The 55,479-nt window shown below is 64.8% G+C and carries 52 protein-coding genes (2 of these 52 running past the window's edge); 22 read left to right on the top strand and 30 right to left on the bottom strand.

What is annotated here, in order from left to right; all coding sequences use genetic code 11:
- Positions 1-856, top strand: partial view of a 4-hydroxybenzoate octaprenyltransferase gene (ubiA, locus tag WG899_RS03960; protein ID WP_339594322.1) — the 3' portion only. It extends 38 nt beyond the left edge of the window; 856 of the gene's 894 nt are visible here — the last part of the coding sequence; its start codon lies beyond the left edge, outside the window; it ends in the stop codon at positions 854-856.
- A 284-nt stretch (positions 857-1,140) separates the two neighbouring features.
- On the opposite strand, the gene WG899_RS03955 is transcribed toward ubiA, so the two are convergent.
- From WG899_RS03955 to WG899_RS03920, 8 genes are all read right to left on the bottom strand, one after another.
- A complete protein-coding gene (locus WG899_RS03955) occupies positions 1,141-1,677 on the bottom strand; it encodes a hypothetical protein (protein ID WP_339594321.1) in 537 nt (178 codons plus the stop codon).
- A gap of 43 nt (positions 1,678-1,720) precedes the next feature.
- Positions 1,721-2,293 carry a chorismate--pyruvate lyase family protein gene (locus WG899_RS03950; protein WP_339594320.1) on the bottom strand — a complete coding sequence of 191 codons (573 nt, stop codon included), beginning with the start codon at positions 2,291-2,293 and terminating at the stop codon, positions 1,721-1,723.
- Between the two features lie 19 nt (positions 2,294-2,312).
- Positions 2,313-3,119, bottom strand: a complete 807-nt coding sequence (gene proC, locus WG899_RS03945; RefSeq protein WP_339594319.1) for a pyrroline-5-carboxylate reductase — start codon at positions 3,117-3,119, stop codon at positions 2,313-2,315.
- A 13-nt stretch (positions 3,120-3,132) separates the two neighbouring features.
- Positions 3,133-3,579, bottom strand: a complete 447-nt coding sequence (locus tag WG899_RS03940) for a hypothetical protein (RefSeq protein WP_339594318.1) — start codon at positions 3,577-3,579, stop codon at positions 3,133-3,135.
- Positions 3,580-3,655: 76 nt separating this feature from the next.
- Entirely contained in the window at positions 3,656-5,902 is a 2,247-nt protein-coding gene (locus WG899_RS03935; protein WP_339594317.1) for a patatin-like phospholipase family protein, read from the bottom strand.
- A gap of 41 nt (positions 5,903-5,943) precedes the next feature.
- Positions 5,944-7,014: an Lnb N-terminal periplasmic domain-containing protein gene (locus WG899_RS03930; RefSeq protein ID WP_339594316.1), complete on the bottom strand. Its 1,071-nt coding sequence runs from the start codon at positions 7,012-7,014 to the stop codon at positions 5,944-5,946.
- A gap of 79 nt (positions 7,015-7,093) precedes the next feature.
- On the bottom strand, positions 7,094-7,990 hold the full coding sequence (ppk2, locus tag WG899_RS03925; protein ID WP_339594315.1) for a polyphosphate kinase 2: 897 nt from the start codon (positions 7,988-7,990) through the stop codon (positions 7,094-7,096).
- A 38-nt stretch (positions 7,991-8,028) separates the two neighbouring features.
- Positions 8,029-8,358: a hypothetical protein gene (locus WG899_RS03920; protein WP_339594314.1), complete on the bottom strand. Its 330-nt coding sequence runs from the start codon at positions 8,356-8,358 to the stop codon at positions 8,029-8,031.
- Positions 8,359-8,635: 277 nt separating this feature from the next.
- On the opposite strand from WG899_RS03920, the gene WG899_RS03915 reads away from it, so the two are divergent.
- The 4 genes from WG899_RS03915 to WG899_RS03900 all read left to right on the top strand — a co-directional run bounded on the left by WG899_RS03915 (position 8,636) and on the right by WG899_RS03900 (position 13,124).
- Entirely contained in the window at positions 8,636-9,310 is a 675-nt protein-coding gene (locus WG899_RS03915; protein ID WP_339594313.1) for a nitroreductase family protein, read from the top strand.
- Positions 9,311-9,393: 83 nt separating this feature from the next.
- Positions 9,394-10,578 carry a GGDEF domain-containing protein gene (locus WG899_RS03910; RefSeq protein WP_339594312.1) on the top strand — a complete coding sequence of 395 codons (1,185 nt, stop codon included), beginning with the start codon at positions 9,394-9,396 and terminating at the stop codon, positions 10,576-10,578.
- A 101-nt stretch (positions 10,579-10,679) separates the two neighbouring features.
- A complete protein-coding gene (locus WG899_RS03905; protein WP_339594311.1) occupies positions 10,680-12,218 on the top strand; it encodes a sensor histidine kinase in 1,539 nt (512 codons plus the stop codon).
- 24 nt (positions 12,219-12,242) lie between these two features.
- Positions 12,243-13,124 carry a phosphate/phosphite/phosphonate ABC transporter substrate-binding protein gene (locus WG899_RS03900; RefSeq protein WP_339594310.1) on the top strand — a complete coding sequence of 294 codons (882 nt, stop codon included), beginning with the start codon at positions 12,243-12,245 and terminating at the stop codon, positions 13,122-13,124.
- 19 nt (positions 13,125-13,143) lie between these two features.
- Here the strand turns inward: WG899_RS03900 and WG899_RS03895 are convergent, their stop codons facing one another.
- From WG899_RS03895 to WG899_RS03885, 3 genes are all read right to left on the bottom strand, one after another.
- Positions 13,144-13,650 (bottom strand): c-type cytochrome, encoded by a 507-nt coding sequence (locus tag WG899_RS03895; protein ID WP_339594309.1) that lies wholly within the window; start codon positions 13,648-13,650, stop codon positions 13,144-13,146.
- Positions 13,651-13,744: 94 nt separating this feature from the next.
- Positions 13,745-15,889 carry a sensor domain-containing diguanylate cyclase gene (locus tag WG899_RS03890; RefSeq protein ID WP_339594308.1) on the bottom strand — a complete coding sequence of 715 codons (2,145 nt, stop codon included), beginning with the start codon at positions 15,887-15,889 and terminating at the stop codon, positions 13,745-13,747.
- Positions 15,890-16,079: 190 nt separating this feature from the next.
- Positions 16,080-19,676, bottom strand: coding sequence for an L-glutamate gamma-semialdehyde dehydrogenase (locus tag WG899_RS03885; RefSeq protein WP_444718811.1), 3,597 nt, complete (start codon positions 19,674-19,676; stop codon positions 16,080-16,082).
- 104 nt (positions 19,677-19,780) lie between these two features.
- On the opposite strand from WG899_RS03885, the gene WG899_RS03880 reads away from it, so the two are divergent.
- Positions 19,781-20,254, top strand: coding sequence for an Lrp/AsnC ligand binding domain-containing protein (locus tag WG899_RS03880; RefSeq protein ID WP_263538537.1), 474 nt, complete (start codon positions 19,781-19,783; stop codon positions 20,252-20,254).
- 162 nt (positions 20,255-20,416) lie between these two features.
- Positions 20,417-20,662, top strand: coding sequence for a hypothetical protein (locus WG899_RS03875; protein ID WP_339594307.1), 246 nt, complete (start codon positions 20,417-20,419; stop codon positions 20,660-20,662).
- Here WG899_RS03875 and WG899_RS03870 read toward each other — a convergent pair.
- From WG899_RS03870 to WG899_RS03855, 4 genes are all read right to left on the bottom strand, one after another.
- Positions 20,577-21,389, bottom strand: a complete 813-nt coding sequence (locus WG899_RS03870) for a phosphatase PAP2 family protein (RefSeq protein WP_339594306.1) — start codon at positions 21,387-21,389, stop codon at positions 20,577-20,579. The genes WG899_RS03875 and WG899_RS03870 overlap by 86 nt on opposite strands.
- Before the next feature lie 57 nt (positions 21,390-21,446).
- Positions 21,447-22,340 carry a polyphosphate kinase 2 gene (gene ppk2 / locus WG899_RS03865; protein WP_444718813.1) on the bottom strand — a complete coding sequence of 298 codons (894 nt, stop codon included), beginning with the start codon at positions 22,338-22,340 and terminating at the stop codon, positions 21,447-21,449.
- Between the two features lie 134 nt (positions 22,341-22,474).
- Entirely contained in the window at positions 22,475-24,751 is a 2,277-nt protein-coding gene (locus WG899_RS03860) for a putative bifunctional diguanylate cyclase/phosphodiesterase (protein WP_339594304.1), read from the bottom strand.
- 206 nt (positions 24,752-24,957) lie between these two features.
- On the bottom strand, positions 24,958-27,030 hold the full coding sequence (locus tag WG899_RS03855) for an oxidoreductase (RefSeq protein WP_339594303.1): 2,073 nt from the start codon (positions 27,028-27,030) through the stop codon (positions 24,958-24,960).
- Between the two features lie 244 nt (positions 27,031-27,274).
- On the opposite strand from WG899_RS03855, the gene WG899_RS03850 reads away from it, so the two are divergent.
- Together WG899_RS03850 and WG899_RS03845 are read left to right on the top strand one after the other, a co-directional pair.
- Positions 27,275-28,564, top strand: coding sequence for a DUF4397 domain-containing protein (locus tag WG899_RS03850; RefSeq protein WP_339594302.1), 1,290 nt, complete (start codon positions 27,275-27,277; stop codon positions 28,562-28,564).
- 62 nt (positions 28,565-28,626) lie between these two features.
- Positions 28,627-29,571 carry a DMT family transporter gene (locus WG899_RS03845; RefSeq protein WP_339594301.1) on the top strand — a complete coding sequence of 315 codons (945 nt, stop codon included), beginning with the start codon at positions 28,627-28,629 and terminating at the stop codon, positions 29,569-29,571.
- A 6-nt stretch (positions 29,572-29,577) separates the two neighbouring features.
- Here the strand turns inward: WG899_RS03845 and WG899_RS03840 are convergent, their stop codons facing one another.
- On the bottom strand, positions 29,578-30,369 hold the full coding sequence (locus WG899_RS03840; RefSeq protein ID WP_339594300.1) for a substrate-binding periplasmic protein: 792 nt from the start codon (positions 30,367-30,369) through the stop codon (positions 29,578-29,580).
- A gap of 184 nt (positions 30,370-30,553) precedes the next feature.
- Here WG899_RS03840 and WG899_RS03835 point away from each other — a divergent pair, with 184 nt between their 5' ends.
- Complete coding sequence (locus WG899_RS03835) at positions 30,554-31,216, top strand: alpha/beta hydrolase (RefSeq protein WP_339594299.1); 663 nt, start codon at positions 30,554-30,556, stop codon at positions 31,214-31,216.
- Positions 31,217-31,220: 4 nt separating this feature from the next.
- On the opposite strand, the gene WG899_RS03830 is transcribed toward WG899_RS03835, so the two are convergent.
- The 3 genes from WG899_RS03830 to WG899_RS03820 form a co-directional block, all read right to left on the bottom strand.
- Positions 31,221-32,963, bottom strand: a complete 1,743-nt coding sequence (locus tag WG899_RS03830; protein WP_339594298.1) for a diguanylate cyclase domain-containing protein — start codon at positions 32,961-32,963, stop codon at positions 31,221-31,223.
- Positions 32,960-34,012, bottom strand: coding sequence for an ABC transporter substrate-binding protein (locus tag WG899_RS03825; RefSeq protein WP_339594297.1), 1,053 nt, complete (start codon positions 34,010-34,012; stop codon positions 32,960-32,962). Before WG899_RS03825 ends, WG899_RS03830 begins: the two co-directional genes overlap by 4 nt.
- A gap of 156 nt (positions 34,013-34,168) precedes the next feature.
- Positions 34,169-36,814: a cation-translocating P-type ATPase gene (locus WG899_RS03820; protein WP_339594713.1), complete on the bottom strand. Its 2,646-nt coding sequence runs from the start codon at positions 36,812-36,814 to the stop codon at positions 34,169-34,171.
- Between the two features lie 75 nt (positions 36,815-36,889).
- Between WG899_RS03820 and WG899_RS03815 the strand changes: the two genes are divergently transcribed.
- Genes WG899_RS03815 through WG899_RS03795 form a run of 5 tightly spaced genes read left to right on the top strand, consistent with a single transcriptional unit; the run spans position 36,890 to position 40,551 of the window.
- Entirely contained in the window at positions 36,890-37,279 is a 390-nt protein-coding gene (locus WG899_RS03815; protein WP_339594296.1) for a DUF1924 domain-containing protein, read from the top strand.
- Positions 37,280-37,290: 11 nt separating this feature from the next.
- A complete protein-coding gene (locus WG899_RS03810) occupies positions 37,291-37,767 on the top strand; it encodes a diheme cytochrome c (protein WP_339594295.1) in 477 nt (158 codons plus the stop codon).
- Positions 37,739-38,482, top strand: coding sequence for a cytochrome b/b6 domain-containing protein (locus WG899_RS03805; protein ID WP_339594294.1), 744 nt, complete (start codon positions 37,739-37,741; stop codon positions 38,480-38,482). Before WG899_RS03810 ends, WG899_RS03805 begins: the two co-directional genes overlap by 29 nt.
- Before the next feature lie 15 nt (positions 38,483-38,497).
- Positions 38,498-39,175: a winged helix-turn-helix domain-containing protein gene (locus tag WG899_RS03800; RefSeq protein ID WP_339594293.1), complete on the top strand. Its 678-nt coding sequence runs from the start codon at positions 38,498-38,500 to the stop codon at positions 39,173-39,175.
- On the top strand, positions 39,172-40,551 hold the full coding sequence (locus tag WG899_RS03795; RefSeq protein WP_339594292.1) for an ATP-binding protein: 1,380 nt from the start codon (positions 39,172-39,174) through the stop codon (positions 40,549-40,551). The genes WG899_RS03800 and WG899_RS03795 overlap by 4 nt, the downstream gene beginning before the upstream one ends.
- 292 nt (positions 40,552-40,843) lie before the next feature.
- On the opposite strand, the gene WG899_RS03790 is transcribed toward WG899_RS03795, so the two are convergent.
- Complete coding sequence (locus WG899_RS03790) at positions 40,844-41,425, bottom strand: nucleotidyltransferase family protein (protein WP_339594291.1); 582 nt, start codon at positions 41,423-41,425, stop codon at positions 40,844-40,846.
- A 195-nt stretch (positions 41,426-41,620) separates the two neighbouring features.
- Here WG899_RS03790 and WG899_RS03785 point away from each other — a divergent pair, with 195 nt between their 5' ends.
- Positions 41,621-41,977, top strand: coding sequence for a hypothetical protein (locus WG899_RS03785; protein ID WP_339594290.1), 357 nt, complete (start codon positions 41,621-41,623; stop codon positions 41,975-41,977).
- Between the two features lie 21 nt (positions 41,978-41,998).
- Here WG899_RS03785 and WG899_RS03780 read toward each other — a convergent pair whose 3' ends face one another.
- Positions 41,999-42,661, bottom strand: a complete 663-nt coding sequence (locus WG899_RS03780; RefSeq protein WP_339594289.1) for a DNA alkylation repair protein — start codon at positions 42,659-42,661, stop codon at positions 41,999-42,001.
- Between the two features lie 154 nt (positions 42,662-42,815).
- On the opposite strand from WG899_RS03780, the gene WG899_RS03775 reads away from it, so the two are divergent.
- Together WG899_RS03775 and WG899_RS03770 are read left to right on the top strand one after the other, a co-directional pair.
- Positions 42,816-43,406: a LysE family translocator gene (locus WG899_RS03775; protein ID WP_339594288.1), complete on the top strand. Its 591-nt coding sequence runs from the start codon at positions 42,816-42,818 to the stop codon at positions 43,404-43,406.
- 9 nt (positions 43,407-43,415) lie between these two features.
- Positions 43,416-44,870 carry an aminotransferase-like domain-containing protein gene (locus WG899_RS03770; RefSeq protein WP_339594287.1) on the top strand — a complete coding sequence of 485 codons (1,455 nt, stop codon included), beginning with the start codon at positions 43,416-43,418 and terminating at the stop codon, positions 44,868-44,870.
- Positions 44,871-44,940: 70 nt separating this feature from the next.
- Here WG899_RS03770 and WG899_RS03765 read toward each other — a convergent pair whose 3' ends face one another.
- From WG899_RS03765 to WG899_RS03735, 7 genes are all read right to left on the bottom strand, one after another.
- On the bottom strand, positions 44,941-46,680 hold the full coding sequence (locus tag WG899_RS03765) for an SUMF1/EgtB/PvdO family nonheme iron enzyme (protein WP_339594286.1): 1,740 nt from the start codon (positions 46,678-46,680) through the stop codon (positions 44,941-44,943).
- Between the two features lie 119 nt (positions 46,681-46,799).
- Positions 46,800-46,991, bottom strand: coding sequence for a hypothetical protein (locus WG899_RS03760; RefSeq protein WP_339594285.1), 192 nt, complete (start codon positions 46,989-46,991; stop codon positions 46,800-46,802).
- A 43-nt stretch (positions 46,992-47,034) separates the two neighbouring features.
- The gene (locus tag WG899_RS03755) at positions 47,035-47,445 is read right to left on the bottom strand and encodes an SRPBCC domain-containing protein (protein WP_339594284.1); all 411 of its coding nucleotides are present in this window, start codon (positions 47,443-47,445) and stop codon (positions 47,035-47,037) included.
- 41 nt (positions 47,446-47,486) lie between these two features.
- Positions 47,487-47,834 carry a hypothetical protein gene (locus WG899_RS03750; protein ID WP_339594283.1) on the bottom strand — a complete coding sequence of 116 codons (348 nt, stop codon included), beginning with the start codon at positions 47,832-47,834 and terminating at the stop codon, positions 47,487-47,489.
- A gap of 43 nt (positions 47,835-47,877) precedes the next feature.
- A complete protein-coding gene (locus tag WG899_RS03745) occupies positions 47,878-49,320 on the bottom strand; it encodes a peptide MFS transporter (protein ID WP_339594282.1) in 1,443 nt (480 codons plus the stop codon).
- Between the two features lie 116 nt (positions 49,321-49,436).
- The gene (locus tag WG899_RS03740) at positions 49,437-50,609 is read right to left on the bottom strand and encodes a response regulator transcription factor (RefSeq protein ID WP_339594281.1); all 1,173 of its coding nucleotides are present in this window, start codon (positions 50,607-50,609) and stop codon (positions 49,437-49,439) included.
- Positions 50,610-50,878: 269 nt separating this feature from the next.
- Positions 50,879-51,784 (bottom strand): LysR family transcriptional regulator, encoded by a 906-nt coding sequence (locus WG899_RS03735; RefSeq protein WP_339594280.1) that lies wholly within the window; start codon positions 51,782-51,784, stop codon positions 50,879-50,881.
- Positions 51,785-51,924: 140 nt separating this feature from the next.
- On the opposite strand from WG899_RS03735, the gene WG899_RS03730 reads away from it, so the two are divergent.
- Positions 51,925-52,419 carry a DUF1579 domain-containing protein gene (locus WG899_RS03730; protein WP_339594279.1) on the top strand — a complete coding sequence of 165 codons (495 nt, stop codon included), beginning with the start codon at positions 51,925-51,927 and terminating at the stop codon, positions 52,417-52,419.
- A complete protein-coding gene (locus WG899_RS03725) occupies positions 52,416-52,757 on the top strand; it encodes an NIPSNAP family protein (protein ID WP_339594278.1) in 342 nt (113 codons plus the stop codon). The genes WG899_RS03730 and WG899_RS03725 overlap by 4 nt, the downstream gene beginning before the upstream one ends.
- A gap of 66 nt (positions 52,758-52,823) precedes the next feature.
- On the opposite strand, the gene WG899_RS03720 is transcribed toward WG899_RS03725, so the two are convergent.
- Together WG899_RS03720 and WG899_RS03715 are read right to left on the bottom strand one after the other, a co-directional pair.
- A complete protein-coding gene (locus tag WG899_RS03720; protein ID WP_339594277.1) occupies positions 52,824-53,567 on the bottom strand; it encodes a PEP-CTERM sorting domain-containing protein in 744 nt (247 codons plus the stop codon).
- A 286-nt stretch (positions 53,568-53,853) separates the two neighbouring features.
- Entirely contained in the window at positions 53,854-54,573 is a 720-nt protein-coding gene (locus WG899_RS03715; RefSeq protein WP_339594276.1) for a hypothetical protein, read from the bottom strand.
- Between the two features lie 387 nt (positions 54,574-54,960).
- On the opposite strand from WG899_RS03715, the gene WG899_RS03710 reads away from it, so the two are divergent.
- Positions 54,961-55,320 carry an HPF/RaiA family ribosome-associated protein gene (locus WG899_RS03710; protein ID WP_339594275.1) on the top strand — a complete coding sequence of 120 codons (360 nt, stop codon included), beginning with the start codon at positions 54,961-54,963 and terminating at the stop codon, positions 55,318-55,320.
- A 2-nt stretch (positions 55,321-55,322) separates the two neighbouring features.
- Positions 55,323-55,479, top strand: partial view of a class I SAM-dependent methyltransferase gene (locus tag WG899_RS03705; protein WP_339594712.1) — the start only. Its footprint extends 482 nt past the window's final position; 157 of the gene's 639 nt are visible here — the first part of the coding sequence; it begins with the start codon at positions 55,323-55,325; its stop codon lies beyond the right edge, outside the window.

Here is a 55,479-nt window from a genome sequence, read left to right as displayed (position 1 = left end):
CCGCTGGGACCGCCCCGCCGGCTGGTTGCTTTTGCTCTGGCCGACCTTGTGTGCGCTGTGGATCGCCGCCGATGGCTTCCCCGGTTGGCATCTGCTGATCGTGTTTACCTTGGGCACGGTCTTGATGCGCTCGGCCGGTTGCTGCGTCAATGATGTGGCCGATCGAGACTTCGACAAGCACGTCAAACGCACGGCCAATCGGCCGGTCACCAGCGGTGCCGTCTCAGTGAAAGAGGCGCTGCTGCTGGGGGCAGGTCTTGCCTTGCTGGCCTTTGTCCTGGTGCTGACGACCAATCCGCCGACGATTTTGCTGTCCGTTGCGGCGCTCGCGGTCACCCTGCTCTACCCCTATGCCAAACGCGTTGTGAACATGCCGCAGGCGGTGCTGGGTGTGGCCTTTAGCTTCGGTATCCCGATGGCTTTCTCGGCGGCACTGGGCGGCACGGAGTGGAGCTTAGGCGCCATCAAAGCGGCGGTGCCGCTGTCGGCCTGGGCGCTGCTGGTGGCGAATCTGTTTTGGGTGCTGGCCTATGACACCGAGTACGCCATGGTCGACCGCGACGACGACATCCGCATCGGCATCAAAACCTCGGCGCTGACGCTGGGCCGCTTTGATGTGCTCGGCGTGATGGCCTTTTATGCGATCTATCTGGGCCTCTGGACGGCCTTAGGGCTGCGCCTAGGCCTGGGGCTCGTCTTTTTGCTCGGCATTGGCGTGGCCGCGGCCCAAGTCGTCTGGCACTACCGCTTGATCAAGGACCGCAGCCGCGATGGCTGCTTCAGGGCCTTCCGTGAAAACCACTGGTTAGGCTTTGCGGTTTTCGTCGGTACTGCCTTGGACTTGCTGCTTCGCTGAAGGGGCAATGCCCCAGTCAGTTTCATTTCGCGCGCGCTTGTCACGCCAACGCAACTGACCGACTCGACCATCCATAACGCCTGCGGCGTGCCGGTGCCGGCCAACTTGACATTGGCAGCGTCAGCGCTGGCAAGTCAGGCGATGTGAGGATCACACAGGTCCGCGCATCGCCTCCATTTGCCATTGGCGAGAAAGCGTCCCCGACCATCAACTCGAACCGTCGTCAGGGCGGCACTGCGCGAGGCAGTGCCAGCCGCCAGACAACACCCCGAGGGGTGGCGCAATCAGGCGGCTTTGAGCGACGCCTTCAGCGCCTTACCCTCGGCGCGCTTGGCCCGGGTGGCGGCGCGCTGGTAAGACTCTTCGGCCTTGGCGCGCAATTCGACGGCCTTGGCCAGAGCGGCTTGGTACTTCTCGATCGTGTAGGTGTTCTCGGTGCCGATGTAGACGCTACGTCCACGCGGTGCCGCACCATAACGAGGCAGAGACACGGCAAAGCTGCAGTCGCGCACGCGGCTGCTGGCACGCTGACGCACGATAGGCCCGGAGATGCCGACCGGCAAGTCGTTGCCCTTGTTGCCACTGGGCTTGCGCTGCAGCCGAGAAGGCGCAGGCAGCTTGGCAATTCGGCTCAACAATTCTTTGGTCGCGAGGGCCAGCGCTCGTGCGGCACCACTGCCGTCTTGCGAGTGATCCGAGAAGAGCTTGGTGCCGCCATATCGCAGTTGCCAACCATGTGTGCTCTGGTGGTCAATGCGCTGGATGCACTGGGGAACAGCAAACTGTTCACCGCTAAAAATGACAATGTCACGTGTTTTCATGAGATTCCTCAATACGGCTGATGAACCCCCCTAATTTGTAATTCTACGGCCTATTGTTCATTTTTGTGCGACCCCTAACGCGTCCAATAGTCGGCATATAGGCCGCCAATTCAGGATTAAACAACTCCATCACACGTAACTGGGCATTGCAGCGGCTGAATACCGAGTTGCGGGACCACAACATCTGCTTGGAAGCCGGCTCTCCGGTGGCGGCCAGCCATTGCTTTTCCATCTGACGGCGGGTATGGCCATAGCGCGCCAGCCGCACGGGCTGCAAAACGCTGCGGTGCACGCGTGGGTCGGCATAGAGCAGGTCAGCCAGCGGCCTGCGACCCAGGCCCTTCAGCGCCTGCCAAGGTCCAGCCAGGGCGCTCGAATGCAAGCTTGAGCGGGCCCAGACCAGCGGCCGGCCGTCAACGCGCAAAATCACTTCCCGCACCAGCGTACAGCCGCGCCGCGGGCGGCCGAGTGCGTCCAGCTCACGCGTACGCAGTGGCGCCGTGCGCTGGCTCAGCAGTTGCACCTCGAAGCGATCTCCCAGCTGCGCCAGGCGGCGGCTCAAGGACCCCGGTGCGCGCAGCCAGGCACGCAGGCTGAGTCGACTGGCGAGACCCATCGAGGCAGGGACTCCGGCTTCAGGCCTGGCCGAATTCGTCGCCCAGCTCGCGGGCGCGCTGCTGCGCCGCCCTGACCGCGCGTTGGATCGACGCAGCAACCCCATCGGCCTGCATGCTGCTGAGCGCGGCATAGGTGGTGCCGCCCTTGGAGGTGACGCGCTCGCGCAGCGTCGCCGGCGTTTCGTCCGACTGCTGCGCCAAGGCGGCGGCGCCGGCGCAGGTGGACAGGGCGAGTTGGCGCCCTTGCTCGGCGCTCAGACCCATCTCCACGGCGGCGGCCATCATTGCCTCGACAAAGTAAAAGAAATAGGCCGGGCCAGAGCCGGACAAGGCCGTCACGGCGTCCAAATCCTGCTCGCGCTCCAGCCACAGCAGCTCGCCGGTCGGCGCCAGCACGCGCTCGACCAGCCGTTTGTCGCTGTCGCTGACCTCGGGGCGGGCATAGAGCCCGGCAATACCGCGGCCAATCAGCGCCGGCGTGTTGGGCATGGCGCGCACGATGCGTTGGGCGCCGCAGGCCTGCACCAAGGCATCGCTGCGGATGCCGGCCATCACCGACAGATGCAGAGCCTGGGCCACAAAGGGTGCGCAAGGCGCGGCGGCCTCGACAAACATTTGCGGCTTGACGGCCCACATCAGCAGCTCGGCCTGAGCCAGCGACGCGTCGGCCGCGGCCAGGGCCTGCAGCCCGAAATCGGCCGCCAGCTTGGCGCGCTGCGGCGCATAGGGCTCGACCACGATCAGGCGCTCACGCGGATGACCGCCCTCCAGCAAACCGCCAAGGATGGCGCTGGCCATATTGCCGCCGCCGATGAAAGCCAGCATGGGGTAGCTCATCTCAGTTCGACGCCGCAGGGGTCTTGGCCGGCGCCGAAGCCGGCTCGGCGGGATTGGTATGCACCACCACGCCCGGAGAGAGCGAGATGTCGTTCGCCACCGTCACCTTGGTCACGTAATGGCGCGTCTCACCGAAGCAAGAGGTGGGCAAGCCCACCTTCTCTTCATAGTGCAGGGTCACGCGCCGCCCCATCACCTCGGTCAACTCGGCGGCCACCGCGTCATTGGCGACGGTGAACGCAAACTTCTCCACCGTTGAACTGCCGGGGATGGAGACCAGGGCCAACTCGCCCTCCCAGGTTTTGCAGATCCAGCCCTTGTTGGAGAGTTTTTGAATCCAGCCGGCGCGCTCGCCCGAGGAGTAGCTCCAATGCAACGCGGCATAGAAGTAGCCGGTTAGCAGCACGGCCAGCACCAGCAAGGCCAGGAAAACGCGTTTGAGGGTCATGGTGGGCGAAAAGGTTCGGTCAGAGGGAGCGCGCAGCGTCAGCCATTCAAGGCGACAAAATCAGTCGGGGGCGATGTTACCGCCCCGGCGTTAAGACGCTCCCCAGCACCAAGTAGAGGCTGGTGGCCCCATCGGACGCCCGGCCAGCGCCGAAATAGAGCGGGCCGACGAAGGTGTCCAGGCCCACATAGACCGCCACCGACTTGCGCCAGGCTTCCGAGTTGGCCCACAACAGAGGATCGGTCACCCGCCCCAGCTCCAGCGACAAACCGCCGTACGCGCCTTCCAGCAGCTGACCTTGGGCCACCCGGCGGTAATACATCAGGCGGGCGAATTCCAGGCGCTGGCCCAAGAGCTGACCCTGGGCATAGCCCGACTGCTGCAAAAAGCCGCCCCACTGAACCAAGCTTTGACCGGGCAAGTGATTGTTGCCAATGGGGCCGGCACCGACCAGGGCCAGGTTGAGGGTGTTCTCGCCGAAGGTGTAGGCCGCGGCCGCCGTGCCGTCCCACTTGGTGTAGGCATCGTCGGCGCCCAGGCTCGGCATGGATCGGTAAACATTGATACCAGTCAGCCAACCGGAGCGCGGGAACAGCACGCTGTCCAGCCGGTCCAGTTGCAGGCGCGCATTCAGGCCGCCGGTGGCCACTTGGAGCGACCGGGGCACACCGATGCCTTCCCCGGTGTCGAGCCGCGCACTCACGCGACCCCGCTGCGCGCCCAAGCGGAACTCCCCGTACTGATAGAAGTGCCGCCCCAGATCCAGCCCAACCTGGCGCGACACCAGGGTGAAGATCGACTGGCGGGCATCGCCGGCGTAGACCGAGACGCTGCTGCGACCCACATTCAAGCTGGGGGCGACAAACCAATCCTGTCGCGCGTCCAAGGGTTGATAGAACTCGCTGTTCAAGCTGTGGTTGTAGCCTAAGCGCAGATCGGTGCGCCACTCGGCGCCAAGGGAGTTGATCCAGGTGCGACGGTAGGAAGCAAACAAGCTGGCCTGCGATTCGCTGCCAAAGTCGCTGCTCATGCCCAGGCCAAAGCGCAGATAGTTCGGGCCCCAGCTCTTCTCCATGGCTTCAATGGCCAAGACACGCTTGTTCTTCTCGGACAAGACGCGGTAGTTGACATGCTCGAAGTCGCCGCTGCCATAGAGCCGGCGCATATCGGCATCCAGCACCTCTTGGTCGATCGGCGCCTTGGCTGTAGTCACCATCAGCGAAGCGGCGGCCTCCGGATTGACGCGCTTCAGATTGACGAAGCGCAGCTCATCCACCGGGCGCAAATCGGCCGAGAGCGTGGCCATTTGCCGCTGGCGCAAGGCCGCATATTCTTCGGGCGACACCGAGTAACGGCTCAGCTGCTGGGCCACCAGCCGCGCCGCGATCTCACCCTTGGGGGTAATCTGGGCCAAGTGGTCAAAGTCAGCGGTCGAGAAGTCGCCCAGGTCGGGCGAGATCAAGACATCGCCGGGCCGCAAGGATGCCAGCGAGGCCTGCACATTCTGCTCGGTCAAGATGCTCAGCATCTGGTTGGCCACGCCCAGCACGCCATTGAGCTGCTCGCGCTTCAGCAAGGGGGTGCCCACATTGACGGCGATCACCACATCGGCGCCCATGGCGCGCGCCGCATCGACCGGCAGATTGCTGGTCAACATGCCGTCCACCAAGAGCAGCCCACCAATCTCGGCCGGCGCCACCGCCCCCGGCACCGCCATGCTGGCGCGCATCACATTGGCGATATCCCCTTCGCTGAAAACCACCGGCTTGCCGCTGACCAAATCGGTGGCCACCGCACGGAAGGGAATGGGCAAACGATCAAAGTCCCGGTAGCCACGCACCTTGGTCAGCTGGCGTAGCACCGTCTCCAACTGCACGCCCGACACAAAGCCCTTGGTGACGGTGGCCTCGGTGCCGCCCAGGCCGATCTCGGGGCCGACGAAGTTATAAAAATCGTCTTGCTTGCGGCGCATGGTCAGCTCTTGGCGAGGCGCCTTCTCCTTGAAGAGCTTTTCCACCGTGATGCCGGCATTGACGGCGTCCATCTCGTCCACGCTCATGCCGGTGGCGTAAGCGCCCCCCACCAGCGCACCCATGCTGGTGCCAGCAATGCAGTCGATCGGCACCCGCAGGTCTTCCAACACGCGCAACACCCCCGTGTGCGCAGCGCCACGCGCGCCGCCGCCAGACAGCACCAGGCAGATCTTCGGGCGCTTGGCCACTTGCGGCGCCGGTTCCTCCTCGGCCGCATAGGCACCAAGCGGCCAAGCCAGAGACAAAGCCAGCGACACGGCAAGCGCGGCGGGGCTGAGGCGAAATTTCATGACTGAGTTCATCCAGGGGGCTGGGGGGAAAGACATTCGACCTATTGCTTCAAGGCCGCCGCGCTCGGCTTGCCATTGTTGCCGCTCGCGACCGCTTCCTTGGCGGGGGCCCGTATGCGCAGCGAAAAATCGGCCGCCTGATCGGCCGCCTGCGCGCGGGCATTGATGTGCACGCGGCGTTGCAAGTCAGGCAGGCTCATGCCCGGCTCAAGCTCCAACAGGTCGTGCTCGTACAAGTACTCGGGCACATGGCCGCTGGCAATGATTTTCCAGCTCATCGGCAGATCGGCCGGGTTGATGCGTGCGTTCAGCCAGAGATTGGTAGTGCAGTTGGTGAACAGGCTGTTGTAGAACGCCGGCTGCCGGTGCAGCTCATTCATCTGCCGCAGGTACTCCAGAAACACCCGGCGCCCGGCTTCGGGCTTGACCTTGATCCGGTAGACATAGACATCCTCCGGCGGGTCGCGGCGGTAATTGGTGCGCACCCGTATCAGGTCACGCTCGTCCCCCACCGCGTAGAACAACTCGTATTGGCGGAAGAAGCCCTTCAGCGTCGAATAACCCTCACCCTTTTCGGTGCGGGTCTCGATCGAAATCGCCAGATGGTTGCCATCCGAAAACGCAAAGCTGAGGAAGACATGCGCGATGTGCGGGCCCATCCAGTAAGAGGTCACCAGATCGATGCCCTCGAACTTGCTCAGGTCGAAGCGCTTGTCGTAATAGGCCGGCGTGAAGTCCAGCTCGCTGCGGTAGTCGAAATTGCGGATGTTGTGGACGGTGACGAACTGACCGTTGATCGTGGCAGAAGGCGAAACCGCGACCTCATCACGCCAGTTGCGCTCATTGGAGGGCTGCTGCTGAAAGTACAGCAGCACGGTGGCCAGGAACAGCGCCGCAAACACGGCCCAGGCCAAACGCCGCCAAAACACCCGCACCTGCGGCAACAAGCCCAGCAAGGCCAGCACACTGGCCAGCCCCATGGCGGCCAGGCAGGCATAGCGCTGATCGACGCTCAAGGACCCGCTCAGCCACAGGGCGGCCAAGCTCCAGCCACCACACAGCAGCACCGCCAAGCCCCAGAACACGCGGCCCAAACGTTCCACCCAGGTCATGCAGCCGCTCCTGTGCACGCGCAGCGTTTCTGCGGCTCAGGCTGAACGCCAAGCTGTGCCGCGTACAAGGACCCGCCCATCAATAGGTCTCGGGGATGAATCGGAAGGGGTAGTCCGGCTCTTGGTAGTCGCCGCGTTTCTGGCGCTTCGGCAGGTTGACCTTCTCGCGGGGCAGGGTTTCGTAGGGAATGCTGCGCAAGATGTGCTGAATGATGTTGAGGCGGGCGCGCCGCTTGTCATCCGAATGCACGGCAAACCAGGGTGCCCAGGAGCTGTCGCTGGCCTTGAACATTTCGTCGCGGGCGCGCGAGTAGTCGTACCAGCGGCTGTAGGACTTCAAGTCCATCGGCGACAACTTCCAGAGCTTGCGGCCGTCTTCGATCCGGTCGGTCAGGCGCCGGGTCTGCTCTTCGGGGCTGACCTCCAGCCAGTACTTCAACAGGATCACCCCGGAGGCGACGATGGCCTTCTCGAAGGCGGGCACGATGTCCAGAAAGTCCTTGGCCTGTTGATCGGTGCAAAACCCCATCACCCGCTCGACGCCGGCGCGGTTGTACCAGCTGCGATCAAAGATCACCACTTCGCCGGCGGCCGGCAGGTGTTTGACATAGCGCTGCACATACATCTGGCTCTTCTCGCGCTCGGTCGGCGCGGGCAAGGCCACCACCCGGAACACGCGCGGGCTGACCCGCTCGGTCAGGGCCTTGATGGTGCCGCCCTTGCCGGCGCCGTCACGCCCCTCGAACACGATGCAGACCTTCAGCTCATGGTGTTGCACCCATTCTTGCAGCAGCACCAATTCGACATGCAGCTTTTCAAGCGCCTTGTCATAGTCACGGGCCGAGACCGGTTTGCGGTCCGGGTTCGCACCCGAAGTCAGTGTGGCTGCGCCGCTGTGACCGGCAGCCGCCACGCCGCCCTCGGTGGCCGACGGCTTGGCCTTGCTGTGTGCGCTGCTCTTCTTACTTGCCACCATGAGGGCTCCTGCTGGACGGGTTGGGGTCAATAGTTGATTCAGGCCTCGGGGGCGCCGAGGCGGTCGCCAAAGCGCTCGCGCAGGCGCTCCACCACCTGGCTGACGATGGCCAGCGCCTGCTCCGGGCCCAGCACCTCGATCGCCTTGGCCTGGTCCGAGTAATGCATCATCAACAGGCCGCGCAGCTTGCCGAAGGAGGCCGGCTTCTCTTTGCCGCAGACGCTGATGTCGCCACGCAGAATGCGTTCGATCACGCCCGGCGTGATCAGCGGCGCCTCGCACATCATGGCCAGCGTAGCGATCTCTTTGTCGATTTCCTCGAAATGCATGGACCAGCGGCCGGTGCGGTAATTGGGTTCGACTGACATGGCGACTCTCCTTGGGCTAGCGGTGAAGCAAAAAACGCGCGCGGCGCGCGGGCCAAGCGGGCAAAACAGGCCCCTGATGCCGCCACTCTAACGCCTGCTTGCGTCGGACACATGAAGGCGGTCTCAAGTTACAAGTTTGCCAACACGCGCTCTGGGGCTGGGTGGTGCCCCAATTGAGTGAGTCATCTTGGGCAGTTATTCTCTCGGCGCCCAAATCCGGCATCCCAACCCAGCGGCCACCCCGCCCTATTTCAGCCAAGGCCACGATATGCACACAATGCCTGCCCCCGCCATGGAGCCCTTGACCGGCTACCGCGAACTGCCCAGCGAGACCATGCTGGAGCGCGCCCACACGAACTACGAGAACTTGTTGCGCCGCCGCACCGTGCGCGACTTTGACAGCCGCCCGGTCGATCGCGCGGTGATCGAACAATGCCTGCTGGCGGCCGGCACCGCACCGTCGGGGGCCAACCAGCAACCCTGGCACTTCGTCGTCATCAGCGACGCCGAGCGCAAGGCCCAAATTCGTGCCGCCGCAGAGGAAGAGGAGCGCAGCTTCTACAACGGCCGGGCGCCGGAAGAATGGTTGCGCGCCCTGGCACCGCTGGGCACCGACCAGCACAAGCCCTTTCTGGAAGAGGCGCCGTTGCTGATCGCCATCTTTGCGCAGAAGTATGGGATCGATGCGAACGGCGAACGCTTCAGCCATTACTACGTGCCCGAGTCGGTCGGCATCGCCACCGGCTTCCTGATCAGCGCCTTGCACGACGCCGGGCTGGCCACACTGACCCACACGCCCAGCCCGATGGGATTTCTCAGCAAGCTGTGCGGACGCCCCGACTCCGAGAAACCGGTGATTCTGTTGGTGGTCGGCTATCCCAAGCCGGGTTGCCAGGTGCCGGTGCATGGTGGCCTCAAAAAACCGCTGAGCGCCATCAGCACCTGGCTCTGAGCGTCTCAGCGCAACGCTAGACATGCCGCTCTAGCGCAGCCGAAAGGGCGGCGTCATCCGGCACGTGGACAATGGGGGCAACCATGACAAGCCTCGTCCCCTTGCCCACGCTGCACACAGCCACGTTGCTGATCGTCTACCAGATGGTCGCTTCCTTGATGATGGTCGTTGCCATTGGCAGCGCCTGGCAGACGCGGGGGCGCTACGGACTTTGGTACTGGGCCGGGGCATTCGCCGCCGTCGCCCTGGCGCAACTGATTCGCACGATCGGCCTGGCCGCCGGTGCGCCAACAGCGATGTGGAACATCGGCCATATCGGCGGCGTGGTCTCCAGCGGCTTGGTGCTGCTGGGCGTGCGCGCTTTTCTCGGCCTGCCGCTGCGCCGGCCGCCGGTGCTGATCATCGTCGCCGTTGCGTCGCTGGCCTCGCTGATTTGCGCGCTGCTTGCCATGCCGGGCTGGGTGTCACTCACGCTGACCTTGTTGGTCAGCGCGGCACTGCGCCTGTGGGCCTTGCCGCCCCTGCTGCGCGCCTGGCGCAATGATGGCGGTTTCCCGCTCTTCCTGATGCTGCTGGACATGGCCATCTGGGTGCTGGCCTTTACGATGCGCGGCCTGACCTCGACCCCCTGGTTTGCCGGCTCGGAAGAAATAGCTCGGGTCGTCAACGCACAGTGGCTGCTGCTCTTCATCGCACTGCTGATGGTGCAATCCCTGGCCATTCTCTTGCTGATCAACAGCGAGTTGCAGCGCAGCCTGTGGGCCTTGATCGAGATTGACCCCTTGACCGGCCTGCTGAACCGGCGCGGCCTGAAGAACCGCCTCAGCCGCCTGCGCCAACGCAACAGCAGCCGACCCGATGCAGACGCGGGCTTGGTGGTGGCGATGATCGACTTTGACCACTTCAAGTCCATCAATGATCGCCACGGCCATGCCGCCGGCGACGCCGTGCTGCGCGGCCTGGGGCAGTTGTTGCTGGCGCATGTGCGGCCTAATGATCTGGCCGTTCGCATGGGCGGCGAGGAATTCGCGGTGGTCTGGCAAGACGTGGATGCCGAAGCCGCACTGGGACTGGCCGAACGCCTGCGCCAGAGCGTGGACAGCAGCAGCTTCAGCACATCGGTGGGGCCAATCCACGCCACGGTCAGCATCGGCATCGCCATGCCGCGCCAACAGGCCGAGGCCTTGGACGAGTTGCTGGGCCGGGCCGACTCGGCGCTCTACAAAGCCAAGCGCGAAGGCCGCAACCGGGTGGAACAAGCTTTTTAGCCTCAGCAGAGCGAACGGCGCCAAGACCGGCGCTGCCTTAGACATCAAGAGTGCCACCAGCGTCGGCTATGCTCGCGGACAGGGACTCCACATAACAAGGCATGTACACGCTCCAACAAAGGCTGGTGCTCGCCACCGCCTTGGTTTTCTCGGTTGCTTCGCTGGTGATTCTTTTGGCGACCCGCTGGATCGTGGCGGACGCCATGGCCCAGGAAACCCAGCGCGCTGGCGAGCGCAGCGCATCCTTGCTTTCGGCGGCGCTGGCGCCCTTGCTGGCCGAGTCAGACCTGGCGGCCGTGGACGAGCAGGCCCAAGCCTTGGTCCAGCGCGGCGCCTTCAGCTATTTGCGCATCAGCGACACCCAGGGGGTGCAAATCGCCAGCGCCGGGGTCTTGCAGGACAGCGAAGCGCAGGGCTTCGAGCGCGCCCTGCGCTTGGGCTCACACAGCTATGGGCAGGCCCAGTTCGGCATCACCCGCATCGGCGAGCGGCAGGCGGCGCAACAGGTCTTTTGGCAACTATTGGCGGTGTGCCTGGGCACCTTGCTGCTGGCTGCCGGCCTGCAGGTCTATCTGTCGCGGTTGTTGACGGCGCGCTTGGGCGACTTGCGGCGGGGCGCCGACAGGATGGCAGCCGGCGAGCCCCGTGTGCAGATCGAGGCAACGGGGCGCGACGAACTGGCGCGCTTGGCGCGCGCGTTCAATCAAATGTCCGCCACCTTGTCGGAGCGCTTTGATGCGCTGGGCGTGGCCGAGCGGTCTTTACAGGAAGCCAACGAAGCCCTGGAGCAACGCGTGGCGCAACGCACCCAACACCTGGAAGACACACTCAGGAAGCTGCGCCGCACCCAGGCCGAACTGGTCGAGGCGCAGAAGCTCGCCTCGCTGGGCGCCTTGGTGGCCGGCATTTCCCATGAGCTCAATACCCCGATCGGCAACGCCGTTACGACCGCCTCCACCCTGCAAGACCTGCTGCACGAAACCGGCGCCATGGTGCAAGCCCAGCAAGTCTCGCGCCGCGGCCTGACCGAGGCTTTGGAGAACGGCGAGCAAATGGCCAGCCTGGTCTTGCGCGCCACCCAAAGAGCGGCCGAGCTGATCAGCAGCTTCAAGCGCGTGGCGGTGGATGACAGCTCCGATCAACGCCGCTCGTTTGAGCTGCAAGGCGTGCTGCGAGATTTGCTCTTGAGCTATGGCCCTTTGCTGAAGCAAAAAAGCTGGCAGATCAAGCTGGAGGTGCCCGAGGGCATCTTGATGGACAGCTACCCCGGCCCCTTGGACCAGGTGGTCGGCAACCTGATTCAAAACGCCGAGCGCCATGCCTTTGTCGGCCGCGACGCCGGCCTGCTGAAGATCAGCGCCACGGCCACCGACGAACAGGTCGAGCTGCGCATCCAGGATGATGGTGTCGGCATGAGCGACGAAACTGTCAGTCGTATCTTCGAGCCCTTTTTCACCACCAAGCTGGGCCAGGGCGGCTCCGGCCTGGGCCTGTCCATCGTGCGCAATCTGATCTGCGGCTTGTTGGGCGGCCAAATCACGGTACAAAGCAGCGAGGGACAGGGCAGTTGCTTCATCATCACCCTGCCCCTGACGGCGCCAAGCCGGGTTGCCGACACCGGCCCCGGCGCATTGAATTGATCATGGCCAAACAGGATGCTTGAGATGCAAGACCGCAAGGCATGGACGCGCCGACATTGGCTGGCATGGCTGAGCAGCTTGGCGGGCTCGTCCGCCTGGGCGCAAGCACAAGGCGGGCCCAGCGCAGCCTCCCTCCCTGGCAACAGCCTGGTCTTTGGCATGGTGCCCTACCTGCCGGTGCAGCAGCTGGTGCGACTGTATGAGCCCATCGTCGGCCTGTTCGCAAGGAAACTCCACAAGCCCTGCCGGCTCGGCTCGGCGACCGACTTCACCCAGTTCATTGAGCGTGCCCGCGGCGGCGAATTCGACCTGGTCGGCGCCTCGCCGCATGTAGCTCGCATCTTGCACCGCGAAGCGAACTTCTTGCCGCTGGTACGGGCCACCGCGCCGCTGGAGCCGCTGTTCATCGTGCCGCTGGCCAGCCCGATCAAGCAGTTGAAGGATTTGGCGGGCCAATCGCTGCTGGTGGCCGACCCCTTTGCCGTGCATGTCTTGATCGCCCTGCGCCATCTGCGCGACCAGGGTCTGGTGCCGGGACGCGAAGTGAAGCTGCTGATCGCCGGCACCCAGCGCAATGGCGTGCAGCGCATGCTCAAGGGCGACGCGGCGGCCGCCGTCGGCTCAGCCTCGACCTTGGCGCTCTTGCCGCACGATTTGAGCAGCCGCTTTCGCGTTTTGGCGGCCGCGCCCAAGGGGCTGACTCCGATGGCCTACCTGGCTCATCCGCGGCTGCGCTCGCAGGTTGGCGCGCTAACCCAAAGCCTGCTGGCCTTCCCCCAAACGGCCGAGGGGCTGGCCATGTTCAAGGAAACTCAGCATGAAGGCTTGAGCCCGCTGACGGCGGCCGAACTGGCCGGCGCAGACCCTTTGGTGGTGGAGTACTACAAGCAGCGGGCCGACAACTGATGTCCGGCCCGGCGGCCGGCTAGCGCAGAGGCTGACCCGGCCCTTGTGTGCCCTCCGAGCGTGCGCTCAGGTAAGCGTACAGGTCGACGATATGGGCGTTCACCACCGGATCACTTTGCCAGGCCGGCATGACGGCTTGGCCGATCGGACGGGTGCTCAAGCCAGCGGCATTGCCACTTGCCTTGGACGCGGCCCAGTCATAGCGCTTCAGCACCAAATTGGCAAAGCGATCGGAACCCATCTCTCGCACACGTGGCAGCAGGTCGGGCGCCTTGACCGTGCCGGTGGCAGCTGCACCATGGCAGGCCGCACAGTTTTCTTGAAACACGCGCCAGCCAGTGGCCACCGAGCCCGGCAACTTGGCCGCCTCGGCAATCTCCTTGGCACCCTGCTTGTTTTGAATCTCGATGGCACAGCCGCTGACCAGCAAGGCCAACAGCGTGCTTATCGCGGCCGCGCCGCGGAGCGCGCGAGGAAGCGCCGATTCACGGCCATGGGTGGGGTAGGCGACTTGTTGGGAATTCATCTTGCATGCCTCCTGGGTGCTATGGCTTGTGATCATTGTGGCGCGGCCCTGCGGCTAGGAATTGATCAAGATCATGCGGAATCGGGCGACGGCCTCAGTCGTCGCCCGTCCCCACCTGAACGCCATTGCGGCCGCCGTTCTTGACCGCGTACATGGCGCGGTCGGCGCGGATCAGCGCGGTTTCAGCGCTGCCATCGGTCCAGCGCATGGCGCTAACGCCCACACTCACCGTCACCGGGATGATGGCACTGCGGAACTGGGCCGGGTTTTGTTCAACGCGCTGGCGCAAGCGCTCGGCCAGCGCCAGCGCATCCTCGATGCTGGTGTCCGGCAGCAGCAGGGCAAACTCCTCACCGCCAATGCGCGCCACCACGTCCAAGGGGCGCGTCCCCAAGCGCATCAGCAGGGTCACATGGCGCAGCACGGCGTCCCCGGCGGCATGGCCCAGGCTGTCGTTGACATGCTTGAAAAAGTCCAGATCCAAGGTCACCACGCAGCTGCAAATCTCGGTCTTACGCTGAATGCGGCCGTACTCGGCATGCAGGCGTTCCATGAACTGGCGACGGTTGGCCGCGCCGGTCAGGTGGTCGGTGCTGGCCTGGCGACGTAACTCCTGGCGCGTGCGGACCAACTCGGTGATGTCTTCAAAGCTGGCATGCACCTCGGTCAAGGCGCTCTGCTTGAACAAGGGCGTGGCATGCACCTGCAGCCAGACCAGGCTGCCGTCGGGCGTGTGCACACCCATCACCACCTGGCGCACCGGCAAGCCCAAACGCAAGGCTTCCATGGCGGGATGCTGCTCGGGCGGGAAGTCACTGCCGTCTTCGCGGATCGCATGCCAACCGGGATCAAACGGCGTCTTGCCCAATAGCTGCGCCGCTTCAAGGCCCAGGATTCGGCCGGCGGCCGGGTTGGCGGCGGTGATGCGAGCGCTGCGGTCGTGGTACACCACGCCCAGCGGCACGGTTTCAAAAAATGTTCGGAAGGTCTCCTCGCTGGCCTTCAGCGCAATCTGGGCTTGTCGGCGCACGCTGACATCGGTCAGCACGCCGGTCCACAGCACGACGCCATTGGCTTGCACCTTTGAGTTGGCCTTGGCGTGCACCCATTTCAGCACGCCGTCCTGGCTGCGGATTTGCAGCTCACATTCCCAGTTTTCGCCGCCGCGCAAGGCCCGACGCAAGGCCTCTTTGCATTCGGCGCGGCCGTCTTCCAGCGCGCAGCGCCACAGGCTGCGGCCATCACCGCAGGCCTGCGCGGGGCTGAGGCCGAACAAGGCCTCAATGCCGGGGCTGAAGTAAAAAAACCGCGGCCTGCCGCTCGGGCCGCGCTGCATGCGGAACAAGGCACCGGGTACCGAAGCCGCCAGATCGCGCAACTCCGCCTCGTGGCGACGCAGCACTTCTTCCACCAGCTTCAGCTCGGTCACATTGTCATGCGCCACCACAATGCGCATCGGCTCGGCGCCTTGCACCCGCGACACCCGCGCCAGATACCAGGCCGGCTGATCGCCCGAGGGGCAGGGATATTCAAACTGGAAACTGTCTAGCCGACCGGCCAAGACCTCCTTCAAACGTGCCGCAAACGGCGCCGCATCGGGCGAAGGCAGGATGGCCATCGGCAGATGACTGGCTCTCTCGCAGGCCGCGAGGTAGTTGCTGCCTTCGCAGCATTGGTCGGGCTGCCCACCCTGGCGCGCGGCAAAGTCACGCCAGGCCCGATTGACCTTGATGATGGTGGCGTTCTCGTCAAGCACGCAGATGTGGGCGGCCAAGGCGTCCATCACCGACAAAATCATGCGGCGCGAGTCTTCTTTCGTCTGCTCCAGTTGGGTGCGAGCGGTGATGTCCAGCACATAGACCAGACGGCTCATTTGCCCGTCTTCGCCCACGACGGCGACCGACTCCGACAAGACGCGCAATTGCCTGCCATCACGCCGCTGCACATCCCATTCGCCCTTGAGCTCGCCGCCTTCGCGCAGAAACTGCTGATGGCGCTGCATCACCTGGGCTTGTTGCTCGGGCGGAAACACCATCAAAAAGCTGCGCCCCAGCATCTCGGCTTCAACATAGCCATACAGCGCACAGTAGGCCGGATTGACGGCCCGGTAGATGCCATCGGCCTCGATCACGGCCACGCCGACCGGCGCATGCCGGACCAGAGCCTCCAGCCAAGGCCCTCCGGCAGGCAGGCCACCGCTGCCCGGCGGCGGCTGCAAACGCTGATCTGGATTCGGCATCGCCTCCCCCTTTTAATCGAGCCGCCCGGTCGGCACCGATGCAAGTGCCGTGAAGAACTACCTCAAAGATCGGGCTGAACCCTCAATTTACCCTTCCGCTGCGTCCGTGTGTATATCTGCTGACAAATCTGCACAAAAGAAAAATGGGGCGCCGAGCGCCCCATTTCTAAAGTAGCCGTAACTTCGGAACTCAGTGCAGTCCGGCCAACAGGGCCGCGTTGCCGCCCGCGGCCGCGGTGTTGATGGTCAGCGTTTGCTCGGCACTGAAGCGGTACTGCTGGCGCACATCGAACAACTCTCGGGCCGTGATCAAGGGGCGGATCGCCCCGTCATCGGCCGCCAGCTGACGCAGCAGCGCCCGCTCGGCGCCGGCATTGGCAGTCAACAAACACACCCCCGCGACGCGCTCATCGTCCAGCAAACTGCTCAGGCTGGACGCCGAGGCCGGCAACAAAAGCAAGGCCTCGGTCGGCAGGCCGACAGCGCGCAGGCGGCTTTGCAACTGTTCGGCCTGAGCGGCGCAGGTGCTATCGACCAACAGCGCCACGCTATTGCCAGCCACCAGGGCGGCCGCCAGCGCCAGCGCCAAGGCCTCTGGGCCCGCGCCGGCCGCTTGCAGCGCCAGCACACCACGGCCATGCAGACGCAGCGCATTGCTCTCGCCGGTCGGGCCGGGCAGTTGCTGCTCGGCCAATAGGCGTTCGGCCTGGGCCAAGCGTTGGCTCACCGCGCCGTCAAAGACCCGCGCCAACGCCGCAGCGCGCTCGCTCAAGGGCTTGGTACTCCAAACCTCATGGCCGGCCGCCAGGGCCGCGACGGCGGCCGGAACCTCCACCGCCGGCAAGGCGGGCGCTGCCGCAGCGGGCGCAGCCGCGACCGCCGGCACCTCGGCCAAAGCGCAGAAGCGGTACAGATAGTTCGGACCGCCCGCCTTCGGGCCGGTGCCCGACATGCCTTCGCCGCCGAAGGGTTGCACGCCCACCACGGCACCGATGATGTTGCGGTTGATATAGACGTTACCGATGCGGGCCTTGTCGGCCAGGCGCAGGGCGCGGCTGTCGATGCGGGTCTGGATGCCCAAGGTCAAGCCGTAGCCGAGTGCATTGATCTGCTCGATCACCGCATCGGCATCACCGCCCCAGCGCACCACATGCAAGACCGGGCCAAAGATCTCCTGGTGCAAAGCAGCAATGCTGGGCAGCTCAAACGCCACCGGGCGGATCAGGCGCGGCAGTTGGTCATGTACCGGCGCTTCAGCGATCAGCTTGGCTTCGCGCTTCAGGCGCTCGACGTTCTTGGCCACGTTTTCATAGGCCTCGTCGTCGATCACCGGGCCCACATCGGTGGCCAGATCGGCCGGTTGGCCGACCCACAGCTCTTGCAGCGCGCCGCTGAGCATTTCGATCACGCCGTCGGCAATGCTTTCATGCACGCAGAGCAGACGCAGTGCCGAGCAACGCTGGCCGGCCGAACGGAAGGCCGACTGCACCACCGCGTCGATGACCTGCTCGGGCAGCGCGGTCGAATCGACCAGCATCGCATTCAGGCCGCCGGTTTCGGCGATCAAAGGCACGACCTGACCCTCTTTGGCGGCCAGGGTGCGGTTGATGATTTGGGCGACGATGGTGGAGCCGGTGAAGCAGACGCCGGCGGTACGCTCATCGGCCACCAGGCCGGCGCCAACGGTTTCACCCGCGCCGTGCAGCAGTTGCAAAGCGTCATGCGGCACACCGGCGGCGTACATGAACTCCACAAACTTCAGCGCCACAAACGGTGTTTGCTCGGCGGGCTTGGCCGCCACCGTGTTGCCGGCCACCAGCGCCGCCACCACTTGGCCGGCGAAGATGGCCAGCGGGAAGTTCCAGGGGCTGATACAGACGAAGACACCGCGGCCTTGCATGCGGGCGGCGTCGCTCTCGGCCTGATCGGCGTAGTAGCGCAAGAAGTCCACGGCTTCGCGCACCTCGGCAACGCAATCGCCCTGAGTCTTGAAGGCTTCCTTCACCAGCAGGGCGCAGAACTCGGCCAAGCGGGCGTCCAGCGCATCGGCGGCGCGGCGCAAGATGGCGGCGCGCTCTTGCACCGGTGTGCCGTTCCAGCCGGCAAAACCGGCTTGCAGACCGGCCATGGTGGAGGCCACATAGCCGGGCGTGGCTTCGGCCACCGGCAGGACCTGCACTTCCGCCAGGGCGCGCGCCAGCGGTTGGCGCTGCGCCATATCGGTCAAGTCGGCACCGGTGGAGTTGAGGCGGCCATGGCCCACACGGTCCAGATACAAGGCCTTGGGCAAGGGCAGAGCGCCGAGCGTTTCGATCTGAGCCAGCGGTGAGCCCAGCAGTTCGGGCACTTGCACATTCACATCAGCCAATTGATGAACGAAGGACGAGTTGGCGCCGTTCTCCAGCAGGCGACGCACCAGATAGGCCAAGAGGTCGCGGTGCTCGCCGACCGGGGCGTAAACGCGGCAAGGAATCGTGCCGTCGCGCAGCACCTCGCGGTAGACGCCTTCGCCCATGCCGTGCAGGCGCTGCATTTCAAACTTGGCACCGGCCTTGCGGGCCATCAGCACGATGGCGGCGATGGTGCCGGCGTTGTGGCTGGCGAATTGCGGATAGATCACATCAGCGTGGCCGATCAAGGCCTGGGCGCAGGCCAGGTAGGACACATCGGTGTGCTGCTTGTGGGTGAAGACCGGGTAAGCGGCCAGGCCTTGCTCTTGGGCGCGCTTGATTTCGCCGTCCCAATACGCGCCCTTGACCAGGCGAACCATGAAGCGCAGGCCATGCTTTTTGGCGATGGCGGCGACCTCATGGATGACGCTCAAGGCGCGGGTTTGGTAGGCCTGTACCGCCAGACCGAAACCGCGCCACTGCGGGTAATGCGTGGCGATGCGAGCGGCCAGCGCGTCCAACACGTCCAGCGACATTTCCAGACGGTCGACCTCTTCGGCGTCGATGGTCAGATTGATATTGGCCTGAGCCGCCAGGGTGATCAGCTCCCACACACGCGGCAGCAACTCAGCGAACACACGCTCGCGCTGCAGCACTTCATAACGCGAGAACAAGGCGCTCAGCTTGATGGAGATGCCATCAGCGCTCTCAGGCGCATCAGCACGGGCGCCGCTGGCGATGGCTTTGATGGCGCCGATATAGGCCGCGTGGTAGCGGCGCGCATCGGCCTCGGTGCGGGCGCCTTCGCCCAACATGTCATAGGAGAAACTCAGCTGCGGCTGGGCCTTGCGGGCGCTGGCGGCCTCGCCCATCGCCTCCTGGATATTGCGGCCCAGCACGAACTGCCGGCCCAGCAGTTGGATGGCGCGCACGGTGGCGGCCACCACGGTCTGCGAACCCAGGCGAGTCATCAAGCCGCCCTGGCCTTCGGCATCAGGCAGGAACTTCTTCGACAAAGAAATCGCCGAGGCCGACAGGCTGGCCAGCATCTTGTGCGGGCCGTCCGAAGCGCCAGCAAAGTCGGCACGGCCGAGTTGGTCGGCCGTCAGGGCGATGGCGGTGGGCGCGTCCGGCACGCGCAAGAGCGCTTCGGCCAAGCGCATCAGGGCCAAGCCCTCGGCGCTGCTGATCGGATATTCGCGCAGCAAGGATTCCATGGCCCAGAAGGGCGCGGGGTTGGCGCGCACCTGCTGCACCCAGGGGCCAGCCAGGCTCAGCACGGCCGACCAGTCCAGGCGCTCGGCCATGGTTTGGGCCAGCGCATGGACCACCGCGATCTCCTCGCGATACGGGTCGGGCAAGCGGGCGGCTTCGGGTGGCAGAGCGAAAGCGGTCATGGAATTCCCCTTGATGGGCGGTTTCTAGCGAAGTTTCGAACTATAAAAATGATCCAGATGGATTAAATTCAGATGATTTCCAATTCGGCAGTTGAAAATCCAGCATGAACGACGAATCGACCACCCTGGACAAGATTGATATGCGCATCTTGCGGGTGCTGCAGAGTGACGGGCGCATCTCCAATCTAAAGCTCGCCGAGGCGGTGCACCTGTCTCCCACGGCGGTGCTGGAACGCGTCAAACGCCTGACCCGCGAAAACTACATCCTCGGCTACGAGGCGCGGCTGAACCCGGAGAAGCTGGGTGCAGCCATGCTTGTCTTCATTGAGATCTTGCTGGATCGCACGGTACAAGACGTGATGGACAACTTCAAGGCCGCCGTGCAAGCCCGGCCAGAAATACTTGAGTGCCATCTGGTCGCCGGCGGCTTTGACTACCTCTTGAAGACGCGGGTTTCGGACATGAGCGCCTACCGCGAGTTCATCGGCAGCGTCATCTGGACCCTGCCGGGCGTGCGCGAAACCCGCACCTATGCTGTCATGGAAGAGGTCAAGAACACGACGGCGCTGCCGTTTTGACCCCCTCCTTTCGGGGGTAGTCCATGCGGGGGGTGAGCACACCCCCCAGCGTTCCGCCTCCAGGGTGATGGGAATCACCCCGGCCGGCACCGAAAGTTAGGACGTGCCCCAAGCAGGCACCCCAAGCCACCCCACTCTCCCGATCGTCCTACGGAGCCCATCATGCAAGTCCACGCCAGCCCTGCCGCCCAGCGTCAAATCTCCAGCATCCCCAGCCGGCTGGCGTCCATGCCCGTAGAAGCTGCTGCCGACTTGGAGACGCAAGGCCACTTCGGCTGCGGGTGGTATGACTCCAGCTATGACTTGAACAGCGGACTGCAGGTCACCGAGGAGTTGGATCCATCGCTGTTGCAACTGTGGGCCCGGGTGTTGGACGCGAGCCAGACCGGCTTGTTGACACGGCATTGAGCGGCGCCTGTTCCAGCCTGGGCCGGCGCTGCAGATCGGCCCGAACAAAAGGCACGCTGCGCCCCGAGAGTTTCAAGGCAAGTTGAATGACGGCATCATGCGTGCGCGATTTGGGCGCCCCGAGCGGCAAGAGCGTGAGTGCGGCGACCAGGGCCAGCGGCAAGGCCAAGGGCGGCGCAAGGCCCACCGCGGGCAGCGCCAAGGCGCCACGCAGACTGAGCACGCTGACCACCATCCCGAGCACAAAGCCAGCCACTACTTCGGAAGGTGAGTGTGCGCCCACCTTGAGTCTGGAGTAGGCAATCAGCGCCGCCAGACTCATCGCCAACCCGACCGCAAGCCTCTGCGTAAAGGCCGGCCGGCCCCGGGCCGCGCACCACGCCAAACAAGGCAAGATGGCCGCCGAGGCCATGGCGTGACCCGAAATGCCGGTGAAGTCCCACACGGCGCTCCCTATCCCCCAGCCAAAAAATGCCAGCTTGCTGGCCGCCGTCAGAGCCACGGCCAGCCCAAGCCCCGCAAGCCAGCGCCGCGCAAGGCGCTGACCCAGACAATCACTCGCTGGCACCGACCGGCGCCACAGGTAAACAGCGGCCAACAGCGCCAGCGGCAGCAAGAGCTGGATTTCACCCAGGCGTGTCAGATGCAGCCAAAAGTCCGAGGGACCGGCGGCCAAGTGGGTGTAGCTCAGGTTGTTGAGGGCGTTCTGGGTCGCGGCGGCATTCATCGTTGCCATACTAGCGGCTCCCCGTGAAAACCCGCGTATCGCTGAAATCCGTACGGATCAGTACACCTCGGGCACGATCATCTCGGGCGGCACCGGCTGGCGCTCATAGTCCTCATGGCGCTCGCGCGGCGGCAGCGTCACCGGCGCATGTTCGATCTCGTGATACGGCATCTGCGCCAAGAGATGGGCCATGCAATTCAGGCGCGCCTTCTTTTTGTCGACCGCCTGCACCACCCACCAAGGCGCCTCGGGGATGTGGGTGCGCTCCATCATCGTTTCCTTGACCTTGGTGTAGTCCTCCCAGCGGCGCCGCGACTCCAGGTCCATGGGGCTGAGCTTCCACTGCTTCAGCGGGTCATGGATGCGGCCCAGGAAGCGCGTGTGCTGCTCTTCATCGGTGATCGAGAACCAGTACTTGATGACCTGAATGCCGGCGCGCACCAGCATCTTTTCAAACTCGGGCACAGAGCGGAAGAACTCTTCGTACTCGTCGTCGGAGCAAAAACCCATCACCCGCTCGACGCCGGCGCGGTTGTACCAGCTGCGGTCAAACAAGACGATCTCGCCGCCGGCCGGCAGGTGCGAGATATAGCGCTGGAAATACCACTGCGTGCGCTCGCGGTCATTCGGCGCCGGCAGCGCGGCGACCCGGCACACGCGCGGATTCAGACGCTGGGTGATGCGCTTGATGACGCCACCCTTGCCGGCCGCATCGCGACCTTCAAAGATGATGACGGCCTTGTGCTTGGTCTGCACGACCCAGTCTTGCAGCTTGACCAACTCGCCCTGCAGGCGAAACAGCTCCTTGAAATAGGCGCGGCGCTGGGCGCGTTGCTCGGCGCTGAAGCCGCCGATGCCGCGCTCACCGTTCTCGTCAAAGGCGCGGTCATCGATCTCCATCTCCAGTTCTTCGTCGTAACTGTCGATCAAATCGGCCTGCATGCGCTGCATCAACTCGGCATGTTCGTCGGCTTCTTGGGTGCTTCTAGGGCTGCTCATGCAAGGTCAGTTCTGGTGCGAAAACGCGATTCGGCCAGCCTGACAGAAACCCGTGACAGGGTGATGACGATGCGGAAAACCGAACCTCAGGCCAGTTGCAGGCGCTTCACCGACACCAACTTGGGGCCCAAGGGCAGGGCATGCGGCGTGAAGACAAAGTCCTCGGCCGGCATCGGGCGGCCGTAATGCCAGCCCTGCGCCCAGTCGCAACCCTCGCGCTGAAGCCAGGCGGCCTGCTCGGCCGTCTCGACGCCCTCAGCCAACACATCCAGATGCAGGCTGCGCGCCAACACGATGACGGTGCGGGCGATCGCCGCGACGTTGGCGTCCTGGCCCAACTCGGACACAAAGCTGCGGTCGATCTTGAGCGTGTTGACCGGCATGCGGCGCAGATAAGACAGAGAGGAATAGCCGGTGCCGAAGTCATCGATGGCCACCCGCACGCCGCGCGCCTTCAAGGCGCCCAGCAGTTCGATCGCGCCCTCGGCGTCCTCCAGCAATAGGCTCTCGGTCACCTCCAGCTCCAGCGCCTGCGCCGGGCAGCCGGTCTCGGCCAAGATACGGTCCACCGAGGCGATGAAGTCCGGCTGACGCAGCTGCCGCGCCGACACATTGACGGCCACCTGCTGCGGTTTGCCGGCCACGCCCTGCCAACGCGCGGCCTGGGCGCAAGCGGTTTCCAGCACCCAACGGCCGATCGGGATGATCAAACCGGTCTCCTCGGCCAGCGGGATGAACTCGGCCGGTGAGACCGGACCGCGCGTCGGATGACGCCAGCGCAACAAGGCCTCGGCGCCGATCAACTCACCATCGCTCAGGCGCACCTGCGGCTGGTACTCGAGTTTGAACTGCGCCGCCTCATTGGCGTGGCGCAGCGCATGGGTCAACTCAAAGCGCTGCTTGACCGCCTGCGTCAGCTCGGGACGGTAGGCCTGCACCGTGTTGCGGGCATGGGCCTTGGCGCGCACCATCGCCGCCTCGGCATTGCGCAGCAAGTCATCGACGTTCTCGCCATCGGTCGGGAACAGCGCCAGCCCGATGCTGGCGCCCAGATTGAAGCGCTTGCTGATCTCGACCGCGCCGTCAAAGATCGGTTCGCGCATCGCGTCGATCAGGCGCTCGCCCAAGCGCATCGAGGTTTCCTCGTCGACCAGGCCGGACAGCACGATGACGAACTCATCCGCCCCCACTCGCGCCACCGTGTCACTGGTGCGCAGCGAGCGATTGAAGCGCTCGGCCGCCGCCTTCAACACCGCATCGCCGGCGCTGTGGCCGGCAATGTCATTGATCTCGCGGAAGCCATCCAAATCGACATAGAGCACGGCCACGCAAGTGTGGTCACGCTGGGCCTGGCTGACCTGCTGCTCGATACGGTCGCGCAGCAGCGCCAGATTGGGCAGGCCGGTCAGACGGTCGTGCAGCTTCTGGTGCAAGAGCTCGGCCTCGGTCTGCTTGATGCGGGAGATATCGGTCAGCACCGCCAGGTAATGCGGCTCGCCGCCCTGCTCGGCCGGCGGCACACACACCAGCGTCACCCAAAGCGGGATGCAGCGGCCGTCCTTGTGGCGGTCGATCAGCTCGCCGCTCCACTTGCCCTTGGCGCCGACATCGGCCCACAGCTGCTTCAACACTTCCGGGTCTTGCTCACCCAGCTGCAGGTAATGGGGCATGGTGCCCAGCAACTCTTCGCAGGGATAGCCGGTGATGGCGCTGAGCGCCGGATTGGCATCGCGGATCAGCAGGTCGGCATCCATCATCATGATGCCCTCACCGCAATGCTCGAACACGGTGACGGCACGGTGCAGTTTGGTGGTGGCTTCACGCAAGGCGGTCACATCGCGCGCCACGCCGATCAAACCCAGGCAATGGCCCTCATCGAAGACCTGCGCCTGCACCACGTCCAGGCAGGCGCGCTGGCCGCCGGGCTGATTGACCCAAGCCAAAGTGCGCTGCGTACTGCCGCTGCCCAGCAGGGCCGAACTCCACTCGGGACGATGCTCGAGTTGATCATCACGACGGCCCAGCAGCTGCGCCTCGACCAGGCCGGTACAGCGCTCAAACGCCGGGTTGGCCCCTTCATACGCGCCATTGGCGTCCTTGAAATAGACCGGGTCGGGGATCGCATTCAGCAAGGCACTGAGCTTGCTGCGCTCGCGTCGCACCCGCACCAACTCGGTCCGGCGCTGCCGCAGGCGCAGGCGCTGCGAATGCACCAGCGCCAGCACCAGGCCCATGGCCAAGGCGCCGAGCAGGCTAAAAGCCACCAGCCAGGTCACCGGATCGGACGGATTGATGCCGCTGCTGGTATCCAGGCCATGGGCCTGGACCGGTGCTCCGGCACATAGCGCCATGCATGCGGCCATGGCCGCCTTCCAGCGGTGAAATAAATGAGTCATCGGCTACCGAATCTCATGCTTTGGCGTTCACCCACCCGAACACTTCATCCGGTAGGCGCCGCCGCGCGTTTATGTCGTGTCAAGTCCACCCACAGCGCCCTGCTCGGCCGCGGGTGGCCCCTCGTTCTCGTCGTTTCGGTAGTGTCTGTGGCCGACTTGAGCCTGACTAGGGTTTACAGGGAGCAACCAAGTCGCGTTCCCTGCAGGATTGCACGTTTTGCGTCTAATTCGCCGGCCTCCAGGGCGCCGCCGAGCAGATGCACCGAGCGGCCGGCTGCCTTCAGCGGCGCTTCCAACTCGCGCAAAGGCTCCTGCCCGGCGCACAAGACAATGCTGTCGCAGGCCAGCAGTTGGCGGTCCGTGCGCTCCTTGCCGTAGCTGATCCACAGCCCCTCTGGCGTGATGGCCTCGTAATTGACACCCGCCAACATCTGCACCTGTTTCATCTTCAGCGCCGCGCGGTGGATCCAGCCGGTGGTCTTGCCCAAGCCCGCCCCCAGCTTGCCCGCCTTGCGCTGCAGCAAATAGATCGCGCGTGCCGGGCTGGCCGGCAGCGGCCGCACCAAGCCGGCGCGCACCTCGCTCGGATCGCCAATGCCCCATTCACGCCGCCAAGCCGGCGCGTCCTTGGTCAAGGAGTGGCCCTGCTCCGCGCCCGGCTCGGCCAGGTATTCGGCCACGTCGAAACCGATGCCTCCGGCGCCCACCAGCGCCACCGTCTGGCCCACCGGCTTCTTGTGCAGCAAGACGTCGATATAGCTCAAGACCTGACCCCTCGCGGCGCCTTCGTCTTGACCCGGAATGCGCGGGTTGCGCGGCGTCACGCCAGTGGCCAGCAAGACCTCGTCAAAGGCCATCAAGTCCGCGGCCGCCACGCGGCGGTTCAGATGCAGCTGCACGCCGGTGATCTCCAGGCGGCGTGCGAAGTAGCGCAAGGTTTCGGAGAACTCTTCCTTGCCCGGAATCTGCCGCGCCATATTGAACTGACCACCGATCACCGCGGCCGCATCAAAGAGATGCACCTCGTGGCCCCGTTCGGCCAGGGTGGTGGAGGCCGCCAAACCGGCCGGGCCAGCGCCGACCACCGCGATCTTCTTGCGCGCTTGCTTGCTGGCGGACAGCGGAATGACGCGAATCTCCTGCTCATAGGCCGCGCGCGGGTTGACCAAGCAGGTCGAGATCTTCTGCGCGAAGGTGTGATCCAAACAGGCCTGATTGCAGGCGATGCAGGTGTTGATCTCGTCGGCACGGCCTTGGCGGGCCTTCTTGACGAACTCCGGGTCGGCCAGGAAGGGCCGCGCCATGCTGACCATATCGGCCGAGCCATCGGCCAGCACGCCCTCGGCCACCTCGGGGTTGTTGATGCGGTTGCTGGTGATCAGCGGGGTCATGATGCCTTCGGCACGCAGCTGGCTGCGCAGCTTTTGCGTCACCCAGGCAAAGCCAGCTCGGGGCACGCTGGTGGCAATCGTCGGGATGCGCGCCTCGTGCCAGCCGATGCCGGTGTTGATCAGCGTCGCACCGGCCTTGACCACGCCGCGGGCCAGCTCCAGCACCTCATCCCAGGAGCTGCCGTTGGGGATCAGGTCCAGCATCGAGAGCCGGTAGATGATGATGAAGTCCGGCCCCACCGCCTCGCGCATGCGCGTCAAAATTTCAATCGGCAAGCGCATGCGATTGGCATAGCTGCCACCCCAGCCATCGTTGCGCTGATTGGTCGCGCTGACGAGGAACTGGTTGATGAAATAGCCTTCCGAACCCATCACCTCGACGCCGTCATAGCCGGCCTCGCGGGCCAGCTTGGCGCAGCGGATGAAGGCACGAATCTGCCGCTCGATGCCACGCTCGCTCAACTCACGCGGCGTGAAAGGCGAGATCGGCGATTGGATGCGCGAGGGCGCCACGCAAAACGGTTGGTAGCCATAGCGGCCGGTGTGCAAGATCTGCAGCGCGATCTTGCCGCCTTCCGCATGCACGGCCTTGGTGATGACGCTGTGGCGGCGCGCCGCGCCCGAAGTGGCCAAGGTGCCGGCAAAGGGCTTGGCCCAGCCTTCGATATTGGGCGCATAGCCGCCGGTCACGATCAGGCCAACCTCGCCCCGCGCACGCTCGGCGAAGTACTCGGCCATGCGATCGAAATGCTTGCGCCCGTCTTCCAGCCCGGTGTGCATGCTGCCCATCAAGACGCGATTTTTCAGGGTGGTGAAGCCCAGATCCAGCGGTTCAAGCAGATGGGGGTAGGTCATGGGGCGGCTCCGGGACAAATGAATTTTTGATGCTAGCAGTCGATCCCGACTCACTCCCCCGTGCTTGCCCTGCTTTGGAGAGCTCGCCCTACTTACGCCTCCTCTTGCCGGCCAGCGGCGATAGACGGACCCAGCGTTTGCATAGCAACAAAGCTTTATGCGCTGGAAACCTCGTCACATCCGCCAGCAAAGCGCCCCCTGCCCAATCGCGAGCTTGCGCATTTTTCTCCACGGAGCCCCCCCGATGCATTTCAAATTCTGGACATCCGGCCTGATCCTGGCCACTGCACTGGGCCTGAGCGCCTGCGGCGGCGGCAGCAGTGACGGCAAGACCACGCAGCTGCGCCTGCTCAATGCCAGCGCCGCCTACAGCGCGCTGGACCTCAGCGTCAACAACGCCAACCTGAACACCAATGTGGCCTATGGCACGGTGGGCAGCTATGGCTCGGTGAACACCAGCGCCACGGCCAGCGAGGTTCAAACCAATGGGGTCGGCGCCGTCGTGGCCTCGCTCACGCCGACGCTGAGCGCCAGCAGCAACTACACCCTGATCGCCTATGGCTGGAGCGGCGCGGTCCACACCAGCTTGCTGCAAGAGGCCGAAGCCGCGGCCGACAGCGGCAAGTCCAAGCTCTTGGTGCTGAATTTAGCGCCCGATGCCGGTGCGCTGGATGTTTATGTCAGCACCGCCAACAACAACGAAGACCTCAGCAACTTCACACCGGTGGCCGCCAATATCGCTGACGGCTACAGCAGCGGCTACAACAAACTCAACAGCGGCAACTTCCGCGTCACCCTGACCGGCGCCGGTCAGCCCAAGGACATTCGGCTCGACATTCCCTCGCTGACATTGGATTCCACCGGCGTTTCCTCACTGATCGTGACCGCCACGGTCGGCGGGCATCTGGTCAATGCCATGCACCTGAAGCAGCAAGGCGCCCTCACCCATATTCCGAATGCGCTGGCGCGGGTGCGCCTGGCCGCAACCTTGTCGGGCAATGCCAGCGTCAGCGCCAAGCTCGGCGCCGGCACGGTCTTGCCCAGCCTGGTGGCCCCGCAGGTCGGCCAATACCTGGGCTACAACGCCGGCACTCAAGACCTGAGCCTGCAGGTCAATGGCATTCCGCTCAGTGTCAGCAGCGCAGCGCTGAAGGCCGGCGGCGACTACACCTTGCTGGTCTGGGGCACGCCCAGCGCCCCCCAGCTCAGCGTCTTGAGCGACGACAACCATCTGCCCACCAGCTCCAGCGTCGCCAAGATCCGCATGATCAACGGGCTGGCCTCGGGCGCCGCCGGCCTCAATATGACCCTGGACTACAGCACCCTGGCCAGCAATGTGCTGCCCGGCACGGTGTCGGCGCTGAGCCAGGTGCCGGCCAGCAGCAGTTCCCTGCTGACCGTCAGCTCGCCCAGCGTCTCGACCCCGGTGTTCGGCGCCAGCGGCCTGGTCGTGCCGCAAGGCGCGGTGTTCAGCCTCTTCATGATGGGCGACCCGGCCGCACCGGTCGGTCAACTGGTGCGCGACGACCGCTGAGCAATCAGCAAAACGGACAAGCCTGAGCAACAGGCTTGTCTCGGCTGAGGCAAGATGCCGGCATGCCCACCGCTACCACGTCCTCCTCCGCAGCTCGCCACAGCCTGACCATAGGCTTGGCCATCGTCATCGCCTGGGGGCTGAACTTTCCCTTGCAAAAGGCGCTGCTGACGGCCATGCAGCCCGAAGGCTTTTTGTTTCTACGCTTCGCGCTGATGCCATTCTTGGTGATTGGCCTGCTGCTGCATCGCTATGGCCTGCGCTGGCCGCGCGTCTCGCGCTCGGACGCCTGGGCGCTGGCGCGCTTGGGCCTGCTGGGCCAGGGCCTGCATCTGGCCTTGAGCAGCTATGGCATTCATTTCTCAACACCGTTTTCAAGCTCGGTGCTGCTGGCTTGCGGGCCGGTGTTCACGCTGCTGATCCTGCGCGCCTTTGGCATCGAGAAGCTGCGCCCGGCCCAGTTGGGCGGCATCGCCTTGGCCGCCGGCGGCGCCCTGCTCTTCATGTCGGACAAGCTCTTGGCCGCCAATTGGCGCGCCAGCGGCGGCGACACAATCTTGTTGCTGGCGGCGGCCATGTTCAGCTATTACACGGTGGCCGCCAAGCCGCTGATCGCGCGCCATGGCGCCGTGCTGGTGATGTGTTACGCCAGCCTGGCCGCAACGTTGCCGGTGCTGGCCTATGCGGGGCCGGTGGCCCGTCAGGTGAACTGGGCCGCCGTGACGCCGTTGCTGTGGCTGGGTTCGGTCTGGGCCATTGTCGGCATTGGTTTTTTGACCTGGCTGGCCTGGGGCTGGGTCAACGCCGCGCGCGGTGTAGCGCGCACGGCGCCGCTGATTTACCTGATGCCGCCGATCGCCGGCCTGGCTGCATGGGTCAGCACCGGCGAGCAGTTCACCGCGCCCAAGCTGATCGGCGCGGCGCTGACGCTGGCCGGCGTGGCCTGGGCGCAGTTTGCGCCTCAAATCGGCGCCAGACCGCTGGAGTCCAGCTTGCCCCTGGACTGATGGACCTCAGCGTGGCTGCGGCTCAGGCCCCAGCATCGCCGCTTCCTCGTCCTGATACGGTTTGCTCTTGCGTGCCCGCTCGACGGCCGACCAGATCGCCTTCACCAGGCCCGGGTTGGCCTCGAAAAAGGCGGTGTTGAAGAGCAGGTACTGATCGGCCACCTTGACCGGCGGCCCCTCTTCCACCAACAGCTTGCGCAAGCTCGCCGAGCCCTTCAGCAGCCGCATCGCCTCAAAGTTCTGCAGCACCGCCACCTGCAGCACGCCGAACTCCAGCATGCGCATCAGATCCTCGGAGCTGCGGGCCGACTTGATCGGATAGCCCAACTCCTCGACGTTCTTGCCGACGCTGTAGCCGAGTTGCACGCCGACCGGCTGCGCCCCCAGATTGTCAAACCGCTGGTTCTGCCAACGCACCGGACTGTCGACGCGTCGGTAGACGTGAAAACTGTCGGTGTGCATGCGCAGCTCGCGGCTCAGGCTGCCATCGGCCTGCGTCGGGTAGCTGCCCCAGGCCGCCCGCTCCTTGTTGAAACTGGCGGCAATGGCCGCCTTGATGCGGCCCTGCTGAACCTCCATCAGGCAGCGCCGCCAGGGCAGGCGCTGGAACTCGAACTTGACGCCCAAGTCCCTCTCAACCAGGGCCATCTCCAGCAGGGCCAGCCCCTTGTCATCGCCGGTGATCCAGGGGTAGACCATGGTGTCTTCGAAGCACAGGCTGACCGCCGCTTCTCCCGCCACGCTGAGTTGGGCCTGCAAACTCATGAAGGCCAACAGCAAGCAACGCCCGACACCCATCGTGACCCGTCCTTTGTTCTGCTTTTTTGCGCCTACGCGATGCGTCGGGGCTTGGGCTTAGATGCTGTCATAGTTCGCCACCCCGAACAAGCTGCCGTCTACCCCAGAAGCGTCAAGGTCGCTGGCCTGGCCCCAGCGACTACCATCACGCCCAGACCCGCTTACGCCCCCGAGGCCTTTCGCCATGACACTGCAAACCATTGAAATGAACCCCGCCGGCGAGGCCCGCGCCAGCTTGATCGTGCTGCACGGCCTCGGGGCCGATGGCGCCGACTTCATCACCATGTGCGATGCGCTGGACCTGGCCGACGTTGGCCCGATGCGTTTTGTGATGCCGCGCGCTCAGGAGCGCCCGGTCAGCCTGAACAATGGCTATGTGATGCGCGCCTGGTACGACCTCTACGGCCTGGAAACCCATCGGCGCGAGGACGAGGCCGGTCTGCGCGAGTCGATGCGCGAGGTGCACGGCCTGATCGACCGCGAGCGCGAACGCGGCGTGCCGGCGCATCGCATCGTGCTGGCCGGCTTCTCGCAAGGCTGTGCGATGACGCTATTGGCCGGACTGCGCTACCCGGAGCGCTTGGCCGGCTTGGTCGGCCTGTCGGGTTATCTGCCCTTGATCGGCAGCACCGCCGCCGAGCGTCACCCGGCCAATGCCGAGGTGCCGCTGTTCATGGCCCATGGCAGCCAGGATGATGTGGTCAGCATCGAACGCGGCCGCAATGCCCGCGACGCGCTCACAAGCCTAGGCTACCGGGTTGAGTGGCAGGACTATCCGATGGCCCACTCGATGTGCATGGACGAGGTCAATGATTTGAACCGCTGGCTGCTGCAGGTCTTGGCTTGAACATCTACGTCGTCGAATAAAAGCGCACGCCGCCCTGCCCCACGGCCTTGGCCTCGTACATGGCCTTGTCGGCCTTGGCCATGATTTCGGCGCGGGTCTGGCCATCTTGCGGGAAGCGGCCGATGCCGATGCTGGCGCCCAGCTGCAACTGGTGACCGTCGTAGGCAATCGGCGCGGTCAGGCCATTGAGCAATTTGTCGGCGATGGACGCCACATGCGCCATGCTGGTCTGCGCATCCAGCAGCACCACAAACTCGTCGCCACCCAGACGCGCCACGGTATCGACCTCGCGCATCATGCCCAGCAGCCGCTCAGCGACGATTTTCAGCACCGCATCGCCGGCATCGTGACCGAAGCGGTCATTCAGCTGCTTGAAGCGGTCCAGGTCGATGAAGAGCACGCAGACGCCGCCACCATGACGCCGGGCGTGCGCACAAGCCGCGTCGAGGCGGTCTTCCAGCAGGCGTCGGTTCGGCAGGCCGGTCAGCATGTCATGCTGCGCCAGGTGCTCCAGGGCCTGCTGCTTGCCCTTGAGGTCAGCCAGTTGCTGATTGATCTGTTCTTGCATCTGCGCAAAGCTGCGCGCCAAGCTGCCGATCTCATCCTTGCGCGACAAGGGCAAGGGGCCGACCGGTAAGCCCTGCGCAAAGCGCTGAGCGGCATCGCTGACCGCATTGATGGGGCGGGTGAAGGCGCGCGCCAGCACCATCGCCAACAGCAGGCACAGCAGGCACAAGACTCCAACGATCTGCAGCGTCGTCATGGCCAGCTGCCGGCTTCGGCCCAAGACATCGTCGAGCGGCTGGCCCAGCCCCAGCACCATGCGGCCCTCATTCGAGCGGACCTTGATGTCCTGGGCGATGAAGGCGGCCACGATGGGCGCCGCCGGCTCCGCTGATTTTGGGTGTGCCTCGAACACGACTTGCTTGCCCTTGCCCAGGATCAGGTCCTGCACCGGCGCCATCTCGTCCTGAATCAGCTGACGCTGGCCACGGTCAAAACCAAAGGTTTTGCGCGCATCGGGGTGAATCAGGATATCGCCTTCGGTATTGGCCAGAAACACCTGATAGCTGGGCGGCAGATCGGCCTGCAGCAAGGCGAACAAACCATTCAGATCGACATTGACCACCACCAAGCCCAGGGCCGCCTCGGTCTGCGGCCCACGCGCCCCGGCCACGCGCACCGGCATGGCCAATTGCAGCGTCGGCTGCTCCTGCCCGGCATTGACGCCGCGCTCGTGATTGATGCTGGCACGGGACAAATAGGTTTCGCCGGCCGCCAGCTTCAGCGTGTCGGCCACATAGTCGTAATGACCCTTCTCCTGCAGGTCCGCGCCCTGCACGCGCAGCAGGCTGCGGTCCTGGCGGTCAACCCTGACCCGCTCCAGGCCAAAGTCACTGGCCGACACCAGGCGCAGCTGATAGTAGGCCGGGTTGGCGCCCATGAACTGGGTGAACAAGGTGGCGACCTGTTCGGCGGCGGCCTTGTCGCCGGGCTTGAGCAAGGCCTCGACGGCGGCCGGGTGGCTGCTCATCACCTGCAGATGGCGGCTGATTTCCTCCCGGCTCACCGAGAGGCGCCGCGCCAACACGCGGGTGGAGGTCAGCAGTTCCTGCTTGGCCGAGTGGACCAGCATGTCACGGCTGGCCTCATAGGCATAAAAGCCGGTCAGGCCGGCCGCCAGCACGCCCACGGCGGCCAACAGCAGACCCAGCTTGACGGCAATGCCTTGGCGCTGCGGCTTCATGGCTCCAGCACCTTGCTGGCGCGGTCACCCGAAATAATGCGGGCCCACAGTTGGTTGCGGCGCTCTTCGCTTTCCACCGGCTCCAGCCACAAGAGCTTGTCCTCGGGACTGTGGTCGGGCGAGGCCAAGATGGTGCTGCCCAGGCCTTGGCGACTGCCCAACAAGCGGCTGGCTTCGTCTTCCAGCACATGGTTGATCCAGGCATGGGCCAATTGGGAGTCCGCAGCCGCTTGGCTGACGACCCAGCAATCCAGCCAGGCCAGCGCGCCTTCCTTGGGCATGGCATAGGCCGCATCGACGCCGGCCGCCTGTAACTGCAGCAGTTGCTGACGACCAAAGTTGGCAAACATCAGCGCCGCCTGGCGCCGCTTAAACAAGGCCACCGACTCCTGCGGCTGGGTGTAGAAGCCGCCGGCATTGCGGCGCAGGGCGATCAACTGCTCCACCGCCGGCGCCCAGTTCGGCGCGGTCAGGGCGAAGGGATTCGGCAAGCCCAGGCTTTGCGCGGCCAAGCTGAAGTTGTGGGTGCCGCCGTTATAGGCAATGACCTTGCCGCGGTAGCGTGCATCCCACAAGGCGGCGATCGAGTCCGGCGCGCGCGGCATTTGGCTGCGGTCGTAGATCAGGCCCATTTCGGCAAAGGTAAACGGAACGCCGTAGCGCTTGCCCTCCTGGCTGAGGCCCGGCAGCGCGCTGATCTTGCGAAAGCGCGGCAGTTGGCGACCCAGGTTCGGAATCAGCGTCGGGTCTATCGCCGCCACCAAACCTTGCCGCACATAGCGCCGCAACTCAGCGGTGCTGGTGGCGAAGACATCGAAGTCCCGCCCCTTGTTGGCATTCATTTTTTGCCACAGATCGACATCGGAGTCGATCACCGTCAAGGCGACTTGCACGCCACTGCGGCGCTCGAAACTCTTGACGACCTCGGGCTCTGCATAGCCCGGCCAGGCCAGCACGCGCAATGACTTTTTCTCGGCCGCCCAGGCTGGCACCACCGCGGACAACAGCGCCGCGCCCAAGGTCCCACAAAGATTACGTCGCTGCCACATGAACCGAGTCTGAATAGTCTTCCCACCGCCACGTCGAGCGGCCCCTCACGACCTTCAGCACCTGTTTTGAAACCGAACTGGAGATATTGCGTCCTGTCGCGCCGAATTCGCACAAACGAGCCGACGCGGAGGCAAAGCCCGATAGTTTTAGCACAATCAAATGGCAACTCCTGGGCCGCGAGACGGCACGATCCAGCCATGCAGCAGGCGCTTCAGGGCCTCCAAGGCCAGCAGCACCACGGCCCCTAAAGCCAGCGCCACGGCCAGCAAACCCGCCCCCGGCCAAGCGAAGCGAAACACCTCACGCAAGGGCGCAATACCCAGCGCCAGGGCAAGCAGCGCCAGCGTGCCGCCCAACATCAACCAGAGCAGACGATTCGGCCGCAACCAAGCCCGCACCATGCCGCCGGTGGTCGAACGATTGGCCAGGATCAAGGCCATATTGCAGGCCACCAAAGCGGTGAACGCCAGCGCGCGAGCCTGGGCTTCATCGACGTCCGCCGCCAGCAGGGCCGCAAACCAGCCGCCCACCGCCAGCAGCAACACACCGCCCTGCAGAAAGCTCCAAAGCATCAGGCCAGGGGAGAACAAAGGAGCGGCCGGGTCTCGCGGTGGCCGCTGCATGACATCCGGCTCTTCCGGTTCGGCCTCAAAAACAACCGAGCACACCGGGTCGATCAGCAACTCCAGAAAGGCAATGTGCACCGGCGACAAAATCACCGGCCAACCCAGCAGCAAGGGCAGCAGCGACAGGCCGGCAATCGGCACATGCACGGCCAGCACAAAGGCCATCGCCTTGCGCAGATTGTCGAAAATGCGCCGCCCCAGCCGCACCGCATGCACGATGGATGCAAAGTTATCGTCCAGCAGCACCAGGCTGGCGGCTTCGCGCGCCACATCGGTGCCACGCCCGCCCATGGCGATGCCGATGTGGGCGGCCTTCAGCGAGGGTGCGTCGTTGACGCCGTCGCCGGTCATGGCCACCACCTCGCCTTGTGCCTTCAGCGCCTCCACCAGCGCCAACTTCTGCGCCGGTTTGATGCGGGCAAAAACCTGCAGTTCCTGCACCTGCCGCTGCAGTTCGACCGCGCTCAGCTGCGCCATGTCCGTGCCGGTCAGGGCGCGGGCCGCACCACCGTGGACGGCCAATCCCGCCTGCGCGGCGATGGCCAAGGCGGTGGCCGGATGGTCGCCAGTGACCATCAAGACGCGCAGCCCGGCGGCCCGACATTCAGCGATCGCCGCAGGCACCTCGGGCCGCAGCGGGTCGGCAAAGGCCACCAGCCCGAGCAGGGTGAAGGCAAAGCCCGTCGGATCGGCCGGCCAGGCCTGGCCGGGCTGATCGGATTGACCGGCTTGAACCGACTCAGCACCCCACTCCGCCTGCGCCACCGCCAGCACCCGCAGCCCACGTGCGGCCATGGCCTCGGTCTGCGCCACCACGCCGCTCACCTGCTCAGCCGACAGCCGGCACAGCGCCAGCACCGACTCAACGCCGCCCTTGATGGCCACCGCATGCTTGGCCGACTCGGTCTTCCACACATGCGTCATCGCCGGCAGACTGGGGCTGAGCGCGTACTCATGCACCAGCTGCCAAGTCGGATGCAAGGCGGCCGCCGGTAGCTGAGCCTCAGCCAGCTCCAGCAAACTGCGCTCCATCGGGTCAAAGGGGTCACACTCGCTGGCCAAGACGGCCCATTCCAACAAGGCATGCAAGGCTTGCGGCAGCTTAGGATCAGCCGGTGTCCAGCTTGGCAGGGTCACCTGGCTGTCGCCCGTGCCCCAGCCGCTCAAGGCCGCCACGGCCATCTTGTTGAGCGTAAGCGTGCCGGTCTTGTCGGTGCACAGCACCGTGGCCGAGCCCAAGGTCTCGATGGTCGCAGCGCGGCGGGTCAAGACCTGCTGGCGCGACAGGCGCCAAGCGCCCATCGCCATGAAGACGGTCAGGATCAGCAAGAACTCCTGCGGCAACATCGACATGGCCAGGGTGATGCCCGCCAACAGGCCGGTCAGCCACTCGCCACGCGCCAGGCCATAGATCAGCACCAGCAGCAGGCTCAAGCCCAGCCCGATGACCGAGAAGATGCGCACCAGCCGTCGCGTTTGTTGGTGCAAGGGGGTGGGCGGCGTCTCGATCTCGGCCAAAGACTTGCCGATGCGGCCGATTTCGGTGCGTGGCCCGGTCGCCGTGACCCTCGCCCGCCCCTGCCCGCCGACCACCAAGGCGCCGGCAAACACCTGGTTCTGCTCAGCGGGCGGCTGCCCGGCCGCAAGACTGCGCTTAGGTACCGGCAAGGATTCACCGCTGAGCAGCGACTCGTCGCACTGCAAATCATTGGCTTGCAGCAACTGCGCGTCGGCGGCGACGCGGTCGCCCTCGCTCAATAACAGCAGATCTCCACACACCAATTCCCGACCGGCGATCCGCACCGTTTCGCCGTCACGAATCACCAGAGCCCGCGGGCTGGTCAGGTCGCGCAGCGCCTCCAGCACGCGCTCGGTGCGCTGCTCCTGGCCGACGCTGATGGCCACCGTCAGCAACACAAAGGCCAGCAGCATCAGGGCCTCGCCTCGATCACCCAAGAGCAAGTAGGTCGCGCCAGCCGCCAGCAACAGTTGCAACATCGGTTCGCGCGCCAGATCGGCCAGGATGTGCCAAACCGTCCGTTTGTGCGGCGGGCCCAGCTCGTTCGGCCCCTGTTCCGCCAAGCGTTGCGCGGCCTGGGCTTGACTCAGGCCGGCGTCGGGGTCAGTCCTTGCTTCGTCTTGCATGTCAATCATTGTCGGCTTGTGCCAAGTCAAGACACTGACATGGCTCAAAGAGCCGCGTACACGTCCTTAAGACCGCCCTAAGCTGCGGCTCGCAAGATCTCGTTCATGAGACAAGCACTTCACCTCTTCGCCCTGCTGCTCTGGCTGCCCAGCCTGGCAAGCAGCGCCGCGCCGGCTGACTTGTTGGCCGAGTACAGCGCCGAAGCCGGTCGCCCCGCCAACCCGCAACAGGGTCAGCGTTTTTTCACATTGACCCATGGCGGCGAATGGAGCTGCGCCTCCTGCCACCAGGCACTCCCCACCACGGCCGGGCGCCACGCCGGCACCGGCAAGACGCTGGAGCCCCTCGCTCCAGCCTTCAATCCGCAGCGCTTCTCCTCGTCGGCCAAGGTGGAGAAGTGGTTCCGGCGTAACTGCAAGGATGTGCTGAGCCGGGAGTGCAGCGCGGCCGAGAAGGCCGATGTGCTGGCTTGGTTGATATCACTCAAACAATGAGGAGACCGCGCATGAAAACCTCTCTTTGGCCCTGGCTGGCCTTGAGCCTGCTGGCCGCCAGCGCTGCCGCGCGGGGCGATGACGATGGCCCGCGTGGTCCGCGCCTGCCCCTGCTCCCCAAATACCAGCAGGAATGCGCGGCCTGCCACCTGGCCTATCCACCGGGCATGCTACCGGCGGCCTCCTGGCAGCGGCTGATGGCCACCTTGCCCAAGCATTTCGGCACCGACGCCTCGCTCGACGCCGCCAGCGTGGCCGAACTGAACCGTTGGTTGTTGGCCAATGCAGGCAGCGCCAAGCGCGAACGCAAGGAGGCGCCACCCGAGGACCGGATCACCCGCTCGTCCTGGTTTGTCCGCCAACACGATGAGGTGGCCCCGGCGACCTGGCGACGCGCCAGCATCAAGAGCGCCGCCAACTGCGCCGCCTGTCATCCCCAAGCCAATCAAGGAGATTTCAATGAACACCGCGTCCGCATCCCCAAGTAACTCCGCGCCATCGGCTGCGAGCAGCACGGCCGGCCGCCGCGTCATCGACGCGCCCACCCGCGCCCTGCACTGGCTGCTGGCGCTCAGTTTCAGCGGCGCCTACCTGAGCGCCGAGAGCGAGCGCTGGCATTTGCTGCACATCACGCTGGGCTATACCGTGCTCGGCCTGGTGCTGACACGGCTGGTCTGGGGCCTGCTCGGGCCCAAGCGCGTCAGCCTGGGCAGCTGGGGCAGCAAGCTGCGCGGCCTGCCGCAGCAGGTGCTGGCCTGGCCGCAGGGGCGCGGCAATCCGCTCGCCAGCTTTCAGGGCCTGAACACCTTGGCCGTGGTGGCGCTGTTGCTAGCCACCTTGACGGCCGCCCTGAGCGGGCTCGGTTTGGAGCAGCAATGGGGCGGCGCGCGCGTCGAAGACCTGCTGGAAGAACTGCACGAATGGCTGGGCAATATGAGCTTGGCAGTGGTGCTGGCCCATCTGGGGCTGATCTTGGGGATCAGCCTGCTGCGCCGCCAGAACCACGCCTTGCCGATGCTGAACGGCCGCATGCCGGGCAAGGGCCCCGATCTGGTGAAACGCAATATGAATCCACTGGCCTGGCTGCTGATCGCCGTGGTGTTGGGCTTCTGGTACTGGCAGTGGCAACAGCCGCCCGCCAGCCCCAATGATCGACCGAGCATCGGCGCCCGCCATCATAGCGCGGACGATGAGGACGACTGAGCCAATAATCACCGCATGCGAATCCTGCTTGCCGAAGATGATGCCCTGCTGGGCGATGGCCTGCGCGCCGGCCTGCGCCAGCAGGGCTTTGTGGTCGACTGGGTGCGCGACGGTCTGGCGGCCGAGCGCGAGTTGCGCGCCGAGACCGCGCGTTATGCCGCCGCCGTCTTGGACCTGGGGCTGCCCTTGAAGGACGGATTGGACGTCTTGGCTGGCCTGCGACGCGATCAGATCACGCTGCCGGTGCTGGTCTTGACCGCCCGCGACGCGGTGCCAGACCGGATTCGCGGCCTCGACCTTGGCGCCGATGACTATGTGATCAAGCCCATCGACCTGCACGAGTTGGGCGCGCGCTTGCGAGCGCTGGTCCGCCGAGCCCACGGTCAGGCGCAGGAATTGCTGCGCGCACAAGACGTGGTGCTGGACCCGGCCGCGCGCACGGTGCGGCGCGGCGACACGCCGATCACGCTGTCGACGCGGGAGTTCGACCTGCTGCAGGTCTTGATGCTGGCCGCCGGCCGCGTGCTCTCGCGCGAGCAGCTGGAGCAGCAGCTCTACAGCTGGGGCCAGGAGGTCGACAGCAATGCCATTGAGGTGCATGTCCATCACCTGCGCCGCAAGCTCGGGGCCGAGCTGATCCAGACCATTCGCGGTGTCGGCTACCTGTTGCTGCGCGAGACCGCCAAACCATGAAGGCCCCCACCTCTTTGCAAGGGCGCCTGCTTGCGGGCGTGCTGAGCCTGGTGCTGCTGGTCTGGCTCAGCATTGCAGCGACGGTTTGGATCGACACGCGACACGAACTCGATGAACTGCTGGACGGCCACCTCGCCCAAGCCGCCGCGCTGCTGGTGGCGCAACAGTCGGCCGAGACCGAGAGTGATGAGCGCCCGATCGACGCGCCGACCCTGCACCGCTACGCCAACAAGGTGGCCTTCCAGGTCTTTCACGAGGGTCAGTTGATGCAGCGGTCGGCCAATGCGCCGGCCGCACCGATGGTGAGCTTTGACGAAGGCTTTCACGAAGGCTTGCGCAGCACGGTGATCGAAGGCCAGCGCTGGCGCGTCTTTGCCGCCTTTGGGGCCGAGCGCGATGTGCAGGTCTATGTGGGCGAGCGCATCGATTCGCGCCGCTCGATCCTGTGGGCGGTGTTGCGCGGCGCCTTGTGGCCCTTGTTGCTGAGCCTGCCGCTGCTGGCCCTGGCGGTGTGGTGGGCGGTGCGGCGTGGCACGGCGCCTCTGCGCCAACTGGGCGAGCGTCTGGCCGGCCGCTCGGCGCTCGATCTGGCCCCGCTCACCTTGACCGAAGCCCCCAGCGAAATGAAGCCGATGCTGCAGGCCATGAACGGCCTGTTCGAGCGCATCACCGCGCTGATGCTGGCCGAGCGACGCTTCACCGCCGACGCCGCGCATGAGCTGCGCATGCCGATTGCCGCCATCCGCGCCCAGGCCCAGGTGGCGCTGGCGGAAGGCGACGCCGAACTGCGCCGGCATGCGCTGCAAGCCACACTGCTCGGCTGCGACCGCGCCACGCGCCTGGTCGAACAATTGCTGACCTTGGCGCGGCTGGAAGGCGGGGAACGGCCGACCCGCCAGACGCTGGACCTGGCCCGGCTGCTGCGCCAGGTGTTGGCCGACCTGGCGCCCACTGCCCTGCAAGGCCGGAAATCGCTGAGCCTGGATGAAGCGCCCGCGACGGCCGAGCTACAGGGCAACGAGCCCTTGCTGAGCGCCCTCTTGCGCAATCTGGTCGACAACGCCTTGCGCTACAGCCCGGCCGGTGCGCGCGTGGAACTGCGCTTGCAGGCCTTGAACGAGGGCGGCGGCGCCGCTGCCGGACATGAAGGCTGGCTGCTGCGGGTGGAAGACAGCGGCCCGGGCATGTCCGACGAAGAACTGCAGCGACTGGGCGAACGCTTCTACCGCGTGCTGGGCCATGAGGCCAGCGGCAGCGGTCTGGGTTGGGCCATCGCCCAGCGCATTGCCGAGCTGCATGGGGCCAGCTTGCAGGCCAGCCGGAGCGAGCGGCTGGGCGGTCTGCAGGTCACGCTGCGTTTGCCCAAGAAAGCCTGAAGTTCCCCCCCCCCCCGCCATCCAGTGTCGCGGCGGGGGCAGGCTGGCAAACAAACGCTCAGTTCAAGCGCAACACGCCGGGATAGGGCTCCCACATCTCGGCTGGCCTGCTTGGTCATCAAGGCGTCCTCCGTCACCAAGCGGCGTCCGGTGTTGCGCCCGCTGCTGTCGTAATCGAACACGAGCAGGGCCTGAAAATTGGCCATGGCCAAGTACATGGCCTTGTTGGCGGCCGCATAGCTGCCGCCAGAGACGATACGGTGGGCGTTACCAAAGCCTGGCTGAGCCGGGCTCAGGCTTCCACGACGACCTTTGGCCAACGCCGGGAATACTGCTTTTGCGCCGTGCGCTGCTGAAAGGTTTGAAGGCTCACGCGTGTCGGATTCCTTCTGATCTTGATGCTGAAAAGATCCTCCAGGCCCCACGGGGCAATGATCTGAATCTTCGACTTGGCGTCGAGGGCAATGCCCACCGAAGTCGCATACTCCGGCCAAGTGGCCACGGCTTCCTGAAGAGAGCGCAGCGGCTGAACCGGGTGTCCAAAGTAGCTTTCGAACCAGAGGTGCACGGCCGCTTCATTCGTGACTTCCCAAGGGGTGCCAGGCGCTATTGCCTCCAGTTCAGATTGCAGTTTCGCCTCCGTCTTCGGATTCAAGTCGTCTGCGTCGAAGTAGGCCACATCAACATCCGTGAGTGGCGACGGTTCTGTGTACCCGTGGAGTCGATCCCAAACAAGGTTTCTCACTGCACCAGCGCCAATGCACCAAGACGCCAGATGCATCGATGCCACGGTGGCCAGCGCCTTCATGAACCAGGGAGAAGTTTCAACGATCGCAATGAGTTCTTGGCGGCGGCGAGCCTCTGTCGATGGCATCGGTGACATAGGTGGCGTGAGGAGCGATGTGTGGGCGACTGACAGTGTCAGCCTGACATTGGAGCATGTGCACGCCCCAACTCCTGATCCGGCCCGAGAACCTCCCGCCCGTTACGCGCCTCTTGCCCATATCCCCAACCCCGGCTCTGCATTCAGCAAGCGCAAGACCCAGCCCCCTTCGCGCAAAATACCCCCATGGACTGGCTTCGCAAACTCCCCGGTTATCAGCAGCGCTCTCCCAGCGGTCTGGAGTGGCGGCTCTTGAAGGCCTTGCCGCGTTGGCTGGCGGCGGGGACTTTGGGCCCTTTGCTGGCGGCCTTGACCATGCATGGCTGGCAGGCCTTGCAACCCAGCCCCGACACGGCGCTGGCCCTGAACGCGCAACTGCGCCAGCTGCAGCTGTTCGACTACGCGATGTGGGGGCTGGTGTTCACCGTCTGGTCCCTGGCGCTGACGGTCACCTGCGGCTGCGTCATCGTTTGGATGATGAAGGGGCCGGCCTATGTGGCCGATGGCTACGAGGTCTCGCACAGCGATCATCCGCTGCCTTGAGTCGCCCGGCTCAGTCCCTCGCTAGGGCTTAGGGCGCAGTTCCCGCAAAGCGTCGGCGGCAATCCAGCGGGCGCTTTTCTCAGGCCGCAGACTCAGCTTCTCGGCCAGGGCAATCGACTCGGGCCGCAGCAACGCCGAGCGCTTGCCGATTTGCCGCAGCGCCCAGTTGACCGACTTCTTGACGAAGTTGCGCTCATCATCGGCGGCCGCCGCAATCAAGGGCAGCATGGCGATGAAGTCGGCGTCGGGGCGCTGCTTGTCATGCACCGCCATGACGGCCAGCAGCGAGAACGCGGCACGCTTGACGAACTCCTGCGGCTGCACGGCCCAGACCGGCAGGCGCGCCCAGGCCAAGGGGCTGCGCCGAAAGGCATTCAAGCAGGCTTGGTCACAGACATCCCAGGCCTGCATGCCTTCGGTCCAATGGTCCATCTGTGCCGACGTGAAGCGGGCCGGCTCGGCCAGCAGGCTGGCGAGGATTTGCGCATCGGGGATGGCCGTGTCCCACAAGGCCAGGGCCAGACCATGATCCGGGCCGATTTGCTTGCCCAAGGCGCGCAAGTTGGGCACCGACAAGCCCAGGCGCTGGGCGCCGGTCAAACCGAAACGAGCCATCGCGTCCAATTGGTCGGGGCGCGCTTGCGCCTGCAGCAGACCCAGCACTTCCGGCAATGACAGCGCCATCTGCGCTCCTTTCTTTCACCCACGACAACGGCGGCGACCCCGCACTGTAGGGTTCGCCGCACTGATACAGCGCAGGCATTGTGCGCCGGTGCTGTACCTTGGCGAACAGCACCGCGGCGAAGACAGTAGAGGCCTCGCTGTAGGAGCCCAGACCATGTTGTTGTCCCCGACCGAATTGCTGCCACTGATGAGCTATTGCTTTGTGATGTCGGGCACGCCGGGGCCCAACAATGTGATGCTGGCCAGCTCGGGCGCCAACTTCGGCTATCGCCGCGCGCTGCCGCTGATTTTGGGCATTCAGGTCGGCGGCGCCTTGCTGACCTTCATCACCTGTTTGGGCCTGGGCAGCCTGTTCACCGCCTTCCCGGTCTTGCACCAGGTCCTGCGCGTGAGTGGTGCGCTCTATCTGATCTGGCTGGCCTGGAAGCTGGGGTCGATGTCGGTGGCCGACGCGGCCAAGCCGATGACGATGATGCAGGCGGTCTTGTTTCAGGCGGTCAACCCGAAGAGCTGGGTCAAGGCCATCACCCTGGCCTCGGTCTTTATGCCGGTGGGCCTGAGCGCCCCGGTCGGCGCGGTCTTGGTGACCCTGACCGGTGTCTTGGTCGGGCTGCCGGTCTCCTCGACCTGGGCCTTGTTTGGCGTGGCGATCCGCCGCTTTCTCAAAGACCCGCTGAAGCGCCGCATCTTCAACCTGACGATGGGTGGCACCTTGTTGGTTCTGGCGATCAGCTTCTTGCGCTAATCTCGCCCTGTGTTCTCCCTTGACCGCAACTCCCCCACCCCCCTGGCCGACCAGATCGAGCTGCGCCTGCGCGAGCTGATGGCTGACGGCCGCCTGCCTGCCGGCTCGCGCCTGATGTCGATCCGGCAGCTGGCCACGCAATTGGCGGTCAGCCCGAATACCGTCGTCACCGCCTATGACCGCCTGGTCGCGCTGGGCATGATCGAGTCGCGCGCGACGGCCGGCTACTTCGTCAGCGAAGCGCGCCACAGCGCCCTGCCCGATATGGCGGCGCTGGAGGCCGGCGACGAGCAAGAAGGCGTCTGGCTGGCCCAGCAGGCGAATGACCAGCGCGCCGGTGTCTTGCTGGCCAGCAGCGGCGCGCTGCCGCCGAGCTGGCTGGAAGATGCGGTGCCGGCCGCCGCCGTGCAGCGCGGCCTGGCCCGGGCCAGCGCCGGCATGGCCTCACGCTGCCCGCCGCAGGGCCTGCCCGAGTTGCGCGAGCGCATAGCGCTGATTCTGCGCGGCATGGGCATCGCCACCGATGCCGGCCGCATCCTCACCACCTATGGCGGTACCCACGCCATCGATCTGATTTGCCGCGCTTTTTTGCAACCCGGCGACACGGTGCTGGTGGAAGACCCCGGCTACTTCCTGATGTTCGACCGGCTGCGCAAGGACGGCATTCGCATCGTCCCGGTCAAACGCCGGCCCGACGGGCTCGATCTGCAGGAGCTGGAGGCCGCCTGCCTGGCGCACCGCCCGCGTCTGCTGTTCGTGCAAACGGTGCTGCACAACCCGACCGGCTGGAGCAGCAGCGCCGCCAATTTGCACAAGCTGCTGGTGTTGGCCCAGCAACATGGTTTTCTGATCGCCGAGGACGATGTGCAAGGGCACTTCCACCCGGGCCACGCGACCCGCCTGGCCAGCCTATCGGGCCTGGACCGGGTGATCTACTACTCGAGCTTTTGCAAGGCGCTGAGCCCCGCACTGCGGCTGGGCTATATGGCCGCCGACCCGACGCTGCTGAAAGCGCTGATGCGCGAGAAGATCTACTCCGTGCTGACCACCTCGGCGCTGCAGGAGTACGTGATGCTCGAGGTGCTGGCCGCCGGACGCTGGCGCAAGCATCTGGACCGCTTGAATGCCAAGTTACTGGCAGCGCGCCACAGCAGCTCCAGGCAGCTGAGCGAGGCCGGCATCACCCTCGACCACCCCGGCGAAGGCGGCCTGTTTCTGTGGGGCTCGGTACCGGCCGAGGTGGATCTGAACCTGTTGGTGCAGGACGCCTACCGCAACAAGATCTTGCTGGTGCGCGGAGCCACCTTCTCGGCCGATCGCGCCTTTGATTCACACATCCGTTTCAACGCGGCCTTCAGCCAGCAACCGCGCCTGGCCGACTATCTGCGCGAACGGTTGCAGGGCTTGGCCGGCGCCAAGGCGGCCTTGGCGCGCGCCGGAGCCGGAGCCGCCACCGACCACTGAGGTTGGTAGGCGCAGCGGCCAGGCGGACAAAGGCCGCATGCTGGCCGCGTGTTGGCCGCTCCTCCTTCGCTCAATCCGCGAGGGAGAGGGAGAACCAGTTCAGCTTCGCACCCTCGTCGATGGCACGGATGCGCAGCAGATGGCGACCCGCCTCCAGCTTGAGCAAGTCTGGCCCGACCAGGGTTTGCCAAACCTTCGTGCCGCCGGTGTTGGGCACGGCCTGCGTCAAGGCCGGCTCCCCATCGACCGCCAAGGCCAGGCCCTTGCTGCCGTCCTTGCTGGCCACGCGGTAGGAGACTCGGTAGCTGCCGCTGCGAGCGACCTCGATGCTGTATTCGGTCCAGCCGTCTTTGGCCATACCGGCAGGGCCGGTCAGGTTCAGGCCGCCCTGGCCATTGGCATCTTCCTTGTCTTCCCCGGGCGCCACTTTGCCGACGGTAAGCAGCTGCATCTGGTTGAAGTCTTCCGCCTGGATCAGGCCCGGCACCGGGTGCACCTGGTCGGCCGTGACTACCGGCGCGCTGAAGCCGCTGAAACGATCGCGGTTGACGGCCACCAGCACATAGCTGTGCTTGCGCGCCGGCGCGCTCTGGTCAACATAGCTCAGGTCCTTGAGGTCGGCGGCGATGCGCGTGTAGTCGCCGCCCAGGCTGTCACTGCGGTAGAGGTGGTAGCCCAAGACCTTGGGGTCGGCGCTGGCCGTCCAAGACAGACGCGGCGCGCCGCTGTTGGCCCCCGCAGCCACGCCTTGCGTCAGCTGCAAGCCCTGTGGCGGCTGCGGGAAGGGCAGCAAACTCTTGCGCCGTGCCCGCTCCGCCGCCTGAGCGCGGGCCAGCTCCTTCTCGAAGGCCTGCGCCGTGGGTGCAGGGCTCCGGTCGGCGGCGCTGTCCAAGCTCTGGGCCAGACGGAAGCCCTCGATCACACCGATCCAGTCAAGCGGCGCCGCGCCGCGCATGGTGACGGAGTTGCCGCGCCAATGCCAGGCACCCCCGCGCATCGCGCGCATATTGCAGTCGCCGCTCTGACGCGCGCTGCCGTCCGCCGGCGCGCCCTGGTAGTTGTCGACCCAGCAATCCTGCAGATACTCGGCCGCATTGCCAATCAGGTCGTGAATACCCAAGGGGTTGGGCTTGTACATGCCGACGATGCTGGCGAAGCCGGCGCCGTCATCGCAGTCCGAAATGCCGCCCATGAAGTCGGTGTAAGTGGCACCAAATCGCGCCATGCCGGCGTGTTCGGCCGATTGGTCGGACACATTGGCGTATTCACAAACACGCTTTTGGTCGAGGTCCTCGCCAAAGGGGAAGCCAGGCTTGCCGCGGCCGGCGCTGGCCGCGTATTCCCACTCGGCCTCGGTCGGCAAACGATAGCTTTTGCCCGTTTGCTTTGACAGCCACTGGGCATAGGCGTCGGCACCGGCCCAGCCGATGCACACGGCCGGTTGGTACTCACTGTCGGTCAAGGCGTTCTTGTCCCAGGAGCCGGACGTTGGGCCCAAGCCAAACCAACCCTGGATCGGCTGGTTGATGCATTGATCCGGTGCCTTGTAGCCGGTGGCCTCAACAAAGCGTCTGAACTCGGCCACGGTGACCTCGTACTTGGCCAGCTTGAAGGCTTTGAGCTTGACCTTGTGGATGGGCAAGGCCTCGGGGGCGGGCGCCGCGTCGCCGCCATAGGCTTTGCCACCGCCCATTTGGAATTCGCCGCCCGGCACGCGGACCATGGGCGGTTCGATATAAGAAGTGGGCGCCGCGAAGGCTTGGGTGCTCAGGCCAAGGAGCGATAAGGCCAGGATGTGGGGTGTGTTCATGCCCGCATTCTGCGAAGCGGGCTGCCGGCTCGCTTGGGCTTGCGACGAAGCCGGCGAAAGCGCGGATGAGTTCGGTCAGCGAGCGATGGAATCTGGCCGCGGCCCCAGGCCCTGAAGTCCTACTTTGCGGCTGGATGCGGCGTGTCCTTGTGGCCGCGTCGGCGCAGGTAGGAACTCATGAAGCCCAGCACGGCGCAAAACAAAATCCGGCCAAAGAACCAGCCGACATCGCCCCGCTGCAGGTCCTCAAAGTAGCCCCATACTAGGCCAACCGCACCGGCAAGCAGCGCCGAGACCAGATGATGCTTCATAGGGTCGTGCCGCCCTATTGTGTTCAGACCGACTTCGCGGAATTCATCTCTGAGCGGCCGCTACATGGCGGGCAAAGTTATCGAGGATGGCTTGCCAGCCGCTGCGCTGCTGCTCTTCGGTATGGGTGTCTTCGCCGTCGAAGCTGACCGTCACGGTGACGCCGCCGGAGGCCTCCACAAAGTCGACACGCGCGTTGCGCCCGCCGAAGCTGTATTCGATGCGCTGCAGCGGCACGATGTCTGTGTACTCACCCGCGAAGTCAAAGCCAAACGAGCCGTCCTTGGCCTCCATGCGCGAAGAGAACTTGCCGCCCACCCGCAGATCGACCGTCGAGGCCGTGGTGTGCCAGTCCGGCGAGGCGGTGTTCCAAACCATGATGTCCGCCGGCGAGCTGTAGGCCCGCCAGACTTCGGCCAAGGGCGCAGCAACCTGGGTCGAAACAGTGATTTTCATGAGGCCTCCAAATGGTTTGCTGCGCAGTGTATGCGCCGGTGTCAAACGGCCGACTGAGCACTAGCCTGCTCGAGCTCCAAGCGACGGCGCCTTGCCAAAAGCAGCACCAACAAGGTCGCCGCGGCAAGCAGCCAGGAGAAAGCGGCCCGCCCTCTCTCGTCGCCAGCATCGTGACAAAGAAGCACGGCCATCAGGCAGAGCAGCAGCGCCGAGACCTTGGACAGCCACCAAAGTCCCGCTGGGATGCGCGCCTGCGCACCCGCTTTGAGCCGCATTCGCAGACCAAGCACGGTACTGCCGATCTTGGCCGCCATGGCCAAGAAAAAGCCCCAGGAAACCAGACCCATGGGGCTGAGCGAGCTCAGCCTGAGGTAGCTTTCAAGGTCCATGCTGTCCACGCTTGGGCTGGTGCGTTTCGGTCACGACGCTGACTCAGGCCGCCGCGCCGGCCGGCTGAGCAGCAGCGCTTGGCGCCTCGGCCGCAGCATCCGGCAACAGCACCCGCCCAAACAAGAACTTGATCGTCAGCAGCAACAGGCCGGCCGCTGCCACCAGGACCGCGTGCAGGCCCCAGAACTGGGTCCCCGGCATTTCTTCCAACAGGCCGGCCAACCAGCCGACAAAGGAGTTGCCCAGGAACAGGTGCAGGTAATAGACGCCGATCATCAGGCCGGCCAGTTGGCGCGGCGCGGCGCGTGCGTACAGCGCCAGGCCGACCGGCAGGATGTTGGCGAAGCCAAGGTTGTTCAGCAAGGTGTAGCCAATCGTCCAGATGAAGCTGACGCGCTGGTCGGTGCCGGCAATCGACGCGGCCGCTAACACCAGCAAGGCCGGTCCAGAGGCGGCGACCAGCGAACCCACGGCCATCTTGGTCAACTCATCGGGCTCGCGCCGACGCGTCGCCCACCAGCGCCAAAAGGCCAGCGAACCGAGCATGGTGCCGGTGCTGGTCAGCGCATCCACCGCCTGCAGCCAGGTCACCGGGACTTGCCAGCCAAACAGCAGCAGGTCCATATGCTTTTGCGACCAGAGCGGGAAGGCGTTGTTGTATTGCTGGTTGCCGACGATGGACAGCATCAGCACCGGGATCATCGCCAGCAGCAGCACCAAGCGGCCCTTTTCCTGGGCGCTCATCGGCAGCTTGGCTTCGGCGGCTTTCGCCGCCTCGGCCTTGTTGAGCCGCGGCGCCTCGGGCGGCAGGTAGCGGCGGCCGGCCAGATAGACCACCAAGCCAATCACCATGCCGACGCCGGCCGAGCCAAAGCCCCAGTGCCAACCGACCTTCTCGCCCAGGGTGCCACAGACGATGGGCGCTGCGATCACCGCGATCTGTACCGCCAGCATGAAAATCTGGAAGGCGCTGGCGGCACGCTTGTCGCCGGGCCCATAAAGGGCACCGACCTGGGCCGCAATATTGCCCTTGAAGCAACCGACGCCGAGCAACAAGCAGGCCAAGGCGGCCAGGAAGCTGGCTTCAAAGGCCATCAAGAAGTGACCCAGCGCCATCAGGCTGGCGCCGATGACCACGGTCTTGGTGCGCCCCAGCAGTCGGTCGGCCAGCAGGCCCCCGAACAAAGGCATCAGATAGACCAGGCCGGCATAGAGGCCGAACACGACCGACGCCAGTTGCTGCGGCGAGCGTGGGCCGATCAGACGCTCAATCTGGGCGCGCAAGGCGTCCATGCCGGCCACATTGCCGATGTTCTCGGGCAGGAACAGGTAGTTGCTGAGGTAGATAACCAGCAGCGCCTGCATGCCGTAATAGGAGAAGCGCTCCCAGAGTTCGCAAAAGGCCAGCCAGCCGAGGCCGGCCGGGTGGCCAAGAAAGGCGCGGTCGCTGCGGGCGCGAACGGCGTCAGAGGTCGTAGAGGTCACGGCAAGCTTGTAAATATATTAAGAAGCCGCGACTGTCTCCGAAAACGCCGTTCTCCACAAGCCGTGTTGTCCTGGGGGCACGCGCCCCGCCGTGGCCTCTCGAACGGGCCAGCGGTTTACTTCAGCTGCCCGAGTTGCTCAATCACCCGGCTCAGGCGGACTTCGGTTTCCTTGCCCTTGTCCAGCGAGCGAACGGCAGCGTCTCTGTAGTTGCTGACCAGTCCGCTGAGGAAGTCTTCCTGCTGCTGCATCAGGCCCAGGTGGATAAAGCTGTCCTCCACCTCCTTGGCGAGCGACTCAAACAGACCCTGCACCTCGCGCGACTGTGCGTGGTTGCGTTCTGAAATGTCGGCCAGCGTCAGCCGGGTCATGCCAACCATCTTGATGACCTTGTCGTTCAGTTCGCGGATGGCACGCTCGTTGTCGAGGGCGATCACCTTGGTGCAGGCGCCCTCGATCAGCAGCGCCACGTTATCGATGGCACGGCCATAGCGCTCGGACAGGTCCGGGTCCATATCGGCCGGCCGTGTCATCGGCAAGTCGCGCAGGAACAGGATGATGCTGCCGAAGTTGAAACCGGTATGTGGGCCGAGCGGGCGGATGTGTGGGTCCAGCCCCTGCGCGGCCAGGTGGTCGAGGATTGATTGCTCCAGCGCGGTGCAGGCGACCTTGCTGTTCAAGGAGATCACACCCAGCTGGCCCTTGATGCGGATGCAGCCATCCAGCCCGTAGCGCTCCAGCGACTCGAACAGATTGGCGGCAATGCTGGGGTAGTCGACACAGCCGTTCAGCTTGCGCTGGAAGTCCAGCACGACGCCGACTTCGCCGACCATGTCGGCGCTGCTCATCACCGCATTGACGGCCTCGTTGAGCTGCTGGCCCAGGTCGCGCCGCGAGGCCGAGGCGGCCAGTTGCCGCTCGATCTTGGCGATCAGCTCCGGCATCTCGAAGGGCTTGCAAACGTAGTCATCACCACCGGCCGAATAGCCGAGCAAACGCTCCTCGATGGAGGTCAAAGCGGACAGAAAAATCACCGGTGTGCCGGCCGCACCCGAGGACCGCAGCTTGCGGCAGGTCTCGTAACCGTCCATGCCCGGCATCAGGCAGTCCAGCAGGATCAGGTCGGGCGGCGTCGGGCCATCGACGATTTCAAGCGCTTCAACGCCGCCGGGCGCGGTCTTGATGTTGTAACGGTCGCTCAGCAGGGCTTCCATCAGCTCCAACATGTCCGGCGAATCATCGACCAGCAAGAGGGTCGGCAAAGCGGCATTATGTGAATTCGCGTTCATGCTGGCTTTCAAGCGAATGGACTTGAGACAAAGACGAAAACACCCAACGCCGGTCTTCGACGCTGGAGGCGGCGGTCTTGCCGATCCTCAATACCGGGCTTGGGAGCCCAACACCGAGAAAACCCGGCTCCGATCTATGGCATCTAGCTTAGCGCGGAAAAAGCGGCCGAGACAATGCCCGAGCAGTTAAAAAGCTCCGCAGTCTCCCGCTAGTTCTGGGCACCGGCCGCAAGGGATCGAAGGGATGCCAGCGGCCAGGCTCATTCACATCAAGCCGGCCAGGGCTGCTGGCCTTCAAACAGCGGCTGCAGCGGGCGCGTGCCGGCATAGACCGCGTCGAACAACTGTTTGATGCGCGGGACTTGGCGCAGTTCCGGGCGCGTCAGCAGCCACAAATCGCTGCGCCAGGCCTTGGGCGGCGTGGCAATCACCCGACACAGCGTCGGCTCGGTGTCCCCCAAGTAGCAAGGCAGCACCGCCAAGCCGGCGCCGGCCTTGACCAGACCCAAGACATTGACATGGCTGTTGCTGCGCAAGACTGTCGAGGCATCCAGCCCCTGTTTCAACAGCCATTTGGCGGAGTCCAGATGGGCAAAACTGTCATCTCCGGCAATCCAGGGGTAGTCGGCCAAGTTGTCCGGGGTGGCGCCGCCAATCTTGCGCGAGCGGTAGACGGTCGATTCGATGCGGCACAAACGCCGCGCCACCAGGGTGTCGGGCGGGCGCCCACCGGCGCGAATGGCCACATCGGCCTCGCCCTTGCCGAGGTCATGCAAGGTGGTGCTGGTGTTGATCTGCAATTGCACCTGCGCCTTTTGTTGATAGGCGGTCAACAGCGGCGGCAACACGGCATGCATCAGCGTGTCGGTGGTGGTCAGCCGCAACACGCCGCCGGGCCAGGCGGCGCGGCTACCGAGCCGGCGCGTCACCACGCCCAACTCCAACTCAAGGGCGCTGGCCACCTGTAGCAACTCATCGCCGGCGGCGGTCAGCGCATAGCCAGCGCGGGAGCGTTCGAAAAGCCGCACCCCCAACTCGGCCTCCAAACGCTGCAGATGGCGAAACAAGGTGGCATGGCTGAGCGACAGCGATTGCGCCGCCGCCGTCAGCGAGCCGCCGCGGGCAATGTGCAAAAAGCTGCGCAGATCATCCCAGCTGCCGGCTTGGGCCTTCATTCAATTCCTGCCTTAATTCGCGTCGATATGGCTTGCAATTTTGACATGCTGGTTTGCAAAAACAGAGCAAGCAAAGAGCCCGTAACTTCCTAGACTGCCCGGCAAGCACAGCGACTCCATTGATCATCATGAACACAGCCATGACCACAACCAACGCGCTCGGTTCGGCGCAAGACTTCGACTTCTTCGTCGGCACCTGGCAGGTACGGCACCGCCGCCTCAAGGAGCGCCTCAAGAGCTGCCAGGACTGGGAGGAATTCATGGGCCGCTGCGAGATGCGCAAGACCCTCGGCGGCCTCGGCAATGTGGACGACAACCTGCTCGAGTTGCCCGCCGGCAGCTACCGCGCGGTGACGCTGCGCAGCTTCGACCCGGCCAGCGGCCAATGGTCGATCTGGTGGCTGGACGGCCGCTCGCCCGGTCGGCTCGATGTGCCGGTGGTGGGTAGCTTCAGCGAAGGCGTTGGCAGTTTTTACGCCGACGATGAACTGGACGGCCGCGCCATCCGGGTGCGCTTTCAATGGACCTTGCCCGCGCCCGACCAGCCACGCTGGGAGCAAGCCTTCTCGGTCGACGGCGGGCAAAGCTGGGAGAGCAACTGGGTGATGGACTTCGAACCCACGGCCACGCCATGAGGGTGGTCGAGATCCGCAGCTACCGCCTGCAGCCCGGCAGCAGCGCGCGCTTCCACGCATTGGTCATGCAGCAAAGCCTGCCGCTGATGGAGGCAGCCGGCATCGACGTGCTGGCCTTCGGGCCCTCGCTGCTCGGCGACGAAGGCTACTACCTGATTCGGGCCTTCGCCGACCTGGCCGATCTGCAGGCCTCGCAAGACGCTTTCTACGCCAGCACCGCCTGGCGCACCGGGCCGCGCCAAGCCATCATTGAACTGATCGAGTCGGACAGCAATGTGGTGCTGGCGATGAGCGAAGCCGCCATAGATGGCTTGCGCCGCATCCAGGCTGCGGTTTGACATCGCAGCCCGGAGAGGAGGCTGTGTGGCTAGGCCGTCACTGGCCCAGCCTTCATGCAAGGCGTTTTAACCGCGCCGACGACGTGCAACGCCCAGGGCCAGCAGTGCCAAACCGGTCAGCGCATAGCTGGCCGGCTCGGGAACGGCATTGCCAAAGGCTTGAACGTTGATGTCGCTGGCCTTGTCCCAGCCCCACTGCGCGGAGCTCCATGAACCACCATAGGTCATGCTGCCACCATTGATGGTGGCCCACAGCAGATTGCCGTCAGCACTGTCTTGAGGAGACCCACTTTTCGCCGCGTTGGACGCATGCGAAAACGGCGATGGATACTGCCCACCAGTGCCATCCAAAAAGAACTGGAAGGTCTCACCGGCGGCCAAGGTGATGTCAACTGCGAAGTCGATCTGTTGAATCGAATAGAACTTGCCGGAATAGCCCTGGTAACCCGAGCCGTCGATATAAGTGGCGTTGGTGATGGCGCCGGCACCCGGCAGAAGCGACAGAGTCGATCCAGCGACACCGCCCCACAAGGAAGCAGAAGTGATGCTCGGCTCGACGGCCCACACGCGAATCGACGACAAGCGCCAGGTCTGCGCACTCGTGTTGGTGAAGCTGTCACCATCGACCCAATGCTCGCCGGCATCGCCCAAGGGCTCGGTCCAAGACACATTGCTCCGATCTGCACCGGCTGCGTTATTCAAATTGATGGTCGGCAGGCCCCGATCGACCAGCAGCGTCGGTGCGGCTTGAGCCCCGGCCGCAGCCAATGCCAGACCCAAGGCCAAGCTGGCGTAGTTGTACCTCTTCATATTCTGTTTCCCTTCATTCATGACTTTGATCAATAGCAAGTAAACGCCTCAAAACAAGCTTGTCGCAGGAGGCGGAAACAATGCATGTCTCCGCTTGCAAGGCGTTGACGCATGATTTCAAAGTTAGCTTATGGGATACAGATTCGCTTGAACCCCTCTATTCAAGGGGAATTTCGGGCAAACACCGAGCGAGCACAGTCAGCTCTGTGCAAGCAGGTGATCCATCTGTTTCAAAGTGACGCAAGTCGCTGAAAAGCAGCTTAAAGGGAGAGTTACCCCAGCTCGCTCAAGGCCCACGATGCAACATCAAACCCGCCAGGGCGCAGCTCATCGCTTCGCGCTTGGCGGCTGGCAGGCGCTCATGCAGCCAGACGGTGCCGGGGTAGCTCAGACCCAAGGCGGCCACCGGGCCTGACGGGCCATCCAGACGGTAACCATAGAACGGTTCGTCATCCGCGACAAGGCGCCCGTTGACGTCGTAGCGACCGAGCGGATATTCGGTACCGTCCACGGTGATCAGCAGGCGCACCGGGTTCGAGCCGGCGGCGCCCTGCCAGCCGGAATCGCTGGCAATGCTGAGGGTCGAGTTGTGGCCATCTTGCGTGCGGCAGTCGCAGGCGAAATTGGCCTTGTAGCGCTGCAGGGTCACGGCGCTGAACAGCGGCACCGAAGTTTCGTGCGACTTGCTGGAGCATTGGGCGGACACCTCGGTGCGGCCCGAACTGCCGCCGACCATGCGGTAACTGAAGCCACCACGCTTGTTCTCCACCTTGGCCCCGCCGATCTGGAACGAACCGCCCGAACTGCTGTTCTTGCCCTCGATGCCAGTGACGCGATAAGGGCCCAGATCGAAGGACTCATCCACCAGCAAGCCGGTGGCGCGGCTGCGGTTGGCCGCGGCCAGCGTCAGGCTCTGGCCCTCAAAGCCGGCCGGCGCCTGCATCACCACCGGCGTGCTGCTGCAAGCGCCCAACCAAGCCAAGAGCGACAGGCTGCCGCTCAGCAACCATGCCCTCTTCCCTGTTCGTGACTCTGTCTTCATCGTCGTCCTCACCCTGTCTCGATCCCCAAGATGGGGCGCACTGTAGGGCGGGCAAGGGCAGCCAGGGCCCGGCGCTTGCGGAGTCGCAGCTTTTGATACCCGGGGGGGCGTTTGGCGGCGCCGAGTAGCGTGGAGGCGCGGCTCTTGGAATTTCTCGTGCCGGCACCAAGTGTTGAATCAGCGCAAGCAAGGCGGTGAGCACCCGCATCTGAGCAGTTTGCCGCGGCCCTGCGCACAAGTTGCCGGGCCGCAACAAAAGCTCTGCTAAGGTGGGGTTGTGGCGCAGCGCCTGGAAGTGGCCCCAACGATGGGGTCGGTCGATGGATTCACTTGAAAAGGAAAGTACGCATCATGCAAGTTCTTCTTCATTCCGACACACATATCGCAGCCACCCAATCGACCAGCGAGCATTTGACGGCCGTCGCCAAGGATGCACTGGATCGCTTTGGCGACCGCATCACCCGCGTGGAAGCGCACCTGTCCGATGTGAAGGGCCACGCCAAGTCCGCCGATGACGAGGTGCTGTGCACGCTGGAGGCGCGCTTGAAGGGGCTGGAACCCATCATCGTCAAAGAACAAGCAGGCAATATCCACCAAGCCATTGATGGCGCCATGCGCAAGCTCAAACGGTCCATCGCCGGCACGCTCGAAAAGCAAGACCCACGCGGCCAAGCCCTGCCGGTCAATCTGGACGTCGAGCCCAGCGCTTGAAGGTGCTTGAAGGCGGTGTGCCAGCCGATGTCCCAAGCCCGATCGACCTGCGGCATATGCCGGACGCGCGGGACTGGGCGTCCACGGCACTGAGCAAGCGCCCCGGCCGGCCGGAGTTTTTTGCCAGCTTTGAGCGCGCGCTGCGCCAAGGTACGCCGG

It is taken from the genome of Paucibacter hankyongi, assembly GCF_037482915.1.
Classification (GTDB): domain Bacteria; phylum Pseudomonadota; class Gammaproteobacteria; order Burkholderiales; family Burkholderiaceae_C; genus Paucibacter_A; species Paucibacter_A hankyongi.
This window is presented reverse-complemented; position numbering and strand designations above follow the sequence as displayed.

What these genes read in the sequence shown, in the direction of transcription:
- WG899_RS03955 (WP_339594321.1), bottom strand. Translation starts at nt 1,677, where the DNA reads ATGAAAACACGTGACATTGTCATTTTTAGCGGTGAACAGTTTGCTGTT.
- WG899_RS03950 (WP_339594320.1), bottom strand. Translation starts at nt 2,293, where the DNA reads ATGGGTCTCGCCAGTCGACTCAGCCTGCGTGCCTGGCTGCGCGCACCG.
- proC (WP_339594319.1), bottom strand. Translation starts at nt 3,119, where the DNA reads ATGCTGGCTTTCATCGGCGGCGGCAATATGGCCAGCGCCATCCTTGGC.
- WG899_RS03940 (WP_339594318.1), bottom strand. Translation starts at nt 3,579, where the DNA reads ATGACCCTCAAACGCGTTTTCCTGGCCTTGCTGGTGCTGGCCGTGCTG.
- WG899_RS03935 (WP_339594317.1), bottom strand. Translation starts at nt 5,902, where the DNA reads ATGAAATTTCGCCTCAGCCCCGCCGCGCTTGCCGTGTCGCTGGCTTTG.
- WG899_RS03930 (WP_339594316.1), bottom strand. Translation starts at nt 7,014, where the DNA reads ATGACCTGGGTGGAACGTTTGGGCCGCGTGTTCTGGGGCTTGGCGGTG.
- ppk2 (WP_339594315.1), bottom strand. Translation starts at nt 7,990, where the DNA reads ATGGTGGCAAGTAAGAAGAGCAGCGCACACAGCAAGGCCAAGCCGTCG.
- WG899_RS03920 (WP_339594314.1), bottom strand. Translation starts at nt 8,358, where the DNA reads ATGTCAGTCGAACCCAATTACCGCACCGGCCGCTGGTCCATGCATTTC.
- WG899_RS03915 (WP_339594313.1), top strand. Translation starts at nt 8,636, where the DNA reads ATGCCTGCCCCCGCCATGGAGCCCTTGACCGGCTACCGCGAACTGCCC.
- WG899_RS03910 (WP_339594312.1), top strand. Translation starts at nt 9,394, where the DNA reads ATGACAAGCCTCGTCCCCTTGCCCACGCTGCACACAGCCACGTTGCTG.
- WG899_RS03905 (WP_339594311.1), top strand. Translation starts at nt 10,680, where the DNA reads ATGTACACGCTCCAACAAAGGCTGGTGCTCGCCACCGCCTTGGTTTTC.
- WG899_RS03900 (WP_339594310.1), top strand. Translation starts at nt 12,243, where the DNA reads ATGCAAGACCGCAAGGCATGGACGCGCCGACATTGGCTGGCATGGCTG.
- WG899_RS03895 (WP_339594309.1), bottom strand. Translation starts at nt 13,650, where the DNA reads ATGAATTCCCAACAAGTCGCCTACCCCACCCATGGCCGTGAATCGGCG.
- WG899_RS03890 (WP_339594308.1), bottom strand. Translation starts at nt 15,889, where the DNA reads ATGCCGAATCCAGATCAGCGTTTGCAGCCGCCGCCGGGCAGCGGTGGC.
- WG899_RS03885 (WP_444718811.1), bottom strand. Translation starts at nt 19,676, where the DNA reads ATGACCGCTTTCGCTCTGCCACCCGAAGCCGCCCGCTTGCCCGACCCG.
- WG899_RS03880 (WP_263538537.1), top strand. Translation starts at nt 19,781, where the DNA reads ATGAACGACGAATCGACCACCCTGGACAAGATTGATATGCGCATCTTG.
- WG899_RS03875 (WP_339594307.1), top strand. Translation starts at nt 20,417, where the DNA reads ATGCAAGTCCACGCCAGCCCTGCCGCCCAGCGTCAAATCTCCAGCATC.
- WG899_RS03870 (WP_339594306.1), bottom strand. Translation starts at nt 21,389, where the DNA reads ATGAATGCCGCCGCGACCCAGAACGCCCTCAACAACCTGAGCTACACC.
- ppk2 (WP_444718813.1), bottom strand. Translation starts at nt 22,340, where the DNA reads ATGCAGCGCATGCAGGCCGATTTGATCGACAGTTACGACGAAGAACTG.
- WG899_RS03860 (WP_339594304.1), bottom strand. Translation starts at nt 24,751, where the DNA reads ATGGCCGCATGCATGGCGCTATGTGCCGGAGCACCGGTCCAGGCCCAT.
- WG899_RS03855 (WP_339594303.1), bottom strand. Translation starts at nt 27,030, where the DNA reads ATGACCTACCCCCATCTGCTTGAACCGCTGGATCTGGGCTTCACCACC.
- WG899_RS03850 (WP_339594302.1), top strand. Translation starts at nt 27,275, where the DNA reads ATGCATTTCAAATTCTGGACATCCGGCCTGATCCTGGCCACTGCACTG.
- WG899_RS03845 (WP_339594301.1), top strand. Translation starts at nt 28,627, where the DNA reads ATGCCCACCGCTACCACGTCCTCCTCCGCAGCTCGCCACAGCCTGACC.
- WG899_RS03840 (WP_339594300.1), bottom strand. Translation starts at nt 30,369, where the DNA reads ATGGGTGTCGGGCGTTGCTTGCTGTTGGCCTTCATGAGTTTGCAGGCC.
- WG899_RS03835 (WP_339594299.1), top strand. Translation starts at nt 30,554, where the DNA reads ATGACACTGCAAACCATTGAAATGAACCCCGCCGGCGAGGCCCGCGCC.
- WG899_RS03830 (WP_339594298.1), bottom strand. Translation starts at nt 32,963, where the DNA reads ATGAAGCCGCAGCGCCAAGGCATTGCCGTCAAGCTGGGTCTGCTGTTG.
- WG899_RS03825 (WP_339594297.1), bottom strand. Translation starts at nt 34,012, where the DNA reads ATGTGGCAGCGACGTAATCTTTGTGGGACCTTGGGCGCGGCGCTGTTG.
- WG899_RS03815 (WP_339594296.1), top strand. Translation starts at nt 36,890, where the DNA reads ATGAGACAAGCACTTCACCTCTTCGCCCTGCTGCTCTGGCTGCCCAGC.
- WG899_RS03810 (WP_339594295.1), top strand. Translation starts at nt 37,291, where the DNA reads ATGAAAACCTCTCTTTGGCCCTGGCTGGCCTTGAGCCTGCTGGCCGCC.
- WG899_RS03805 (WP_339594294.1), top strand. Translation starts at nt 37,739, where the DNA reads ATGAACACCGCGTCCGCATCCCCAAGTAACTCCGCGCCATCGGCTGCG.
- WG899_RS03800 (WP_339594293.1), top strand. Translation starts at nt 38,498, where the DNA reads ATGCGAATCCTGCTTGCCGAAGATGATGCCCTGCTGGGCGATGGCCTG.
- WG899_RS03795 (WP_339594292.1), top strand. Translation starts at nt 39,172, where the DNA reads ATGAAGGCCCCCACCTCTTTGCAAGGGCGCCTGCTTGCGGGCGTGCTG.
- WG899_RS03790 (WP_339594291.1), bottom strand. Translation starts at nt 41,425, where the DNA reads ATGCCATCGACAGAGGCTCGCCGCCGCCAAGAACTCATTGCGATCGTT.
- WG899_RS03785 (WP_339594290.1), top strand. Translation starts at nt 41,621, where the DNA reads ATGGACTGGCTTCGCAAACTCCCCGGTTATCAGCAGCGCTCTCCCAGC.
- WG899_RS03780 (WP_339594289.1), bottom strand. Translation starts at nt 42,661, where the DNA reads ATGGCGCTGTCATTGCCGGAAGTGCTGGGTCTGCTGCAGGCGCAAGCG.
- WG899_RS03775 (WP_339594288.1), top strand. Translation starts at nt 42,816, where the DNA reads ATGTTGTTGTCCCCGACCGAATTGCTGCCACTGATGAGCTATTGCTTT.
- WG899_RS03765 (WP_339594286.1), bottom strand. Translation starts at nt 46,680, where the DNA reads ATGAACACACCCCACATCCTGGCCTTATCGCTCCTTGGCCTGAGCACC.
- WG899_RS03760 (WP_339594285.1), bottom strand. Translation starts at nt 46,991, where the DNA reads ATGAAGCATCATCTGGTCTCGGCGCTGCTTGCCGGTGCGGTTGGCCTA.
- WG899_RS03755 (WP_339594284.1), bottom strand. Translation starts at nt 47,445, where the DNA reads ATGAAAATCACTGTTTCGACCCAGGTTGCTGCGCCCTTGGCCGAAGTC.
- WG899_RS03750 (WP_339594283.1), bottom strand. Translation starts at nt 47,834, where the DNA reads ATGGACCTTGAAAGCTACCTCAGGCTGAGCTCGCTCAGCCCCATGGGT.
- WG899_RS03740 (WP_339594281.1), bottom strand. Translation starts at nt 50,609, where the DNA reads ATGAACGCGAATTCACATAATGCCGCTTTGCCGACCCTCTTGCTGGTC.
- WG899_RS03735 (WP_339594280.1), bottom strand. Translation starts at nt 51,784, where the DNA reads ATGAAGGCCCAAGCCGGCAGCTGGGATGATCTGCGCAGCTTTTTGCAC.
- WG899_RS03730 (WP_339594279.1), top strand. Translation starts at nt 51,925, where the DNA reads ATGACCACAACCAACGCGCTCGGTTCGGCGCAAGACTTCGACTTCTTC.
- WG899_RS03725 (WP_339594278.1), top strand. Translation starts at nt 52,416, where the DNA reads ATGAGGGTGGTCGAGATCCGCAGCTACCGCCTGCAGCCCGGCAGCAGC.
- WG899_RS03720 (WP_339594277.1), bottom strand. Translation starts at nt 53,567, where the DNA reads ATGAAGAGGTACAACTACGCCAGCTTGGCCTTGGGTCTGGCATTGGCT.
- WG899_RS03710 (WP_339594275.1), top strand. Translation starts at nt 54,961, where the DNA reads ATGCAAGTTCTTCTTCATTCCGACACACATATCGCAGCCACCCAATCG.